This window comes from Azospira sp. MPR-E4, assembly GCF_058809645.1.
Window position 1 is genome coordinate 1 of record NZ_JBXAST010000017.1, and the last position, 56,753, is coordinate 56,753.

General features: G+C 64.5%; 53 protein-coding genes, 2 tRNA genes, 1 other RNA gene and 1 riboswitch (1 of these 57 running past the window's edge). Of the genes, 15 read left to right on the top strand and 41 right to left on the bottom strand.

Annotation, left to right across the window (positions count from 1 at the left end):
• The 3 genes from AC1RTA_RS07340 to mltB all read left to right on the top strand — a co-directional run.
• Positions 1–420, top strand: a 420-nt coding sequence (locus AC1RTA_RS07340; RefSeq protein ID WP_492784375.1) for a DUF58 domain-containing protein, incomplete at its 5' end; no start/stop codon positions are given.
• Positions 417–2,423, top strand: a complete 2,007-nt coding sequence (locus AC1RTA_RS07345; RefSeq protein ID WP_492784376.1) for a transglutaminase TgpA family protein — start codon at positions 417–419, stop codon at positions 2,421–2,423. The genes AC1RTA_RS07340 and AC1RTA_RS07345, both read left to right, overlap by 4 nt.
• Positions 2,420–3,451, top strand: a complete 1,032-nt coding sequence (mltB, locus tag AC1RTA_RS07350) for a lytic murein transglycosylase B (protein ID WP_492784377.1) — start codon at positions 2,420–2,422, stop codon at positions 3,449–3,451. The genes AC1RTA_RS07345 and mltB overlap by 4 nt, the downstream gene beginning before the upstream one ends.
• Positions 3,452–3,503: 52 nt before the next feature.
• Here mltB and rpoS read toward each other — a convergent pair whose 3' ends face one another.
• From rpoS to gyrA, 34 genes are all read right to left on the bottom strand, one after another.
• Positions 3,504–4,490: an RNA polymerase sigma factor RpoS gene (gene rpoS / locus AC1RTA_RS07355; protein WP_014237041.1), complete on the bottom strand. Its 987-nt coding sequence runs from the start codon at positions 4,488–4,490 to the stop codon at positions 3,504–3,506.
• A gap of 10 nt (positions 4,491–4,500) precedes the next feature.
• A complete protein-coding gene (locus tag AC1RTA_RS07360) occupies positions 4,501–5,409 on the bottom strand; it encodes a peptidoglycan DD-metalloendopeptidase family protein (protein ID WP_416242836.1) in 909 nt (302 codons plus the stop codon).
• The gene (locus AC1RTA_RS07365) at positions 5,406–6,080 is read right to left on the bottom strand and encodes a protein-L-isoaspartate(D-aspartate) O-methyltransferase (protein WP_014237039.1); all 675 of its coding nucleotides are present in this window, start codon (positions 6,078–6,080) and stop codon (positions 5,406–5,408) included. Before AC1RTA_RS07365 ends, AC1RTA_RS07360 begins: the two co-directional genes overlap by 4 nt.
• A complete protein-coding gene (surE, locus tag AC1RTA_RS07370; RefSeq protein WP_130458162.1) occupies positions 6,080–6,820 on the bottom strand; it encodes a 5'/3'-nucleotidase SurE in 741 nt (246 codons plus the stop codon). The genes AC1RTA_RS07365 and surE overlap by 1 nt, the downstream gene beginning before the upstream one ends.
• Before the next feature lie 69 nt (positions 6,821–6,889).
• A complete protein-coding gene (locus AC1RTA_RS07375) occupies positions 6,890–7,207 on the bottom strand; it encodes an H-NS histone family protein (protein WP_492784378.1) in 318 nt (105 codons plus the stop codon).
• Positions 7,208–7,418: 211 nt separating this feature from the next.
• A tRNA-Pro gene (locus AC1RTA_RS07380) sits at positions 7,419–7,495 on the bottom strand.
• A 49-nt stretch (positions 7,496–7,544) separates the two neighbouring features.
• Entirely contained in the window at positions 7,545–7,913 is a 369-nt protein-coding gene (locus AC1RTA_RS07385) for a MerR family transcriptional regulator (RefSeq protein WP_130458161.1), read from the bottom strand.
• Positions 7,897–8,199 carry an integration host factor subunit alpha gene (locus AC1RTA_RS07390; protein ID WP_014237035.1) on the bottom strand — a complete coding sequence of 101 codons (303 nt, stop codon included), beginning with the start codon at positions 8,197–8,199 and terminating at the stop codon, positions 7,897–7,899. The genes AC1RTA_RS07385 and AC1RTA_RS07390 overlap by 17 nt, the downstream gene beginning before the upstream one ends.
• Before the next feature lie 12 nt (positions 8,200–8,211).
• Positions 8,212–10,584 (bottom strand): phenylalanine--tRNA ligase subunit beta, encoded by a 2,373-nt coding sequence (gene pheT, locus AC1RTA_RS07395; RefSeq protein ID WP_492784379.1) that lies wholly within the window; start codon positions 10,582–10,584, stop codon positions 8,212–8,214.
• A gap of 9 nt (positions 10,585–10,593) precedes the next feature.
• The gene (gene pheS / locus AC1RTA_RS07400; RefSeq protein WP_014237033.1) at positions 10,594–11,640 is read right to left on the bottom strand and encodes a phenylalanine--tRNA ligase subunit alpha; all 1,047 of its coding nucleotides are present in this window, start codon (positions 11,638–11,640) and stop codon (positions 10,594–10,596) included.
• Between the two features lie 135 nt (positions 11,641–11,775).
• Complete coding sequence (gene rplT, locus AC1RTA_RS07405; protein WP_014237032.1) at positions 11,776–12,135, bottom strand: 50S ribosomal protein L20; 360 nt, start codon at positions 12,133–12,135, stop codon at positions 11,776–11,778.
• Between the two features lie 15 nt (positions 12,136–12,150).
• Positions 12,151–12,348, bottom strand: coding sequence for a 50S ribosomal protein L35 (gene rpmI, locus AC1RTA_RS07410; RefSeq protein WP_014237031.1), 198 nt, complete (start codon positions 12,346–12,348; stop codon positions 12,151–12,153).
• A 109-nt stretch (positions 12,349–12,457) separates the two neighbouring features.
• Positions 12,458–12,982, bottom strand: coding sequence for a translation initiation factor IF-3 (gene infC, locus AC1RTA_RS07415; RefSeq protein WP_083833949.1), 525 nt, complete (start codon positions 12,980–12,982; stop codon positions 12,458–12,460).
• Positions 12,983–13,031: 49 nt separating this feature from the next.
• Positions 13,032–14,948: a threonine--tRNA ligase gene (thrS, locus tag AC1RTA_RS07420; protein ID WP_014237029.1), complete on the bottom strand. Its 1,917-nt coding sequence runs from the start codon at positions 14,946–14,948 to the stop codon at positions 13,032–13,034.
• A 152-nt stretch (positions 14,949–15,100) separates the two neighbouring features.
• Positions 15,101–15,177 (bottom strand) — tRNA-Val (locus AC1RTA_RS07425).
• A gap of 83 nt (positions 15,178–15,260) precedes the next feature.
• Entirely contained in the window at positions 15,261–15,704 is a 444-nt protein-coding gene (locus AC1RTA_RS07430) for a rhodanese-like domain-containing protein (protein WP_492784380.1), read from the bottom strand.
• The gene (locus tag AC1RTA_RS07435; protein ID WP_014237027.1) at positions 15,701–16,498 is read right to left on the bottom strand and encodes a 3'-5' exonuclease; all 798 of its coding nucleotides are present in this window, start codon (positions 16,496–16,498) and stop codon (positions 15,701–15,703) included. Before AC1RTA_RS07435 ends, AC1RTA_RS07430 begins: the two co-directional genes overlap by 4 nt.
• Before the next feature lie 5 nt (positions 16,499–16,503).
• Entirely contained in the window at positions 16,504–17,403 is a 900-nt protein-coding gene (gene cysM, locus AC1RTA_RS07440; RefSeq protein ID WP_130458157.1) for a cysteine synthase CysM, read from the bottom strand.
• A gap of 3 nt (positions 17,404–17,406) precedes the next feature.
• Complete coding sequence (gene rfaD / locus AC1RTA_RS07445; RefSeq protein WP_014237025.1) at positions 17,407–18,399, bottom strand: ADP-glyceromanno-heptose 6-epimerase; 993 nt, start codon at positions 18,397–18,399, stop codon at positions 17,407–17,409.
• Positions 18,400–18,408: 9 nt separating this feature from the next.
• On the bottom strand, positions 18,409–19,356 hold the full coding sequence (gene rfaE1, locus AC1RTA_RS07450; protein ID WP_492784381.1) for a D-glycero-beta-D-manno-heptose-7-phosphate kinase: 948 nt from the start codon (positions 19,354–19,356) through the stop codon (positions 18,409–18,411).
• Between the two features lie 13 nt (positions 19,357–19,369).
• Positions 19,370–19,918 carry a dTDP-4-dehydrorhamnose 3,5-epimerase gene (gene rfbC / locus AC1RTA_RS07455; protein WP_492784382.1) on the bottom strand — a complete coding sequence of 183 codons (549 nt, stop codon included), beginning with the start codon at positions 19,916–19,918 and terminating at the stop codon, positions 19,370–19,372.
• Complete coding sequence (rfbA, locus tag AC1RTA_RS07460; RefSeq protein WP_492784383.1) at positions 19,915–20,805, bottom strand: glucose-1-phosphate thymidylyltransferase RfbA; 891 nt, start codon at positions 20,803–20,805, stop codon at positions 19,915–19,917. The genes rfbC and rfbA overlap by 4 nt, the downstream gene beginning before the upstream one ends.
• Positions 20,795–21,724 carry a dTDP-4-dehydrorhamnose reductase gene (gene rfbD, locus AC1RTA_RS07465; RefSeq protein WP_492784384.1) on the bottom strand — a complete coding sequence of 310 codons (930 nt, stop codon included), beginning with the start codon at positions 21,722–21,724 and terminating at the stop codon, positions 20,795–20,797. Before rfbD ends, rfbA begins: the two co-directional genes overlap by 11 nt.
• Complete coding sequence (gene rfbB, locus AC1RTA_RS07470; protein ID WP_492784385.1) at positions 21,711–22,772, bottom strand: dTDP-glucose 4,6-dehydratase; 1,062 nt, start codon at positions 22,770–22,772, stop codon at positions 21,711–21,713. The genes rfbD and rfbB overlap by 14 nt, the downstream gene beginning before the upstream one ends.
• 10 nt (positions 22,773–22,782) lie before the next feature.
• A complete protein-coding gene (locus AC1RTA_RS07475) occupies positions 22,783–24,108 on the bottom strand; it encodes a UDP-glucose dehydrogenase family protein (protein ID WP_492784386.1) in 1,326 nt (441 codons plus the stop codon).
• Positions 24,109–24,160: 52 nt separating this feature from the next.
• Positions 24,161–25,327: a lipopolysaccharide assembly protein LapB gene (gene lapB, locus AC1RTA_RS07480; RefSeq protein WP_043799116.1), complete on the bottom strand. Its 1,167-nt coding sequence runs from the start codon at positions 25,325–25,327 to the stop codon at positions 24,161–24,163.
• Positions 25,327–25,653, bottom strand: a complete 327-nt coding sequence (locus tag AC1RTA_RS07485; protein ID WP_130458152.1) for a LapA family protein — start codon at positions 25,651–25,653, stop codon at positions 25,327–25,329. Before AC1RTA_RS07485 ends, lapB begins: the two co-directional genes overlap by 1 nt.
• 84 nt (positions 25,654–25,737) lie before the next feature.
• A complete protein-coding gene (locus AC1RTA_RS07490) occupies positions 25,738–26,040 on the bottom strand; it encodes an integration host factor subunit beta (protein ID WP_014237016.1) in 303 nt (100 codons plus the stop codon).
• A 114-nt stretch (positions 26,041–26,154) separates the two neighbouring features.
• A complete protein-coding gene (gene rpsA, locus AC1RTA_RS07495; RefSeq protein ID WP_014237015.1) occupies positions 26,155–27,861 on the bottom strand; it encodes a 30S ribosomal protein S1 in 1,707 nt (568 codons plus the stop codon).
• Positions 27,862–28,060: 199 nt separating this feature from the next.
• Positions 28,061–29,995, bottom strand: coding sequence for a bifunctional 3-phosphoshikimate 1-carboxyvinyltransferase/cytidylate kinase (locus AC1RTA_RS07500; RefSeq protein WP_492784387.1), 1,935 nt, complete (start codon positions 29,993–29,995; stop codon positions 28,061–28,063).
• A gap of 48 nt (positions 29,996–30,043) precedes the next feature.
• Positions 30,044–30,916: a prephenate dehydrogenase gene (locus tag AC1RTA_RS07505; RefSeq protein WP_492784388.1), complete on the bottom strand. Its 873-nt coding sequence runs from the start codon at positions 30,914–30,916 to the stop codon at positions 30,044–30,046.
• Positions 30,917–30,973: 57 nt separating this feature from the next.
• Positions 30,974–32,098: a prephenate dehydratase gene (gene pheA, locus AC1RTA_RS07510; protein ID WP_492784389.1), complete on the bottom strand. Its 1,125-nt coding sequence runs from the start codon at positions 32,096–32,098 to the stop codon at positions 30,974–30,976.
• A gap of 3 nt (positions 32,099–32,101) precedes the next feature.
• Complete coding sequence (serC, locus tag AC1RTA_RS07515) at positions 32,102–33,232, bottom strand: 3-phosphoserine/phosphohydroxythreonine transaminase (RefSeq protein ID WP_492784390.1); 1,131 nt, start codon at positions 33,230–33,232, stop codon at positions 32,102–32,104.
• A complete protein-coding gene (gene gyrA / locus AC1RTA_RS07520; RefSeq protein WP_014237010.1) occupies positions 33,232–35,853 on the bottom strand; it encodes a DNA gyrase subunit A in 2,622 nt (873 codons plus the stop codon). The genes serC and gyrA overlap by 1 nt, the downstream gene beginning before the upstream one ends.
• Before the next feature lie 266 nt (positions 35,854–36,119).
• On the opposite strand from gyrA, the gene AC1RTA_RS07525 reads away from it, so the two are divergent.
• The 6 genes from AC1RTA_RS07525 (at position 36,120) to ssrA (ending at position 40,678) form a co-directional block, all read left to right on the top strand.
• Positions 36,120–36,761 carry an OmpA family protein gene (locus tag AC1RTA_RS07525; RefSeq protein ID WP_492784391.1) on the top strand — a complete coding sequence of 214 codons (642 nt, stop codon included), beginning with the start codon at positions 36,120–36,122 and terminating at the stop codon, positions 36,759–36,761.
• Between the two features lie 69 nt (positions 36,762–36,830).
• Positions 36,831–38,165 (top strand): TRZ/ATZ family hydrolase, encoded by a 1,335-nt coding sequence (locus tag AC1RTA_RS07530; RefSeq protein ID WP_492784392.1) that lies wholly within the window; start codon positions 36,831–36,833, stop codon positions 38,163–38,165.
• 82 nt (positions 38,166–38,247) lie between these two features.
• A complete protein-coding gene (gene ompA, locus AC1RTA_RS07535) occupies positions 38,248–38,886 on the top strand; it encodes an outer membrane protein OmpA (protein WP_287874076.1) in 639 nt (212 codons plus the stop codon).
• Positions 38,887–38,965: 79 nt separating this feature from the next.
• Positions 38,966–39,664, top strand: a complete 699-nt coding sequence (gene ubiG, locus AC1RTA_RS07540; protein WP_014237006.1) for a bifunctional 2-polyprenyl-6-hydroxyphenol methylase/3-demethylubiquinol 3-O-methyltransferase UbiG — start codon at positions 38,966–38,968, stop codon at positions 39,662–39,664.
• A complete protein-coding gene (locus AC1RTA_RS07545; protein WP_492784393.1) occupies positions 39,657–40,316 on the top strand; it encodes an HAD family hydrolase in 660 nt (219 codons plus the stop codon). The genes ubiG and AC1RTA_RS07545 overlap by 8 nt, the downstream gene beginning before the upstream one ends.
• Before the next feature lie 38 nt (positions 40,317–40,354).
• Positions 40,355–40,678, top strand: a transfer-messenger RNA (tmRNA) gene (gene ssrA / locus AC1RTA_RS07550).
• Positions 40,679–40,802: 124 nt separating this feature from the next.
• Here ssrA and ahbB (AC1RTA_RS07555) read toward each other — a convergent pair.
• The 5 genes from ahbB (AC1RTA_RS07555) to AC1RTA_RS07575 form a co-directional block, all read right to left on the bottom strand.
• A complete protein-coding gene (gene ahbB, locus AC1RTA_RS07555; RefSeq protein WP_492784394.1) occupies positions 40,803–41,306 on the bottom strand; it encodes a siroheme decarboxylase subunit beta in 504 nt (167 codons plus the stop codon).
• A gap of 166 nt (positions 41,307–41,472) precedes the next feature.
• Entirely contained in the window at positions 41,473–41,979 is a 507-nt protein-coding gene (locus tag AC1RTA_RS07560) for an Lrp/AsnC family transcriptional regulator (RefSeq protein WP_492784395.1), read from the bottom strand.
• Complete coding sequence (ahbB, locus tag AC1RTA_RS07565; RefSeq protein ID WP_492784396.1) at positions 41,972–43,000, bottom strand: siroheme decarboxylase subunit beta; 1,029 nt, start codon at positions 42,998–43,000, stop codon at positions 41,972–41,974. The genes AC1RTA_RS07560 and ahbB (AC1RTA_RS07565) overlap by 8 nt, the downstream gene beginning before the upstream one ends.
• Before the next feature lie 14 nt (positions 43,001–43,014).
• Entirely contained in the window at positions 43,015–44,208 is a 1,194-nt protein-coding gene (locus tag AC1RTA_RS07570) for a cytochrome D1 domain-containing protein (protein ID WP_492784397.1), read from the bottom strand.
• A 25-nt stretch (positions 44,209–44,233) separates the two neighbouring features.
• The gene (locus AC1RTA_RS07575) at positions 44,234–44,587 is read right to left on the bottom strand and encodes a c-type cytochrome (protein WP_492784398.1); all 354 of its coding nucleotides are present in this window, start codon (positions 44,585–44,587) and stop codon (positions 44,234–44,236) included.
• Positions 44,588–44,834: 247 nt separating this feature from the next.
• Between AC1RTA_RS07575 and AC1RTA_RS07580 the strand changes: the two genes are divergently transcribed.
• Positions 44,835–45,509, top strand: coding sequence for a hypothetical protein (locus AC1RTA_RS07580; protein ID WP_492784399.1), 675 nt, complete (start codon positions 44,835–44,837; stop codon positions 45,507–45,509).
• A 176-nt stretch (positions 45,510–45,685) separates the two neighbouring features.
• Here AC1RTA_RS07580 and ilvN read toward each other — a convergent pair whose 3' ends face one another.
• Positions 45,686–46,003, bottom strand: coding sequence for an acetolactate synthase small subunit (gene ilvN / locus AC1RTA_RS07585; protein ID WP_130458139.1), 318 nt, complete (start codon positions 46,001–46,003; stop codon positions 45,686–45,688).
• 1 nt (position 46,004) lies between these two features.
• Complete coding sequence (ilvB, locus tag AC1RTA_RS07590; protein ID WP_492784400.1) at positions 46,005–47,723, bottom strand: acetolactate synthase large subunit; 1,719 nt, start codon at positions 47,721–47,723, stop codon at positions 46,005–46,007.
• 690 nt (positions 47,724–48,413) lie between these two features.
• Here ilvB and AC1RTA_RS07595 point away from each other — a divergent pair.
• The 5 genes from AC1RTA_RS07595 to AC1RTA_RS07615 form a co-directional block, all read left to right on the top strand.
• Complete coding sequence (locus tag AC1RTA_RS07595) at positions 48,414–48,833, top strand: hypothetical protein (protein ID WP_130458137.1); 420 nt, start codon at positions 48,414–48,416, stop codon at positions 48,831–48,833.
• A gap of 11 nt (positions 48,834–48,844) precedes the next feature.
• Entirely contained in the window at positions 48,845–49,636 is a 792-nt protein-coding gene (locus AC1RTA_RS07600; RefSeq protein WP_130458136.1) for a hypothetical protein, read from the top strand.
• 58 nt (positions 49,637–49,694) lie between these two features.
• Positions 49,695–53,195, top strand: coding sequence for a hypothetical protein (locus AC1RTA_RS07605; RefSeq protein ID WP_492784401.1), 3,501 nt, complete (start codon positions 49,695–49,697; stop codon positions 53,193–53,195).
• A 202-nt stretch (positions 53,196–53,397) separates the two neighbouring features.
• Entirely contained in the window at positions 53,398–53,685 is a 288-nt protein-coding gene (locus AC1RTA_RS07610; RefSeq protein ID WP_130458134.1) for a hypothetical protein, read from the top strand.
• Between the two features lie 405 nt (positions 53,686–54,090).
• A riboswitch (cobalamin riboswitch) is annotated at positions 54,091–54,341 on the top strand.
• A gap of 129 nt (positions 54,342–54,470) precedes the next feature.
• Positions 54,471–56,753, top strand: partial view of a ribonucleoside-diphosphate reductase subunit alpha gene (locus AC1RTA_RS07615; RefSeq protein WP_492784402.1) — the 5' portion only. It continues 564 nt past the right edge of the window; 2,283 of the gene's 2,847 nt are visible here — the first part of the coding sequence; the start codon lies at positions 54,471–54,473; its stop codon lies beyond the right edge, outside the window.

Consider the following 56,753-nt stretch of genomic DNA (forward strand, 5'->3'; position numbering starts at 1 on the left):
CCCCTGTCCAGCCCCCTGCCCCGGGCCCGCAGCGTGCCCCAGGCCGGCGACAGCCGGGGCGGCAATGGCCAGGAGGACTTCGCCGGGCTGCGTCCGCGCCAGCCGGCCGACCCCCTGCGTCACATCGCCTGGAAGGCGGCAGCCCGGGAGCCGGCGGAACGGCCCCTGCCGGTGAAGCACTTTGCCGGCGGCGGCGCCGAGGAAATCCGCCTCGACTGGCAGGACCTGCCCCCGGGCTGCGACGTGGAACGGGGCCTCTCCCTCCTCACCGGCTGGGTCCTGGCGGCGGAAGCCGAGGGCCTGAGCTACGGCCTGCAGCTGCCCGGAGTGGACACCCCCCGGGGCAACGGCCCGGCCCACCGCCAGCGCTGCCTGGAAACCCTGGCCCTGTGGTCGCCTGCGGGAACCCGTCAGCCATGAACTGGCGCCTGCCCTGGCGCCGGCAGCGCCGTCCGCTGCCGGCGCCCCTGCCCCACAGCGTGCTGCCCTGGCTGCTGCTGTGCGCCCTCGCCACGGCCGGGCCCCACACCCTGCACCAGCCCCTCTGGCTCACTGCCATTGCCGGTCTGGTCCTGGCCTGGCGCGCCTGGCTGTGGCTGCGCCAGCTGCCCCTGCCGCCCCGCTGGCTGCTGTCCCTGGTATCCCTCGGCAGCCTGGCCGCCATCGTCGTCGAATACCGCACCCTTCTCGGCCGGGATGCGGGTGTCAGCCTGCTGGTGCTGTTCCTGGCCCTCAAGCTGATGGAACTGAGGCAGCGCCGGGACGGGGTGGTGGTACTGATGCTGGGCTATTTCCTCCTGCTCACCCACTATTTCCACTCCCAGAGCATTCCCACCGGCCTGTGGATGCTCCTGGCCCTGGTGCTGCTCACGGCGACCCTGCTGCGCCTGCACGGCGACGACCGGGCCCGGCCCCTGGCCAGTCTGCGCTACGCCGGTGTGCTGACCCTGCAGGCCCTGCCCTTCATGCTGGTGCTGTACCTGCTCTTTCCGCGCATCTCCGGCCCCCTCTGGGGCCTGCCCCGGGACGCCCATGCCGGGCTCAGCGGCCTCTCGGAGACCATGGCCCCGGGCAGCTTGGCCAATCTCATCCAGAACGGCAGCATCGCTTTCCGCGTCCAGTTCCAGGGCGAGACGCCGCCCCGGGCCCAGCTCTACTGGCGCGGCCCGGTGCTGGACCATTTCGCCGACGGCGTCTGGCGCGCCCGCTTCCTGCCCCACCGCAAGCCCCAGGTGGAAGCCCGGGGACCGGAAGTGGCCTACGTCACCACCCTGGAACCCCACAACCAGCGCTGGCTGCTGGCCCTGGACAGCCCCACCGCCGTCCCCGCCGAGGCCAGCATCGGCTACGACCTGCAGGTGCTGGCGCCGGCGCCCCTGACCAGCCGCAGCCGGCAGGCCTTCCGCTCGGTGCTGGACTACCGCCACAACCGCCAGGAGCAGCCCCTGGTATTGCAGCGGGCCCTGCAGCTGCCGGCGGAACGCAATCCGCGCACCCGGGAACTGGCGGAACAGTGGCGTCGCGCCGATCCCCGCCCGGCCAGCCTGGTGCAGCGGGCCCTGGCCCACTTCCGCCAGGAGCCCTTCTTCTACACCCTGCGCGCGCCCCTGCTGGGACGGGACGGGGTGGACGAGTTCCTGTTCGCCACCCGCCGCGGCTTCTGCGAACACTACGCCTCGGCCTTCGTCGTCCTGATGCGGGCCGCCGGCGTGCCGGCCCGGGTGGTGACCGGCTACCAGGGCGGCGACATCAACCCGGTGGACGGCTACCTGACGGTGCGCCAATCCGACGCCCACGCCTGGGCCGAAGTCTGGCTGGAAGACCAGGGCTGGCGGCGGGTGGACCCCACCGCCGCCATTTCCCCGGCGCGCATCGAGGCCGGCATCGCCGCCGCCCTGCCCGACGACGAAGCCCTGCCCCTGCTGGCCCGGGTGGACCTGGATTGGCTGGTGCGCCTGCGCCACCGCTGGGAAGCGGCCAACAACGCCTGGAACCAGTGGGTCCTCGGCTACACCCCGGAACGCCAGCGCCAGCTGCTCTCCCGCCTCGGCCTGCAGCAGCCGGACTGGCGCAATATGAGCGCCGCCCTGGCCGCCGCCTGCGGCCTGCTACTGCTTCTGCTGACCCTGTGGAGCCTGGGCCGGCGCCCCCGCTTGGTCCCGGAGGAGCGCCTGTGGCAGCGCTTCTGCCGCCGCAGCGCCCGCCTCGCCCCGGACCTGGCGCGGGCCCCGTGGGAAGGCCCCCTGGCCTACGGCCGCCGGCTGGGACAGCGCCTGCCCACCCTGGCGCCCCAGGCCGAAGCCATTGCGGGGCTTTACGCCACCCTGCGCTATGGGCCACCATTGGCGCCCCGTGACCGACAACAACTGCTAGAACGGCTAGCCGCCTGCATCCGCGAGCTGCCATCCCGGAGACCCTCTTGAAACATGCCTTGCGGCGCAGTGCCGCCCGAATCGCCCTATTCATCCCGCTCCTGGCCGCCCCCGCTTTCGCTGCCGGCGCCCGCCCCCAGGAAACCTTCGCCAACGACGAGCAGGCCGCCGCCTTCGCCGCCGACATGGCCCAGCGCCACGGCTTCAGCGAGGCGGAGCTGAAATCCCTGTTCGCCGCCACCGGCCCCAACGCCTCCGTGCTCAGTGCCATCCAGCCCGCCGCCAGCGCCGAGCGCCGCTCCTGGCAGCGCTACCGGGAACGTTTCGTGAACGACCGCCGCAGCCAGCAGGGTCTGCTTTTCTGGCAGCGCCACGCCGCCACCATCGCCAAGGCCAGCGCCGTCTATGGCGTGCCGGAGGAAATCATCGTCGCCATCATCGGCGTCGAAACCGAATACGGCCGCAACACCGGCCGCTATTCCGTGCTGCAGGCCCTGGCCACCCTGGCCTTCCGCTATCCGCCCCGGGCCGAGTTCTTCCGCGGCGAGCTGGAAAACTTCCTGCTGCTGGCCCGGGAGAACCGCCAGTCGCCCCTGGAGATCAAGGGCTCCTACGCCGGCGCCATCGGCATTCCCCAGTTCATGCCCAGCAGCCAGCGCCGCTTCGCCGTGGACTTCGACGGCGACGGCCAGATAGACCTGCGCAACAGCCCGGAGGACGCCATCGGCAGCGTCGCCAGCTTCCTCGCCCAGCACGGCTGGCAGACCGGCGCCCCGGTGGCCCATCCCCTGCCCCTGGGCACGGAGCCCCCGGCGGAACTGACCCAGACCGACCTCACCCTGCGGCAAAGCGCCAGCGCCCTGCGCCGGGCCGGCCTGGCCGCCCCGGGCCCGGACGGGGCCCGCTATGCCATGGTGGACCTGGTGACGCCGGACGCGCCGACGGAATACTGGCTGGGGGAACAGAATTTCTGGGTGATCAGCCGCTACAACCGCTCCAGCTTCTACGCCATGGCGGTGTTCCAGCTGGGGGAAAAACTGCGGGAAGAAAAACAGGCCCTGCTGGCGGCCGGCCAGTAGGCTGGCCCGGGGCCACTGAGGGTCGGGCCGGGAGGCCGGAGGGGCGGGCCTGCTAGAGGATGCTGTCCCGGTCCACGCCGCCGCGCTTGATGATGCGTCGCAGCTGGCTCAGGGCCTCGCCCTGGATCTGCCGCACCCGTTCCCGGGTCAGGCCCAGGTCGGCGGCGATGGCTTCCAGGGTGGCGATCTCCGCCCCCTTCAGGCCGTAACGGCGCTCCACCACCTGGCGCTGTTTTTCCGGCAGCTGTTCCACCCACTGCAGCACCAGGTCGTTGAGTTCGTTTTCCTGCAGCACCCCCACCGGGTCGGCCCCGGCGGAATCGTCGGCCACCGAGTCCCCCACCGTGTGGTTGGGGTCGATGTCCAGGGGCGTATCGAGGGAGGCCACGTGCTCGTTGAGATGGAGAATGTGGCGGATATCATCCACCGGCTTGCCCAGCAGGTGGGCCACTTCCTCCACCCGGGTCTCCCGGGACGGCGTCAGGCCGCGGGCCCCGTCCAGATGGCGCATGGCCCGCAGCACCACGTTGATTTCCTTGACCACGTGCACCGGCAGACGGATGGTGCGGGACTGGTTCATGATGGCCCGCTCGATGCTCTGGCGGATCCACCAGGTGGCGTAGGTGGAAAAGCGGAAGCCCCGCTCCGGATCGAATTTCTCCAGGGCATGGATGAGCCCCAGGTTGCCCTCTTCCACCAGATCGAGCAGCGGAATGCCCCGGTTCAGGTAGTGCTTGGCGATATTCACCACCAGGCGCAGGTTGTGCTCGATCATCTTCTGCCGGGCGGCGAATTCCCCGGCCTTGGCCCGGCGGGACCATTCCAGCTCCTCCGCCGGCGTCAGCAGAGGCTTGGCACCGATCTCGTTGAGATAGAGCTGGGTGACGTCGTTGAGCAGTTCATAGGCCGGCGGCGCCCCGTCGTCGCCCTCTGCCGCCGTCGCAGCGGCGGCCAGGGACTCGTCCTGGGCCTCGTCCGCGGCGAACGCCTCCTCCGCATCCCCGTCGGGAAAGTCAGCGGCGTCGGCGTCGTCGCGCACGGCAGACCTGTCAGCGCTTGGGCAGGTACTGGGTGGGATCCACCGGCTTGCCCTGCCGACGGATTTCGAAGTGCAGCTTCACCTGGTCCGTGTCCGAATTGCCCATCTCAGCGATCTTCTGTCCCCGGGTGACGGACTGGCCTTCCTTGACCAGGATGTTGTTGTTGTGGGCGTAGGCGGAGAGGAAGGTGGCGTCATGCTTGATGATCACCAGCTTGCCGTAGCCCCGCAGGCCGCTGCCGCTGTACACCACCTTGCCGTCGGCCGCCGCCAGCACCGGTTCGCCCAGCTTGCCGGCGATGTCCACGCCCTTGTTGGTGGCCTCGTTGAAGCCGGCAATGGACTTGCCGCCGGCGGGCCAGGCCCAGGTCACATCGGCAGCAGCGGGGGCCGCCGCAGCAGCCGGCGCCTCGCTGCGGACGGGTTCTGCCGGCTTGGCGGCAGCGCCCTGGGCATTGTTCTGGTTCTGGGCCTTGGCCCAGGCCTGGTCGGAATAGGCTTCCTTGCCGGCCTTGGGCTCCCGCTTGAGCGTGTCGCTGGCCGCAGCCGGCGCCGGGCCGCCGTCCAGGGAACGGCTTTCCACCACGCCGCCACCGATGGGCTTGGCCACTGCCGTGCCGGCAGCACCACCGTCGGGCGGCGTCACGCGCAGCTGCTGCCCCACCAGGATGCGGTTGGGATTTTCCAGGTTGTTCCAGGCGGCCACGTCCTTGTAGTCCTGGCCGTTATCCAGGGCAATGCTGTAGAGGGTGTCGCCCTTCTTGACCGTGTAGAAGTCCTTGGAGGCGGCAGCCGGCTTGCTCGGCACCCCGCGCTCGACCACCGGCGCCGGCGCATGGCTGGCACAACCGGCCAGGAACAGCAGGGCCGCAATGCCGCTCAGGGTGGCGGCACGGAAGATAAAACCTGGCGTTTTCATTCGACTCCTGACAGCAGCGGCACGAAACGCACCGCGTCAAGCTTGGTCTCAAGGAACCCCTGGGGCGTGCGTTCGATCAGGTGCAGGGCTTGCTCGCCGGCCCCCACGGGCAGGACCATTCTGCCACCAACCGCCAGCTGCTGCAAAAGCGCGGGCGGCACCCGGTTGGCTGCGGCGGCGACGATGATGGTGTGATAGGGGGCCGCTTCCGGCAGCCCCAGCTGACCGTCGGCATACTTGAGGCGCACGTTGAACTGCTGCATCTGCCGCAGGTTCTGCTTGGCCCGTTCGATCAGGGGCTCGATCCGTTCCACGGCATAGACGTCGGGCGCCAGCTGGGCCAGCACCGCTGCCTGGTAGCCACAACCGGCGCCGATCTCCAGGGTCTTGCCGAGACCGCCGGGCAGGCTCTGTTCACGCCCGGCCCGCAACAGTTCGATCATGCGGGCCACGATATAGGGCTGGGAAATGGTCTGGGAATGCCCCAGAGGCAGGGCCGTGTCCTCATAGGCCCGGTGGGCCATGGCCTCTTCGACGAAGATGTGGCGGGGCACGGCAGCCATGGCGGCAAGCACCGTCTCGTCCACGATGCCCTTGTCCCGCAGACGCTCCACCATGCGCATGCGGGTGCGCAGGGAGGTCATGCCGATACCGGAAACGCCCGTTGCCATCAGCGCAACCAGTTCCGCAGCTCGGGCAGCTGCTGATTGTGGGTCAGGTCGATCTGCAACGGCGTGACAGAGGCCCAGCCCTGAGCCACGGCATGGAAATCGGTGCCTTCGCCGGCATCCTGGGCGGCACCCGCAGCACCAACCCAGTAAACCGTTTCATTGCGCGGCGTGCGCGCCTTGACCACCGGCTCGGCCTTGTGGCGCTTGCCCAACCGGGTCACGGCCACGCCCTTCAGTTCGGCGTAGGGCACATCCGGCACATTGACGTTGAGCAGGGCCGGCTGGCCAAGGGGCGCCTGCTGGAACCGCAGCACCAGATCCCGGGCCACCCGGGCCGCCGTCTCGAACTGGCTCGCTTCCTTTCCCACCAGGGAAACGGCAATGGCCGGCACGCCCAGCAGATGGCCCTCCGTCGCCGCCGCCACGGTGCCGGAATAGACGGTGTCGTCCCCCATGTTGGCCCCATGGTTGATGCCCGAGACCACCATGTCCGGCAGTTCGTCCAGCATGCCGGTGACGGCGAGATGGACGCAATCCGTCGGCGTGCCATTGACGAAATAAAAGCCGTTGGGGGCTCGCCGCAGGGACAGGGGCCGGTCCAGGGTCAGGGAATTGCTCGCCCCGCTCCGGTCCCTTTCGGGGGCGACCACGGTGATGTCGGCGATATCGGCCAGGGTACGGGCCAGCACTTCAATGCCGGTGGCGAAATAACCGTCGTCGTTACTGAGGAGAATGCGCATGGAACGGAACAGGGCTATATATTGTGGGCGGAAGTTGGTGGATAGAAACTACCCACCGGGTAGCGCAAATCAGACAGCCAGTTCCTCGATCTTGCGTCCGCTATTCAGCCATTCCTGCACCCACTGGGGCTTACGGCCACGGCCGGTCCAGGCCAGGTCGGCATTCTGGGGATGGCGGTATTTCACCTGGACGCTGCGACCGGACTTGGCCTTGCCCTTTTCGCCGCCCTTGAGCAGCTGATCCAAAGAAAAGCCCCGGGATTCGGCAATCAACTTCAATTCATTCAGGACTTTTTCCTTTTCCTGAACTTCGCGCTTTTTGATTTCCAGGGGAATTTGCTGTTGCAGAAGCTTCAGTTCGGCCAGGGACAGGGAAGAAATATCCATGTTTATTTCCTTTACGGAATAAGGGAATCGATTGAATGGCGACAATGCAGGCAGCCCATTGTCGGGCAACCGATTTTATATGGATTATTTTCCCTACCGCAATCGACAACAGGAATAATTCTCCGCTGAAATCGGAAAAATGGAGAAACAAGGAGAAAAAGGAAAGCTGGAAATGAAAAAACCGGCCTAGGGCCGGTTTTTTCGGAACTACTGGTCGGGGCGGCGGGATTCGAACTCGCGACCCCTTGCACCCCATGCAAGTGCGCTACCAGGCTGCGCTACGCCCCGACTCGAGAAACGAAACTATACAGAAACGAATTAAATTTGTAAATAGCTTTCAAACACGAAGTAATTCAATAATCCCCAAAAGCTCCTGACGCAAGGCCTGGGCAGCGGGAACGGTGCTCTCCACGGATTCCGTGGCGCCATGCCCCTCTTCCAGGCGATTACGCGCACCGCTAATGGTAAAACCCTGATTATAAAGAAGTTCTCGGATACGGCGCACCAACAGCACTTCGTGATGCTGGTAATAGCGGCGGTTGCCCCGGCGTTTCACCGGCCGCAACTGGGTGAACTCCTGCTCCCAGTAACGCAGCACGTGGGGTTTGACGCCGCAAAGCTCGCTCACTTCACCGATGGTGAAGTAACGCTTGGCGGGGATGGGCGGCAACTCTTCCTTGCCGCTTTCCTTAGGACTGCTTTCCATCGTAGGACTGCTCCACCTCGGCCTTCAGCTTCTGGCTGGCATGGAAGGTAACGACGCGGCGGGCGGTGATCGGAATCTCCTCGCCGGTCTTGGGGTTGCGCCCGGGACGCTGGGGCTTGTCGCGCAACTGAAAATTACCGAAGCCGGAAAGCTTGACGCCTTCGCCCCGTTCCAGTGCATTGCGGATTTCCTCAAAAAAGGCTTCCACCATGTCCTTGGCTTCGCGCTTGTTGAGTCCGACCTTTTCGAAAAGCAGGTCGGCAAGTTCTGCTTTGGTGAGAGTCATTGTTTTCCCTGATCAGACACGGAGTTTGGCGGCAAATTGATGCTCCAGGAGGGCCACCAGCTGCTGCAGGGCAACATCCACTTCCGCATCTTGCAAAGTTTTTTGAGTATCTTGCATAACTATGCGGAATGCAAGGCTTTTCTTCCCTTCATCGACCCCCTTGCCGGTGTAGACATCGAACAGCTGGATGTCCTGAACCAGGGGCGGCCGTTGGGCTTTCAGGCCGTCCAGCAGGGACTGCAGGGCCATGCCCTTATCCACCACCACCGCCAGGTCCCGCACCACGGCGGGGAAGCGGGAAAGCTCGGCATACTGGGGCAGACGTCCGGCCAGCAGGGGCTCCAGATCCAGTTCGAAGACCACCGGCGGCGACGGCAGGTCGTACTTCTGCACCCACTCGGGATGCAGTTCGCCAACCACCCCGATTTCCTTGCCATCCAGAAGCAGACGGGCAGCACGGCCGGGATGCAGGGCCGGATGGGCGGCCTTCTCGAAACGTGCGGCAAAGGGCAGCAGCAGCGCTTCCAGGTCACCCTTGACGTCGAAGAAGTCCACCTTACGGGCGGCGCTGCCCCATTGTTCGGGCAGGGCATCGCCGGCGGCCAGGCCGGCCAGCTTCCAGGGTTGACGGTAGCCGGCCACGGGCTGGGCGGTGGCATCCTTGTGGAAGCTGCGACCTGTTTCGAAGATCCGTACCCGGCTCTGCTTGCGCTTCAGGTTGTTGGCCAGGGTGGCCACCAGACCACCGATCAGGGTGGAACGCATGACCCCCATCTGGCTGGCAATGGGATTGGCCAGACGGATGGGATCGGCGTTGCCGCCGAAATCCTTTTCCCAACCTTCTTCGACGAAAGCGAAATTGACCACTTCCTGGTAGCCGGCATCGGCCAGGACCTGGCGCAGGCGCTGGATCTGCCGCTTGCCTTCCGGCATGGGCAGCATGGCGGCCCGGGCCACCGGCGGCGGTGCCGGAATCTCGTCGTAGCCGTGAACCCGCACCACTTCCTCGATCAGATCTTCCTCGATCTCGATGTCGAAACGGAAGCTGGGAGGCGTCACCACGAAGTCGCCACCTTCCTGGACGAAGGGCAGACCCAGACGACCCAGCAGGGAGGCAATGGCCTCGGCACTGAAAGGCACACCCAGCACCTTGTTCACCCGGGCCGTGCGCAGACGCACCGGCTGACGCTGGGGCAGTGCGGCCACCGCTTCCGTCACGGGACCGGCCTGGCCGCCGCAGATATCGAGAATCAGGCGGGTAGCCCGCTCCAGGGCACGGACGGCACCGGCGAAATCGACGCCCCGCTCGAAGCGGTGGGAGGCATCGCTGGAGAAGCCGTAACGGCGGGCCTTCCCGGCAATGGCAAAGGGCGTGAAAAAGGCCGACTCCAGGAACAGGTCGGTGGTTTCCATGGTGACGCCGCTCTCTTCGCCACCCATGATGCCGGCCAGAGCCAGGGGCTTGGCATCGTCGGCAATCACCAGCACGTCGGCGTCGATATCGATGGTCTGCTCGTTGAGCAGCAACAGCTTTTCCCCGGCCTTGGGCAGGCGGGCGTGGATGGCCCCCTGGAGCTTGGCGTCGTCGAAGGCATGGAGGGGCTGCCCCAGTTCCAGCATGACGTAGTTGGTGACATCCACCACGGCGGAGATGGAACGGATGCCGCTGCGCTCCAGGCGCTTCTGCATCCACTCAGGCGTGGGCGCCTTGGCATTGATGCCGCGCACCACCCGGCCGGCGTAACGGGGGCAAGCCTCCGGAGCGTCCAGCACCACTTCCCGGCGGGCATCGCAAGCAGGCGCCACGGGTTCCACCACTGGATAGACAGCCGCCACGCCGGTCAGGGCCGACACTTCGCGGGCCACACCGGTGAGGGAGAGGCAATCGGCCCGGTTGGGCGTGAGCTTCAGGGTGAACAGGGTGTCGTCCAGGTCCAGGTAGCGGCGGATGCTTTCCCCAACGGGGGCATCGGCCGGCAACACCAGGAGACCGGAAGCATCTTCGGCGATACCCAGTTCCCGGGCGGAACACAACATGCCGGAAGACTCGACGCCGCGCACCTTGGCCACCTTGATCTTGAAGTCGCCGGGCAGCACGGCGCCGGGCAGGGCACAGGGCACCTTGAGTCCGGCGGCCACATTGGGGGCGCCGCAGACGATCTGCACCGGACCGTTACCGGTATCCACCTGGCAGACGTTGAGGCGGTCGGCATCCGGGTGCTTCACCACTTCCAGGACATGGGCCACCACCACCTGGGTGAAGGCGGGCGCAACGGGGTCCTGCTCTTCCACTTCCAGGCCCGCCATGGTCAGCAGATGGGCCAGAGTGTCGGTGGACAGATCAGGATTGACGAAGGTACGGAGCCAGGATTCGGAGAATTTCACGATCAATCCTTAGACAAATTGCTTCAGGAAGCGCAGGTCGCCGTCGAAGAACAGGCGCAGGTCATTGACCCCGTAGCGCAGCATGGTAAGACGGTCCGGACCGAAGCCGAAGGCAAAGCCGGTGTACTTTTCCGGATCGATGCCGGCATGGCGCAGCACATTGGGGTGCACCATGCCGCAGCCGGCGATCTCCAGCCAGCGCCCTTCCAGGGCGCCGCTCATGAAGGCCACGTCGATCTCGGCAGAAGGCTCGGTAAAGGGGAAAAAGGAAGGACGGAAGCGCACCTTCAGGTCGTCGCTCTCGAAGAAGCGGCGCAGAAAATCGGCGACCACGCCCTTGAGGTCGGCGAAGGAAACGTTCTCGCCGATCCACAGGCCTTCGACCTGGTGGAACATGGGCGAGTGGGTAGCATCGGAGTCGACGCGATAGACCCGACCCGGCGCAATGATGCGAATCTCGGGCATGGTCTCGAGGTGACCGTACTTGGCCACGTGGGCCTGCATGTAGCGGGCCTGGATGGGACTGGTGTGGGTGCGCAGCAGCACCCCCTCGGCAACGCCGCCCTGCTCGTCCTGCAGATAGAACGTATCGTGCATGGAGCGGGCCGGATGGTTTTCCGGCGTGTTGAGGGCGGTGAAGTTGTGGAAGTCGGTTTCGATCTCGGGACCGTCGGCCACTTCAAAGCCGATGGAGCGGAACAGGGCCTCGATGCGCTCCAGGGTACGGGTGACGGGATGCAGGCCACCCCGGGTTTCACCCCGGCCGGGCAGGGTCACGTCCAGGGATTCCTCGGCCAGACGGGCCTCCAGGGCCGCGCGGCGGATGGCTTCACGGCGGGCGTTGAGGGCACCCTCAACCTGTTCCTTGGCCTGGTTGATGGTGGCACCGGCCGCCTTGCGCTCTTCCGGAGCCAGTTTGCCCAGCCCCTTCAGCAATTCGGTGATCTGACCACTCTTGCCCAGATAACGGGCCTTGATCTGTTCCAGGGCATCCGGGTCCTGGGTGGCAGCAAAAGCCGCAAGGGCTTCGCTGACGATCTGTTCGAGATTCTGCATGGGCTCGCGTCGTTCGAATTCTGTTATCGCCCCAGATTTAGGGTGCCCGGGCGAAAAAGACACCAGAGATGCCGATACTGCCGGCACCAAGAAAAAAAGGAGGCAGAAGCCTCCTTTTTTCCGCTTGCTTAACGCTTAGGCGCCGAGGCTCGCCTTGGCCTGGTTTGCCAGAGCGGCAAACGCAGCCTTGTCGAACACGGCCAGGTCGGCGAGAACCTTGCGGTCCACTTCGATCTGGGCCTTCTTCAGGCCATTCATGAAGGTGCTGTACTTCAGGCCGACTTCACGGGCTGCCGCGTTGATACGGGCAATCCACAGGGCACGGAACTGACGCTTGCGCTGACGACGGTCGCGGTAGGCGTACTGACCAGCCTTCATCACCGCCTGCTTGGCGATGCGATATACGTTCTTGCGACGGCCGCGGTAACCCTTGGCCTGAACCAGAATCTTCTTGTGACGGGCGCGAGCCGTTACACCACGCTTAACTCGGGGCATCTTTAATCTCCTTGATTAGGCGTAGGGCAACATGGCACGGATGGAGGCCTTGTCACTGTCGTGAATGGCTTCGGTACCGCGCAGTTGGCGCTTGTTCTTGGTGGTCTTGGAGGTCAGGATGTGACGCTTGAACGCCTGACCGCGCTTGATGCTGCCGCCAGCGCGGATCTTGAACCGCTTGGCGGCACCGCTCTTGCTCTTCATCTTGGGCATTGAATGCTCCTTGGTTTTAACATGATCCCAGGTGGCTTCCGACGGAAACGCTTGACTACCCGGCACCACTTATATCGCCCCCGAACGAGTCCGGAGGCGGGTACTGCAATTACACCTTCTTCTTCGGCGCCAGCATCATCACCATCTGGCGGCCTTCCATCTTCGGCATCTGCTCGACCTGTGCCAGCTCGAGCAAATCGGCCTTGATGCGTTCCAGCTGACGCATACCGATTTCCTGGTGGGCCATTTCACGGCCACGGAAGCGCAGGGTCACCTTGACCTTGTCTTCGTCTTCCAGGAAGCGGGTCATGTTCCGCAGCTTGATCTGGTAGTCGTTTTCGTCGGTACCGGGACGGAGCTTGATCTCCTTCACCTGTACCTGCTTCTGTTTCAGCTTGGCCTCGTGCTGCTTCTTGGCCTCGTGGTACTTGAACTTGCCGTAATCCATCACCCGGCATACCGGCGGCTTGGCCAGGGGAGCGATCTCCACCAGATCCACACCGGCCTCTTCGGCCATTTGCAGCGCCGCACGGATGGTTACGACACCAATCTGCTCGCCTTCTTCCCCGATAAGCCGGACTTCCGGCACCGTGATTTCTTCGTTGACGCGATGCGCCTTTTGCAGTGCGGCGATGGTTCAATCTCCACGAAAACAGGCCGCCCCATTCGGGGACGGACAAAAACTAAGCCGTGCTCTTACGCGCGGCGACTTCTTCCAGAAGCCGCTCGATCAGGCTTGCCACGGGCATCTGCCCCAGGTCCTGACCACCGCGGGTACGCACGGCCACCAAGCCGGCTTCCTTTTCCTTGTCGCCGATGACGAGCTGATAAGGCAACCGGTTCAAGCTATGTTCGCGTATTTTATAGGTAATTTTTTCATTGCGCAAATCCGCTTCGGCACGCAAACCTGCCTGACGCAGGGTTTTCACCACTTCGGCGGAAAAATCGGCCTGTTTTTCCGAAATATTCAGCACCACGGCCTGCACCGGCGCCAGCCACAGGGGCAAGGCACCCGCATAGTTTTCCACCAGGATGCCGATGAAACGCTCCAGGGAACCGAGGATGGCCCGATGCAGCATCACCGGCACATGGCGGGCATTGTCCTCGCCCACATATTCGGCACCCAGGCGACCCGGCATGGAGAAATCCACCTGCATGGTGCCGCACTGCCAGGAGCGCCCGATGGCATCCTTGATGTGGAACTCGATCTTGGGGCCATAGAAGGCACCCTCGCCGGGCAATTCATCCCATTCCAGGCCGGAAGCCTTGAGGCCGGCCCGCAGGGCATTCTCCGCCTTGTCCCAGATGTCGTCGGAACCGACACGGCTTTCGGGGCGCAGGGCCAACTTCACCGCCACCTGGTCGAAACCGAAGTCGGCATAGACCTTCTTCACCAGGGCGTTGAAAGCCGTCACTTCCGCCTCGATCTGGTCTTCGGTACAGAAGATGTGACCGTCGTCCTGGACGAAGCCGCGCACGCGCATCAGGCCGTGCAGGGCGCCGGAGGCCTCGTTGCGGTGACAGGAGCCGAACTCGCCATAGCGCAGGGGCAGATCGCGGTAGGAGCGCAGATCGGAATTGAACACCTGCACATGGCCCGGGCAGTTCATCGGTTTGATGGCGTAGTCCCGCTTCTCCGACTCCGTGGTGAACATGTTGTTCTTGTAGTGCTCCCAGTGACCGGACTTCTCCCACATGCTGCGGTCGAGAATCTGGGGGCAGCGGATTTCCTGGTAGCCGTTGTCGCGATAGACCTGGCGCATGTACTGCTCGATTTCCTGCCAGATGGCCCAGCCCTTGGGGTGCCAGAAAACCATGCCCGGCGCCTCGTCCTGCATGTGGAACAGATCCAGATGCTTGCCGATGCGGCGGTGATCCCGCTTCTCGGCCTCTTCCAGCATGTGCAGGTAGGCTTCCTGGTCTTCCTTCTTGGCCCAGGCGGTGCCGTAAATGCGCTGCAGCATCTCGTTCTTGGAATCGCCGCGCCAGTAGGCACCGGCCACCTTCATCAGCTTGAAAACCTTGAGCTTGCCGGTGGAGGGGACGTGGGGGCCGCGACAGAGGTCCACAAATTCGCCTTCCCGGTACAGGGAAACATCCTGGTCGGCCGGGATGGCGGCAATCAGCTCGGCTTTGTACTTCTCGCCCTGCTCCAGGAAGAACTTGACCGCATCGTCCCGGGCCCAGACTTCGCGGCTTACCGGAATGTCGCGCTTGGCCAGCTCGGCCATCTTCTTCTCGATGGCCAGCAGGTCTTCAGGGGTAAAGGGGCGCTTGTAGGCGAAGTCGTAGTAGAAGCCGTTGTCGATGACCGGACCGATGGTCACCTGGGCTTCGGGAAACAGCTCCTTCACCGCATAGGCCAGCAGGTGGGCCGTGGAGTGGCGGATGATCTCCAGGCCGTCCGCATCCTTGTCGGTGACGATGGCCAGCTGGGTATCACGCTCCATCAGGTGGGAAGTATCCACCAGCTTGCCGTCCACCTTGCCGGCCAGGGCGGCGCGGGCGAGGCCGGCACCGATGGAGGCGGCAACCTCGGCAACGGTCACCGGAGCATCGAAGGAGCGGATGGAACCGTCGGGCAGCGTGATATTGGGCATGATTTCTCCAGCCACATTAAATCCTGGACAAAAAAAAAGTGCGGACGGATCCGCACTTTTTTTCGACATAGGAACGAAGGCGAACCGCTTAGGCTTTCTGAACCAGGATAGTGCAAGTTCGGAAATTCACGGTACAGCTCCGTTCAAGGTGTTGGTAGGCGCGATTGGATTCGAACCAACGACCCCCACCATGTCAAGGTGGTGCTCTAACCAACTGAGCTACGCGCCTGCAAAGAAGGCCGAATTATAACGATCCCAGAGAATCGCGCAAGGGGCTGAGGAGACTTTTTTCGCTTCGCCCCACAAAAAAAATCAGCACAACCGTCCGGGCGAACATTTGGCCAGGGCTGGCGCCACTGCGGTGACGGGGCGCGACTCCTGGATCCAGGCGCGGATGCCCTGGCGCACGTTGTAGATCTTGCTGTAGCCGGCCTGCTGTTCGAGGAAGTCGCTGACGGCCCGGGTGCGGTTGCCGCTGCGGCAGATGAGGATCACCGGCTGCTCCGGACCTGCCACCGTCTTCAGCTGCTCCAGCCAGGCCGCCGGATTGGCGCGGCCGTTGGCATCGAAGAAGGTAAGCAGGCGGCTGCCGGGAATGACGCCGGTTTCCCGCCATTCGGGCTCGGTACGGATATCCACCAGGACCACGCCACTGGCCACCAGCCGGGCCACTGCGGCGCTGTCCACATTCACCACCTCGGCCCTGGCCGCGAACGCCGCCAGCAGCCCCAGGAGGAAGAGGAAGGCGTGCTTCACGCCGCCACCTCCGGCCAGGCGGCCAGGAATTCCTGCCAGTGGGGCTTGTCCAGCTTGGCCAGTTCGGCCTTGATGAAGGCCAGTTCGGCCAGATGCTCCTCCCGGCTGACCTCTCCCCGCATCAGGCGGAAGCGGGTGGACACCAGGTAGGTATTGACCACATCGGTCTCGCAGTAATCGCGGATCTCATCGGCCTTGCCCTCCTGCCAGGCCTGCCACACCTTGCCGCCGTCCATGCCCAGCTTGCCGGGGAAGCCCATGAGCTTGGCCAGGTCATCCAGGGGAGCGCTGGCCCGGGGCTGGTACATGGCCAGCAGGTCCATCAGGTCCAGGTGGCGGGTGTGGTAACGGCTGATGTAGTTGTTCCACTTGAAGTCCCGGGAATCGGCATAGTCGCCGTCGCCCAGGTCCCAGTAGCGGGGAGCCACGACGCCGTGGATCAGGCCCCGGTAGTGCAGCACCGGGAGATCAAAGCCGCCGCCGTTCCAGGAAACGATCTGGGGCGTGAATTTCTCGATGCCGTCGAAGAAGCGCTGGATGATCTCCCCTTCGCCAATCTCGGGAGCCGCCAGGGACCACACCTTGAAGGCATCCCGGGCCCGCAGGGCGCAGGAGATGGTCACCACCCGCTGCAGGTGCAGGGGCAGGAAGTCGCTGCCGTTCTGGGCCCGGCGCTGCTGGAAGGCCAGTTCGGCCACCTCGTCGTCGGAGAGGTCGGCGGGAAGATCGTGCAGGCGGCGCAGCCCGGGCACATCCGGGATGGTTTCAATATCGAAGACGAGGACGGGAACCATGGGACTCAGGCGGGGAAAACGCCGGTGGACAGGTAACGGTCGCCCCGGTCGCAAACGATGGTGACGATGGTGGCGTTCTCCAGTTCCCGGGCCAGGCGCAGGGCCACGGCCAGGGCGCCGCCGGAGGAGATGCCGGCGAACAGGCCCTCTTCCCGGGCCAGGCGCCGGGTCATGTCCTCGGCCTCGGCCTGGGACACGTATTCAAGGCGGTCCACCCGGCTACGCTCGTAGATTTTCGGCAGATAGGCTTCGGGCCATTTGCGGATGCCGGGAATCTGGCTGCCCTCTTCCGGCTGGCAGCCGACGATCTGGATGCGCGGATTCTTTTTCTTGAGAAACTGGGAAGTACCGATGATGGTGCCGGTGGTGCCCATGCTGGAAACGAAATGGGTCACCTGGCCCTTGGTGTCGCGCCAGATTTCCGGCCCGGTGCCTTCGAAGTGGGCCAGGGGATTATCCGGATTGGCGAACTGGTCGAGGATGATGCCCTTGCCTTCGTCGCGCATTTTTTCGGCCACGTCCCGGGCCAGTTCCATGCCACCGTCGCGGGGCGTCAGGATCAGTTCGGCGCCGTAGGCACGCATGGTCTGGCGCCGCTCCAGGCTCTGGTTTTCCGGCATCACCAGGATCATGCGGTAGCCACGCATGGCGGCGGCCATGGCCAGGGCGATGCCGGTGTTGCCGGAGGTGGCTTCGATCAGGGTGTCGCCGGGCCGGATCTCGCCCCGCTGCTCGGCGTGGGAAATCATGGAAAGGGCCGGGCGATCCTTCACCGAACCGGCCGGATTGTTGCCTTCCAGCTTGGCCAGGATGACGTTGCCGCGCTGGGCAATGGCCTCGCCGGGCAGGCGCTTCAGCTGCACCAGGGGCGTGTTGCCGACGAAATCTTCCAGGGTCTTGTACATGGCTCAGCGTCCGTTGAGGAATTGCACGTAGTCGGCGACGCCTTCGGCCACGGTGGCGAACTCGTCACCATAGCCGGCGCTGCGCAGCTTGCTGAGGTCGGCCTGGGTGAAGCTCTGGTACTTGCCTTTGAGGGCTTCGGGGAAGGCCACGTACTCCACCAGCCCCTGCTGCACCATCGCCTCCAGGGACAGGGCCGGCTTGCCCTCGGCGGCGCGGCAGCTGTTCACCGTGGCCACGGCCACGTCGTTGAAGCTCTGGGCCCGGCCGGTGCCCAGGTTGAAGATGCCCGACTTTTCCGGATGGTCGAGGAAGTACAGATTGACCTTGGCCACGTCCTTCACATAAACGAAGTCGCGCTGCTGCTCGCCGTTGGCGTAGCCGTCGCAGCCCTCGAACAGCTTGACCTTGCCTTCGGCCCGGTACTGGTTGAAATGGTGGAAGGCGACGGAGGCCATGCGCCCCTTGTGGCTCTCCCGGGGGCCGTAGACATTGAAGTAACGGAAGCCCACCACCTGGGAACCGGCTTCGGGCAGACGCTGGCGCACGATCTGGTCGAACAGGAACTTGGAGTAGCCGTACACGTTGAGGGGTGCCTCGTACTGCCGCTCTTCCTTGAAGACGCTGCTGCCGCCATAGGTGGCGGCGGAGGAGGCGTAGAGCAGCTGCACTTCCTGCTCCAGGCACCAGTCCAGCAGGGACAGGGAGTAGCGGTAGTTGTTCTCCATCATGTAGCGGCCGTCGGTCTCCATGGTGTCGGAGCAGGCGCCTTCGTGGAAGATGGCCTCCACGTCGCCGTCGAAGTGGCCGCAGAGCAGGCGCTCGAGGAACTCGCCCTTGTCCAGGTAGTCGGCGATCTCGCAGTCCACCAGGTTCTTGAACTTGTCCGCCTTGGTCAGGTTGTCCACGGCGATGATGCGGGTGATGCCCCGCTCATTGAGGGCCTTGACCAGGTTGGCGCCGACGAAGCCGGCGGCGCCGGTGACGATGTAGTACATGTGAATTCCTTAATTGGCGTCGGCCGCCAGGGCGGCCGACAGTTCCTCGCGACTGACGGTAGCGGTACCGAGCTTGCCCACCACCACGCCACCGGCCAGGTTGGCCAGGTGGATGGCGTCGCCCCAGGGGGCGCCCAGGGCCATCATGGCGGCCAGGGTGGCAATGACCGTGTCGCCGGCACCGGAGACGTCGAACACTTCCTGGGCCCGGGCCGGCTGATGCAGCGCCTCGCCGTCGCGATAGAGGCTCATGCCCTCTTCGCTACGAGTCACCAGCAGGGCTTCCAGTTCCAGTTCGCTGCGCAATTGCTGCGCCTTGGCCGCCAGCTGGGCCTCGTCGCTCCAGCGCCCCACCACCTGGCGCAGCTCGGAGCGGTTGGGGGTGATGACGGTAGCGCCGCGGTACTTGGAATAATCCTCGCCCTTGGGATCCACCAGCACCTTTTTCCCGGCCGCCCGGGCCAGGCGGATCATGTCGCCGATATGGGCCAGGCCGCCCTTGCCGTAGTCGGAAAGGATCACCACATCCACCCCGGCCAGGCGCTGCTCGAACTCGGCCAGCTTGGCCTGCAGCACCTCGTGGGACGGGGTGGTCTCGAAATCGATGCGCAGCAGCTGCTGCTGGCGGCCGATGACCCGCAGCTTGACCGTGGTGTCGATGGCTCCGTCGGGCAGCAGGGAGGCGGCAATGCCGCCCTCTTCCATCTGCCGCTGCAGGATGCGGCCGGCCTCGTCGTTGCCGACCACGGACAGCAGGCCGACCCGCGCCCCCAGGGAAGCGCAGTTGCGGGCCACGTTGGCGGCCCCGCCGGGACGCTCTTCGGAGCGCTCCACCTTGACCACCGGCACCGGTGCTTCGGGGGAAATGCGGGAGACATCGCCGAACCAGTAGCGGTCCAGCATGACATCGCCGACCACGAGAATGCGGGCGGCGGAAAAATCGGGAAGTTGGTACATGTCGCTTGGCATATCAATCAAAAAGTTCGGCATCCGCCATGCTGGCGCCCTGGGCATCCTTGGCCGACAGGCGGGGCTCCAGCCCGTCCAGGGGCCAGTCCACGGCCAGCCCGGGGTCGCTCCAGGCAATGCAGCGCTCGAATTCGGGCGCGTAGTAATCGGTGGTCTTGTAGAGGAATTCGGCGGTCTCGCTGAGCACCAGGAAACCATGGGCAAAGCCGGCCGGCACCCACATCTGGCGCTGATTTTCCGCCGACAGCACTTCTCCCACCCACTGGCCGCAGGTGGGGGAACTGCGGCGGATGTCCACCGCCACGTCGAACACGGCACCGCTCACCACCCGCACCAGTTTTCCCTGGGGCTGGCGGATCTGGTAGTGCAGGCCGCGCAGCACGCCCCGGGCGGAGCGGGAATGGTTGTCCTGGACAAAATCCGGATCACAGCCGGTAAGCTCGGCGAAGGTGCGCCGGTTATAGCTTTCCATGAAGAACCCCCGGGCATCGCCGAAAATCCTGGGTTCCAGGACTATCACCTCGGGAATGGCCGTCCTGATTGCCTTCACAGCCCCTGCTCCTTGAGCAGGGCCAGCAGGTATTGGCCGTAGCCGTTCTTGGCCAGGACCCGGGCCTGGGCGTCCAGGGTGGCATCGTCGATCCAGCGCTGGCGCCAGGCCACCTCTTCGGGGCAGGCCACCTTGAGGCCCTGGCGCTTCTCGATGGTCTCGATGAACTGGCCCGCCTCCAGCAGGGACTCATGGGTGCCTGTATCGAGCCAGGCATAGCCCCGGCCCATGATTTCCACATTAAGCTTGCCCGCTTCCAGGTAGTGACGGTTCACGTCGGTGATTTCCAGCTCCCCCCGGGGCGACGGCTTGATGCCCTTGGCCACGGCGACGATATCGGTGTCGTAGAAATAGAGGCCGGTGACGGCGTAGTGGGACTTGGGCTGCAGCGGCTTTTCCTCGATGGAGAGGGCCCGCTGCTGGGCGTCGAACTCGACCACGCCATAGCGCTCCGGATCGTTCACCCGGTAGGCGAAGACCGAGGCGCCGCTGTCCCGGCCGTTGGCCCGCTGCACCAGGGTGGCCAGGTCGTGGCCGTGAAAGATGTTGTCCCCCAGCACCAGGGCCGCCGGGGCGCCGTCGAGGAAGTCCTCGCCGATGAGAAAGGCCTGGGCCAGGCCGTCCGGCGAGGGCTGCACCGCGTATTGCAGGTTGATGCCCCACTGGGAGCCGTCTCCCAGCAACTGCTCGAAGCGGGGCGTGTCCTGGGGCGTGGAGATGATGAGGACGTCCCGCAGACCGGCCAGCATCAGGGTGGTCAGGGGGTAGTAGATCATCGGCTTGTCGTAGATCGGCAGCAGCTGCTTGGACACCGCCAGGGTGGCCGGATAGAGCCGGGTGCCGGAACCGCCGGCGAGAATGATGCCTTTACGGGGTTTAGTAGCCATTCTGGGCCTTCAGGGCGAGAAGCTGCATCATGCGGGAAAGATAGGGCTGCCAGTCGGGCATGGTCAGACCGAAACGGTCCTCCAGCTTGCGGCAGTCGAGACGGGAATTGAGGGGGCGCGGCGCCGGCAGCGGATATTCGCTGCTGGGAATGGGTGCGATGGCCTCGGGCCCCAGCTTGAGGGCGAAGCCGGGCGTCTGTTCGGCGGTGGCGACGATGGCCCGGGCAAAACCGTTCCAGCTCACCGGATTGGCCGCCGCCAGGTGGTACAGCTCGCAGCCCTGCTGGGCGCGCCCGCCGTCGAGCTGGGCCAGGACCATGCCGGTGACGGTGGCGATCATGGCCGCCGGCGTCGGGCTGCCGACCTGGTCGGCCACCACCTTGAGGCTGTCCCGCTCGCTCGCCAGGCGCAGGATGGTCTTGACGAAATTCTTGCCCCGGGCGCCGAAGACCCAGCTGGTGCGGAAGATGAGGCCGCGGCCGCCCACGGCCAGCATGGCTTCCTCCCCTTCCCACTTGGTCCGGCCATAGACGCCGAGGGGCGCCGTGGCATCGGACTCCACATAGGGTGCCGCCTTGCTGCCGTCGAAGACGTAGTCGGTGGAGTAATGCACCAGCAGGGCATCCAGGGCCTTGGCCTCCTCGGCCAGCAGGCCCACGGCCTCGGCATTGATGCGCCGGGCCAGTTCAGGCTCCTTTTCCGCCTGATCCACCGCCGTATAGGCGGCGGCATTGACGATCAGGCGGGGGCGCTGTTCCCGCACCACGGTCCGCAGCCGGTCCAGGTCGGCCAGGTCGCAAGTACGCCGGTCCAGGGCCAGCACCGGCCCCAGGGGCGCCAGGTCCCGCTGCAGTTGCCAGCCCAGCTGGCCCTGGCTGCCCAGGAGCAGGATGGGAGCCGACACCTCAGGCTTCCCCATACTGGCGGCCTACCCACTCCCGGTAGGCGCCGGAGGTGACGTTGTGCACCCACTGGGGATTGTCCAGGTACCAGCGTACGGTCTTGCGGATGCCGGTTTCGAAGGTCTCCGCCGGCTTCCAGCCCAACTCCCGTTCCAGCTTGCTGGCGTCGATGGCATAGCGCCGGTCGTGGCCGGGCCGGTCGGCAACGAAAGTGATCTGGCTGGCGTAGGAGGCGCCGTCGGCCCGGGGCGACAGTTCGTCGAGCATGGCGCACAGGGTATGCACCACCTCCAGGTTGGGCTTTTCGTTCCAGCCGCCCACGTTGTAGGTCTCACCCAGACGGCCGGCTTCCAGGACGCGGCGGATGGCGCTGCAATGGTCCTTCACATAGAGCCAGTCGCGGATCTGCTGGCCGTCGCCGTAGATGGGCAGGGGCTTGCCGGCCAGGGCGTTGTGGATGATGAGGGGAATGAGCTTTTCCGGGAAATGGTAGGGCCCGTAATTGTTGGAGCAGTTGGTGGTCAGCACCGGCAGGCCGTAGGTGTGGTGATAGGCCCGCACCAGATGGTCGGAGGCCGCCTTGCTGGCCGAATAGGGACTGTTGGGCTCGTAGCGGTGCTGCTCGGTGAAAGCCGGGGCCTCATTTTCCAGGGAACCGTACACTTCGTCCGTGGACACGTGGAGAAAGCGGAAGGCCGCCTTGTCGTCGGCAGGCAGGCCGTTCCAGTAGGCCCGCACGGCCTCCAGCAGGCGGAAGGTGCCGACGATGTTGGTCTGGATGAAGTCCTCCGGCCCGTGGATGGAACGGTCCACATGGCTCTCGGCGGCGAAGTTCACCACCGCCCGCACCCGGTTCTGCTGCAGCAGTTCCAGAATCAGGTCGTAGTCGGCGATGTCGCCGCGCACGAAACGGTGCCGCGGGTCGCCGGCCAGTCCCTGGAGGTTCTCCAGATTGCCGGCGTAGGTCAGCTTGTCCAGGTTGATGACGGGTTCATCCCCCGCCGCCAGCCAGTCGATGACGAAATTGCTGCCGATGAAGCCTGCACCGCCGGTCACCAGGATCATGGCGGACTCCTTATTGACGGCCGATGGCCTGGTAGTCAATGCCGAACTGGCGCACCTGCTTGGGTTCGTACAGGTTGCGGCCGTCGAAGATCACCGGCTGCTTCAGCTTGGCCTTGATGGCCTCGAAATCGGGACTGCGGAATTCCTTCCACTCGGTGACGATGAGCAGGGCATCCGCCCCTTCCAGGGCGGCCATGGGGCTCTCCGCATAGCTCAGGCGCGGCTCGTCGCCGAAAATGCGCCGGGCTTCATGCATGGCCACCGGATCGTAGGCCACCACGGTGGCGCCGGCGGCGAAGAGATCGGCCAGCAGGTAACGGCTGGGGGCCTCGCGCATGTCGTCCGTATTGGGCTTGAATGCCAGGCCCCAGACGGCGAACTTGCGGCCGCTGAGGTCGTTGCCGAAACGCTTCACGGTCTTGGCGGTGAGCACGTGCTTCTGGGCATCGTTGGCGTCTTCCACCGCGTTGAGGACCTTCATCTCCATGCCGGCATCGAGGCGGGCGGTGCGCTGCAGGGCCTGCACATCCTTGGGGAAGCAGGAACCGCCGTAGCCGCAGCCCGGATAGAGGAAGTGGTAGCCGATGCGCGGGTCGGAACCGATGCCCTGGCGCACCTGCTCGATGTCGGCACCCAGCTTCTCGGCCAGGTTGGCCAGTTCGTTCATGAAGCTGATGCGGGTGGCCAGCATGGCGTTGGCAGCGTACTTGGTCAGTTCGGCGGAACGCACATCCATGACGATGAGGCGTTCGTGGTTGCGCTGGAAGGGCGCATAGAGGGCGCGCATCAACTCGATGGCGCGCTCGTCCTCGGCGCCGACGACGATGCGGTCCGGCCGCATGAAATCCTCCACGGCGGCGCCTTCCTTGAGAAATTCCGGATTGGAGACGACGCTGTAGGCGATATCCGCTCCCCGGGCCTTGAGTTCCTCGGCGATGGCGGCGCGCACCTTGTCGCCGGTGCCCACGGGCACGGTGGACTTGTCCACCACCACCTTGTAGTCGCCCATGTGGCGGCCGATGTTGCGGGCGGCGGCGAGCACGTACTGCAGATCGGCGGAACCGTCCTCGTCCGGCGGCGTGCCGACGGCAATGAACTGGATGGTGCCGTGGGCCACAGCCTGTTCCACATCGGTGGTAAAACGCAGGCGGCCGGCGGCCACGTTGCGCTTCACCATGTCCAGCAGGCCCGGTTCGAAAATGGGAATGCCGCCTTCGTTGAGAATCCGGATCTTTTCCGGATCCACATCCAGGCACAGCACATCGTTGCCCACCTCGGCCAGGCAGGTACCGCTCACCAGGCCCACATAGCCCGTACCGACAACCGTAACTTTCAAATTATTCTCCCTGAAGGGTCATTGATCCGCCCAAACCGACGCATTCATGGGCTCAGGGGATCAGATCGAATTCTTCCGTGCGCCGGGGCGGATAGGTTTCCCAGCCGCCGCAGGCAGGACAGCGCCAGTAGAAGTGGCGCGCCTTGAAGCCGCAATTATCGCACCGATAGCGGGCCAGCCGGCGGGTGTGGTTGTGCACCAGATTACGCACCAGCTCCAGGTCCGCCCGCTTTTCCGGCGGCACGCCGAGCAGCTGGGCTTCCAGCAGGCGGTCCAGGCCCAGCAGGGTCGGATTGCGCCGCAGTTCGTCCCGCACCAGGCGATAGGCCGCCTCCGGCCCTTCTGCATCCATCACCAGCTGGAATACGGTTTCCAGCAGATCGAGGGAGGGGTAGCTGGCCAGGTAGCCGCGCAGCAGCTGCAGCCCCTCTTCCCGCTGGCCCTGGGCCAGGTAGGCATCCTGCAGCTTGCGGGCGACGATGGCCAGGTAGGCCGGATTCTGGCTCTCGATGCGCTTCCAGGCCTCGATGGCCGCTGCCAGGTCGCCCCCCTGCTGCAACAGGTCGCCCTGCAGGACGCTGGCGCGCACGCAGTTGCGGTGCAGGGAAAGGGCCGAGTCCAGGTACTGGCGGGCGGAATCGGGCCGGGAATTGATCATCTCCCCGGCTGCCAGCTCGCAGTAATAGTTGGCGATTTCCTTCTGGGTGGCGTAGTCAGGCATTTCCTTGGCGATGGCGATGGCCTTCTGCCAGTCCTTCTCCTGCTGGTAGATTTCCAGCAGGTTGCGCTTGGCCTCCTCGTCCCGGGAGGTGCCGCGCAAACGGGAGAACACCTCTTCGGCCCGGTCCAGCAGGCCGGCCTTGAGGAAGTCCTGGCCAAGCTCGGAAAGGGCCTGCAGCTTCAGCTCCGGCGACAGGTCCACCCGCTCGATGAGGTTCTGGTGCATGCGGATGGCCCGCTCGGTCTCGCCGCGGCGGCGGAACAGGTTGCCCAGGGCGAAGTGCAGTTCCACCGTCTGGGGATCCACCTTCACCACTTCGATGAAGGCTTCGATGGCCTTGTCCGGCTGCTCGTTGAGCAGGAAATTCAAGCCCTGGAAGTAGGACCGGGGCAGGGCCCGGGATTCCCGCACCAGATGCTTGATGTCGATGCGGGCGGCGGCCCAGCCAAGGACGAAAAACAGGGGAAAGAGCAGTAACTGCCAGTACTCGAATTCGATCATTGGGCCACGGCCTCGCCGGCAGGAGGCGGTTGCACGGCAGCGTCGCTGGCAGCCGGCTTGAGCACGGCCTGGCGCTCCCGCTCCCGCGCCAGTTCACGGCGGGTGCGCGACAGTTCGCGGCGCAGCTGGAACAGGGTACCGAGCAGGGACAGAGCACCAAGGGCCGTCCCGGCGGCGAAGAAACCGAGCAGGATGATCACCAGGGGCGCCTGCCACTGAGTATCGAAGAAGAAGCGCAGACTCACCGGATCGCTGTTCATTGCCGCAAAACCCAGCAAGAAGAAGAAGATGATGAGCCGGATGATCAAGATCAGGGCGCGCATAGCCTTATCCGCAAGCAATAAAAAAGGCGGCAACCCTAGGGTTGCCGCCCGCAATCTACCACAGGACAGGGGGTAAGGTCAGCGTCAGGCGGAGAGAGAGGCCAGCAGCCCCAGGTCCACCCGTTCGCGCAGTTCCTTGCCTGCCTTGAAATGGGGTACGTATTTTTCCGGAACGCTGACTTTATCCCCGGACTTGGGGTTACGCCCCATTCGCGGCGGCCGGTAGTTCAGCGCGAAGCTGCCGAACCCCCGAATCTCGATACGGTCACCGTGGGCCAGAGCCTCGGTCATGGCATCGAGAATTTCCTTGACCGCGAAATCAGCGTCTTTCGCCACCAGTTGCGGAAACCGCATGGCCAGGCGGGCGATCAGCTCGGATTTGGTCATGCTTGAGCCTTAAAAAGCCATTGAGGGAAAGAAGCCCTCCAGCCCCACCCATCCCCGGTACCGATCCTGTCGGCGCAGCACCGGGAAGCCGGGAGGGGCATGGAAGGGGATTTCTTAGCCCTGGTTGGAGCCGTTCAGCTTGGCCTTCAGCAGCGCACCCAGGTTGGTGGTGCCGGAAGCGGCGGAGCTTTCGGAAGCGAACTTCTGCATGGCTTCGTGTTGCTCGGCCTGATCCTTGGCCTTGATGGACAGGTTCACGTTGCGGGACTTGCGATCCACGTTGATGATCATGGCTTCGAGTTCGTCGCCGACCTTGACCAGCTGGGACAGATCTTCCACGCGGTCACGGGAGTACTCGGAAGCACGCAGGTAGCCTTCAACGTCGCCTTCCAGCTGCAGCACGGCACCCTTGGCATCAACGCTCTTCACCACGGCGCGCACGATGGTGTTCTTCTCGTGGGTGGCGATGTAGTTGGTGTAGGGGTCGCCTTCGAGCTGCTTGATACCCAGGGAGATGCGCTCCTTGTCGGTATCGATGGCCAGCACCACGGCCTGCACTTCGTCGCCCTTCTTGAAGTTGCGGATGGCTTCTTCGCCGGTGGTGCTCCAGGACAGGTCGGACAGGTGCACCAGGCCGTCGATGTTGCCGGGCAGGCCGATGAACACGCCGAAGTCGGTGATGGACTTGATCTGGCCGGAGACCTTGTCGCCCTTCTTGTGGTTCTGGGCGAACTCTTCCCACGGATTGGCCAGGCACTGCTTCATGCCCAGGGAGATACGACGACGGTCTTCGTCGATTTCCAGGATCATGACTTCCACTTCGTCGCCCAGCTGGACAACCTTGGTGGGATGCACGTTCTTGTTGGTCCAGTCCATTTCGGAGACGTGGACCAGACCTTCGATACCCTGTTCGATTTCAACGAAGGCCCCGTAGTCGGTCAGGTTGGTGACCTTGCCGAACAGGCGGGTACCGGAGGGGTAACGACGGGAGATGCCCACCCACGGATCTTCGCCCAGCTGCTTCAGGCCCAGGGACACGCGGTTCTTTTCGGTGTCGAACTTCAGCACCTTGGCGGTGACTTCGTCGCCCACGGCCAGCACTTCGCTGGGGTGACGCACACGGCGCCAGGCCAGGTCGGTGATGTGCAGCAGGCCGTCGATGCCGCCCAGGTCCACGAAGGCGCCGTAATCGGTGATGTTCTTGACGATACCCTTGACGGTAGCGCCTTCCTGCAGGGTAGACAGCAGCTTCTCGCGCTCTTCGCCCATGGTTTCTTCCAGGACGGCACGGCGGGAAACAACCACGTTGTTACGCTTGCGATCCAGCTTGATGACCTTGAATTCCATGGTCTTGCCTTCGTAAGGAGTGGTGTCCTTGACGGGGCGGATGTCGACCAGGGAGCCGGGCAGGAAGGAGCGGACGCTGTTGGTCATGACGGTCAGACCGCCCTTGACCTTGCCGGTGATGACGCCGGTCACCAGGGTACCTTCGTTCAGGGCCTTTTCCAGATCGTTCCAGGCGGCGATGCGCTTGGCCTTGTCGCGGGAGAGGCGGGTTTCACCGAAGCCGTCTTCCAGCTGTTCGATGGCGACCTGCACGAAGTCGCCGATCTTGGCTTCGACTTCGCCGGCGTCGCTCAGGAATTCTTCGACCGGGATATAGGATTCGGACTTCAGGCCGGCGTTGACGACGACAAAGTTCTGGTCGACGCGAACGACTTCGGCGGTAATCACTTCACCGGAGCGCATCTCCTGGCGGGCCAGGCTCTCTTCGAATAGCGCAGCGAAGGATTCTTGGGAAATGGGGGAAGCAGTAGTCATGGAAAAGGTACCCTAACCGCCTGTACAAGCTGGCGGGAAAAGGTTGAACACCGCCACCGTTCCCCCTTCCTTCCGGCACCCTGCCCGACAGCGGGCGAAAAAATGCGGGAAAAAGGTTCCCGCTTCTTCCAGGAAGTCCGAACGCGAAAGGAATTTCCGATCAGGCTGACGAGGCAGAGGCGTGGAACGGTGACACCAGTCAGGATGCCGAACCGTACCAGTCGAGGACCTGGTCGACCGCCTGGTCGATGGTAAGCCCCGAGGTGTCCAGCAGGACGGCATCCTCATTCTGCTGCAAGGGCGCCACGCTCCGCTCGCTATCGCGGCGGTCGCGCTCACGCAAATCCAGCAAAATGGCCTGCATGTTAGCAGGGAACCCTTTGCCGATCAACTGCTTATAACGCCTTTCCGCCCGTACCTCGGCAGAGGCGGTGAGAAAGACCTTGAGCCGGGAGTCGGGGAAGACCACGGAACCGATATCCCGGCCATCCCCCACCAGGCCGGCGCCGCAGCGGAAGACCCGCTGGCGGAACAGCAGGGCGGCCCGCACCGCAGGCAGGGCGGCCACCTTGGAGGCGCCCTGGGAAATTTCCTCGGTACGGATGGCCCCCTCCACCTCTTCGCCGGCCAGGCGGATGGAGCCTTCGCCGAAGACCACTTCCAGGCCGGCGGCCACTGCCGCCACCCCGGCTTCGTCATCCCAGTCCACCCCGGCCCGCTGGGCGGCCAGGGCCGTGAGGCGGTAGAGGGCGCCCGAATCCAGATAGCCGAAGCCCAGGGCCGCCGCCACCCGGGCCGCCACCGTACCCTTGCCGGAGGCGGAGGGACCGTCGATGGCGATCACCGGCACGCTGCGGGTGACCGTGGCCAGACGCTCGAAATAATCGGGGAAGGTCTTGGCCACGCACTTGGGATCGTTGATGCGCAGGGGCGTGGCAAAGGCGGCCAGGGAGAAGCACATGGCCATGCGATGGTCATCGTAGGTGTCGATGGCGGCCGGTTTCAGGGCCGGCACCGGCGTCACTTTGAGGTAATCCGGTCCTTCCTCGACGATAGCCCCCAGCTTCTGCAGTTCGGTGGCCATGGCGGCGATGCGGTCGGTCTCCTTGACCCGCCAGCTGGCGATGTTGCGCAGCACGGTGGTGCCCTCGGCAAAGAGGCCGGCGGTGGCCAGGGTCATGGCCGCATCCGGGATATGGTTGCAGTCCAGGTCGATGGCCTGGAGCTTGCCGCTGGCGGGGCCCCGGGCCTCGATCCAGTTGGGACCCATCTCGATGCGGGCACCCATGAGGGCCAGGGCTTCGGCGAAGCGCACGTCGCCCTGGATGGAATCCTTGCCCACGCCTTCGACCCGCAGGGGACCGCCGCCGATGGCGCCGGCAGCCAGGAAATAGGAGGCGGAAGAGGCATCCCCTTCCACATAGACCGTGCCGGGAGAGACGTAGCGCACCCCAGCCGGCACCACGAAGGCCTGCCAGCCTTCACGTTGGACCTCCACACCGAAGCGGGCCATGGTGGCCAGAGTGATTTCAATATAGGGCTTGGAAATGAGCTCGCCCACCACTTCCACCCGGGTTTCGACGCCGATCAGGGGCAGAGCCATGAGCAGGGCAGTCAAAAACTGGCTGGATACGTCGCCGCGGACCTGAAGCACACCGCCGGCGCGGATGGTTGCGGGGAAAATCTCCAGGGGCGGGAAGCCGTCGTTGCCCAGGTAGCGGACGTCGGCACCCAGCTGGCGCAGGCCGTCCACCAGGTCGCCGATGGGCCGCTCGTGCATGCGGGCCACGCCCTTCAGCACATAGTGACCGCCGGCCAGGGCCAGGGCGGCGGTGAGGGGACGAAAAGCGGTGCCGGCATTGCCGAGGAACAGCTCGGCCTCCTTCACCGGGAACGGGCCGCCGACGCCGCTGATCCGGTAGGCCTCGCCACCCAGGGACTCCACGCCCACACCCAGCTGCTGCAGGGCCTCCAGCATGCGTTCCGTATCGTCGGAATGGAGCAGGTCCCGCACCTCGGTGACGCCTTCGGCCAGGGCGGCCAGCAGCAGCACCCGGTTGGAAATGCTCTTGGAGCCGGGCAGGCGCACGGTGCCGCCGGCGGAAACGAAGGGAGCGAGGTCGAGGAATTCCATGGTCACAACAGCCTTGAGGGGCCGGCGGAGAAGCCCGCCAGCCGGGGGTTAGCGCTTGCCTTCGGCCCAGTCGCGACGGGCCGTGCGGGCGGTATCGAAAATTTCTTCCAGGCGGCGGCCATCGCCGGCAGCCAGGGCTTGGTGCAACTCGTCGAGCTGGGCCCGGTAGCTGTCCAGCTCCAGCAGCAGGGCGTCCTTGTTGGCCAGGCAGATGTCCCGCCACATTTCCGGGTGGCTGGCGGCGATGCGGGTGAAATCGCGGAAGCCGCTGGCGGCAAAGGTGAAGAACAGTTCCTTGTTTTCCCGCACCGCCAGGTCATGCACCAGGGCGAAGGACAGCAGATGGGGCAGATGGGAAACGGCGGCGAAGACCCGGTCGTGCTCGGCCGGCGTCAGTTCGTAGATCTGGGCGCCGCACCACTCCCAGGCGGAACGGACCTTGGCCACGTTGAGCACGGAGTTCTCGGGCAGGGGCGTCAGCACCACCTTGCGTTCCCGGTATAGGTCGCCCCGGGCAGCCGAGGCGCCGGAATTCTCGGCGCCGGCGATGGGATGGGCCGGCACGAACTGGCCGATGCGCTCGCCAAAGGCGGCCCGGGCCGCAGCCACCACGTCGCCCTTGGTGGAGCCGCCGTCGGTGACCACCGTCTCCGGCCCCAGATAGGGCACGATGCGGGCCATGATCTCGGGCATCTGACCCACCGGCGTGGCCAACAGCACCAGATCGGCATCGGACAACTCATGGGCCGGGTTGATGCCGGCCCGGTCGATCACCCCCAGCTCCAGGGCCTGCTGCAGGGACTTGGGACTGCGCCCGAAGCCCACCACCTCGTCCACCGCGCCAGCCGCCCGCAAGCCCAGGGCGAAAGATCCGCCAATGAGGCCCACACCGAAAATGACTACCTTGTTGAACTCGGCCATGACGCGCGCCTAGAGAGCTTGCTCGAAAAAACCCACGGAACGCCGGGGAGGAAGGTATCAGTAGACGGCGACCGGGTAGGACCCGAGCACCTTCAGGTAGGCCGCACGCCGGGCCAGTTCGTCCAGGGCCGCCTTGACCCGGGGTTCGTCCCGGTGGCCGTCCACATCGACGAAGAACACGTATTCCCACAGGGTATGGCGCGCCGGCCGGGATTCCAGGCGGGTCAGGGAGACACCCGCGTCGGCGAAGGGCACCAGCAGGGTATGCAGGGCCCCCGTATTGTTGGGAATGGACATGATCAGGGAGGTCTTGTCCTTGCCCGCCGTGGAAGGACCGGCGTCGTGGCGGCCCAGCACCACGAAGCGGGTGGTATTGTTGGGCTCGTCCTCGATGCTCTCGGCCAGCCGGGGCAGGTCGTAGCGGTCCGCCGCTGCCTCGCCGGCGATGGCCGCAGCCCCCTCTTCCTGGGCCGCCATCTGGGCCGCCTGGGCATTGCTGCCGACGGAGATGCGGGGCACGTTGGGCAGGTTGCGGTTCAGCCATTCATGGCACTGGGCCAGGGACTGGGCGTGGGAGTAAACCTTGGTCACCTTATCCAGGGACGGGGCCTTGGTCAGCAGGTGCTGGTGGATGCGCAGCACCACCTCGCCACAGATTTTCAGGGAAGTGCCGAGCAGCAGGTCCAGGGTACGGCCGACGGCGCCTTCGGTGGAATTTTCCACCGGCGCCACGCCGTAGTTGGCATGACCGGCTTCCACTTCGCGGAAAACATCGTCGATGGAAGCCTGGGGCAGAAGCCGGGCGGCATGGCCGAAATGCTTGGTGGATGCGCTTTCCGAGAAGGTGCCCAGGGGCCCGAGGAAGGCGATGCCGAGGGGCTGCTCCAGGGACAGGCAGGCCGACATGACCTCGCGAAAGAACCAGGTGACGCTGTCGCTGGAAAGGGGCCCCTGGTTCATGTCCTGGATGCGGCGCAGGACCTGGGCTTCCCGCTCCGGGCGGTAGATGAAGCCGGCGTCGCCATGGCGGGCCTTGATCTCGCCCACCTGCTGGGCACAGCGGGCGCGGCGGTTGAGCAGGTCGAGCAACTGGGCATCGATGGCATCGATGTCCGTGCGCACCACGGACAGCTCGGCCAGCAGGGAGTCCTTGCCGTTGTCGCTATTCTGGCGGTCGCTCATGGTTCAGGCCCGGGACTTGGCGAAAGCGTCCATGTACACCACCAGGGCGCGAACCCCGTCCAGCGGCATGGCGTTGTAGATGGAGGCACGCATGCCGCCGACGGACTTGTGTCCTTTCAGGGCCAGCAGGCCGGCTTCCTTCGCGCCTGCCAGGAACTCCGCATCGAGGGCGGCATCCCGCAGGGTGAAGGGCACGTTCATCTGGGAACGGCAGGCCGGGTCCACCGGATTGCGGTAGAAGCCGTCGCTGCCGTCGATGGCGGCGTAAAGCAGGCGGGCTTTCTCGGCGTTGATGCGGGCCATCTCGTTGATGCCGCCAATGCGCTTCAGCCACTGGAACACCAGCCCGGCCACGTAGATGGCGAAGGTGGGCGGGGTGTTGAGCATGGAGTCGTTCTCGGCCATGACCGCGTAGTCCAGGACCGTCGGCAGACTGGCCGGGGCCTTGCCCAGCAGGTCCTCGCGCACGATCACCAGGGTCAGACCGGAAGGGCCGATATTCTTCTGGGCACCGGCATAGATGAGGCCGTAGCGGGAAACGTCCATGGGCCGTGAGAGGATGTGGGAGGACATGTCCGCCACCACCGGCACCCCGGCGGGAACGCCGGCCAGGAAGGCAGCCTCGTCCAGCAGCTCGACGCCGTGGATGGTTTCGTTGGTGCACAGGTGCAGGTAGGCCGCATCAGCGTTGACCTGCAATTCGGCAGAGGCCGGCAGACGGGTGAAACCGTCGGCCACGGCAGCCTTGTCTTCCGTGCTGGCGATGCAGCGGGCGGCGGTTTCACCGCAGACCCGCTGGGTTTCCTTGAAGGCCTTCTTGGACCAGGAGCCGGTGACGATGCAGTCGGCCGGCTGCTTGTCCTTAACGCCGGCCAGCAGGTTGAGGGGCACCTGGGCGAACTGCTGGGTGGCACCGCCCTGCAGGAACAGCACCTTGTAGTTGGCCGGGATGCCCATCAGCTCCCGCAGATCGGCTTCGGCCCGCTGGGCGATGGACGTGAATTCCTTGCCCCGGTGGCTCATTTCCATGACGCCGCAACCGGCGCCCTGCCAATCCAGCATTTCGTCCTGAACCTGCTCCAGCACCTCGGCGGGCAAAGCCGCCGGGCCGGCACTGAAATTCCACAAACGCATTACGCTTCCTCGCTGGCAGCGCTGTCCTCGCCGCCTTCAAGCATTTCGCCGTCCGCCAGTTCGTCGCCGGCCTCGGCATCGGTATCGCCTTCGCTTTCCGCCACCTTTTCCAGGCCGGACAACTTCTCGCCCGCATCCAGGGAAATCAGGGTGACGCCCTGGGTGGCACGACCCAGTTCGCGAATCTCGGCCACCCGGGTGCGAATCAGCACGCCGCCGGTGGTGATGAGCATGACCTCGTCCGCATCGGTCACCAGCTTGGCAGCGACGATCTTGCCATTACGCTCGCTGGCGGCAATGGCCATGACGCCCTGGGTGCCGCGGCTGGAACGACGGAAGTCGCCCAGGCGGGTGCGCTTGCCGTAGCCGTTCTCGGTGGCCACCAGCACGGTTTCCTCTTCGCTTTCGGCCACCAGCAGGGAAATGACGCTCTGACCTTCCTGCAGCATCATGCCGCGCACGCCGCGGGACTGGCGGCCCATGGGGCGCACCTGATCCTCGCCGAACCAGACAGCCTTGCCGCCGTCGGAGACCAGCACGATGTCGCTCTGGCCGGTGGTCAGGTCGGCACCGATCAGGTAGTCGCCCTCATCCAGATCGACGGCGATGATGCCGGCCTTGCGGGGATTGGAGAAGTTGGCCAGGGAAGTCTTCTTCACGGTGCCCTGGACGGTGCACATGAAGACGTACTTGTCGTCGGAGAATTCCTTCACCGGCAGGATGGCGTTGATCTGCTCGCCCTCTTCCATGGGGAACATGTTGATGATGGGCTTGCCCCGGCTGATGCGGCTGCCCTGGGGCACTTCATAGACCTTGAGCCAGTAGCAGCGGCCCCGGTTGGAGAAGCAGAGGATGTAGTCGTGGGTGTTGGCGACGAAGAGGTGATCGACGAAGTCGTCATCCTTCATGGCCGCCGCCTGCTTGCCGCGGCCGCCGCGGCGCTGGGCCCGGTAATCGGCCAGGGGCTGGGACTTGATGTAGCCGGTGTGGGACAGGGTCACCACCATGTCCTGGGGCGTGATCAGGTCTTCGATGCCCAGGTCCTGGGCGTAGGCCACGATCTCGGAGCGACGGTCGTCGCCGAACTGGTCGCGGATGGCGGTCAGTTCCTCGCCGATGATCTCGGTGACGCGCTCGGGGCGGGCCAGGATGTCCATCAGGTCGGCGATCTTCTCCAGCAGTTCCTTGTAATCGGCGACGATCTTGTCCCGTTCCAGGCCGGTCAGGCGCTGCAGACGCAGTTCCAGGATGGCCTGGGCCTGGGCTTCGGTGAGGCGGTAGCCCTGGGCGGAGAGGCCGTACTCGGGCGCAATGCCTTCGGGACGGGTGGCATCCAGGCTGGCCCGGGCCAGCATTTCGGTAACGGTGGCGGAAACCCACATGCGGGCCATCAGCTCGCGGCGGGCATCGGCCGGAGTGGGCGCGGCCTTGATCAGGGCGATGATTTCGTCCACGTTGTCCAGGGCCACGGCCAGGCCTTCCTGGGTGTGGGCCTTTTCCCGGGCCTTGCGCAGTTCGAAGACGGTACGGCGGTTGAGCACTTCGCGGCGGTGGGCGAGGAAGCACTCCAGCATCTGCTTCAGGTTGAGCAGGCGCGGCTGGCCATCCACCAGGGCCACCATGTTCATGCCGAAGGTGTCCTGCAGCTGGGTCATCTTGAACAGGTTGTTCAGGACCACCTCGGGCATCTCGCCCCGCTTCAGTTCGATCACCACCCGCATGCCGGACTTGTCGGACTCGTCCCGCAGGTCGGAGATGCCTTCGATGCGCTTTTCGTTGACCAGCTCGCCGATCTTTTCCAGCAGGGTGCGCTTGTTAACCTGGTAGGGCAGCTCGTCGATGATCAGTGCCTGGCGGTTGCCCTTGTCCAGGTCTTCCACGTGGGTCTTGGCCCGCATCACCACCCGGCCGCGGCCGGTGCGGTAGCCCTCGCGCACCCCGGCGACGCCGTAGATGATGCCGGCGGTGGGGAAGTCGGGGGCCGGAATGATGTCGATCAGCTCGTCGATGGTCAGGTTCGGGTTCTGCAGCAGGGCCAGACAGGCGGCCACCACCTCGCCCAGGTTGTGGGGCGGGATGTTGGTGGCCATACCCACGGCGATGCCGGAGGAGCCGTTGATCAGCAGGTTGGGGATGCGGGCCGGCAGGATCAGGGGCTCCTGCTCGGAGCCGTCGTAGTTGGGGCCGAAGTCGACGGTTTCCTTGTCGATGTCTTCCAGCAGCTGATGCCCGATGCGGGCCATGCGCACTTCCGTGTACCGCATGGCAGCAGCGTTGTCGCCGTCCACCGAACCGAAGTTGCCCTGGCCGTCCACCAGCATGTAGCGCAGGGAAAAGTCCTGGGCCATGCGCACGATGGTGTCGTACACCGCCGTATCGCCGTGGGGGTGGTACTTACCAATGACGTCGCCGACGATACGGGCGGACTTCTTGTAGGCCTTGTTCCAGTCGTTGCCCAGTTCATGCATGGCAAACAGGACCCGGCGATGCACGGGCTTGAGGCCGTCCCGCACATCCGGCAGCGCCCGACCGACGATCACGCTCATGGCGTAATCCAGGTAGGAACGGCGCATTTCCTCTTCGAGGCTGATTGGCAGGGTTTCTTTGGCGAATTGATCCATAGGTCTCGGGCGGCCGCCGGAGCGGCTCTGGGAGGATTTCCGGTGGAAATGAAGGGGGAGATTCTAGCACGCCGGCCTCCCCGCCGTCAGAACGCCCCCACGGCCGGGGATATCCCGGCGGAATCCCTTCCCGCTCCGCCGGAATCGGTTGTATCCCCCGAAAATCTTTGGTTAAATCGCCCATACATTGCCGTATGTGCAATGGTAGGCAAAGAAAGGCCCCCTAAGGCCACACCTGAGACACCACCCACGAGGAGGGACAAATCTTGAAAAAGCAGAACCTGACCACCATCATCGCCGCCCTGGGCGCCTTCGCCTGTGCCGCCCCGGCCCTGGCCCAGACGCCAACCGCCGCCTATCTCACCGACACCCGCAATGTGGTGGCCAAGAGCGGCTTCGGCCTGTGCTGGCGCACCAGCGCCTGGACCCCGGCGGCCGCCCTGGCCGAATGCGATCCGGACCTGACCAAGGCAGCCCCCGCAGCCGCCGCACCGGCCGCCGCCGCAGCCGCCAAGAAGTGCGACTTCACCGTCACCCTGCAGAGCGACGAGCTCTTCACCTTCAACAAGGCCGCCCTTACCGGCGCCGCCCAGAAGCGCCTGGACAGCGACGTGGTGGCCAAGCTGGGCTCCTGCGCTTCCGTCTCCATGATCATGATCACCGGCCACACGGATCGCCTGGGCTCCCAGGCATACAACCAGAAGCTGTCCGAAAAGCGCGCCGATGCAGTCAAGGCCTATCTGCTGAAGAAGGGCGTGCCGGCCGACACGGTGGACACCATGGGTGCCGGCAAGACCCAGCCGGCCCAGGGCGTCAAATGTGATGACTCCCTGCCCCGGCAGAAGCTGATCGCCTGCCTGGCGCCCAGCCGCCGCGTGGTGGTCGAGGTCAAGGGCAGCGCCAAGTAACAGCAGTTGCAGACAGACGCCCCGCCCCATACGGCGGGGCTTTTTTGTTCACTTACCACCCCACACCCGATGACCTCCTCCCCCACTCCCGCCGACAACATCGACCTCCTGATCGAGGCGCGCTGGATCATTCCGGTCAGACCCTTCGGCGTCACCCTGGAAAACCATGCCGTCGCCGTCAGCGGAGGCAACATCGTCGCCGTGCTGCCCCAGGCGGAGGCCCGGGAACGCTTCACTCCGCGCAAGACGGTACGTCTGGGCGAACAGCTACTGATTCCCGGTCTGGTCAATCTGCACACCCACGCAGCCATGAGCCTGCTGCGCGGCCTGGCCGACGACCTGCCCCTGATGACCTGGCTGCAGGAGCACATCTGGCCGGCAGAGGGACGTTTCGTCTCCCGGGAGTTCGTCCGCGACGGCACTCTGCTGGCGGCAGCCGAAATGCTGCGGGGCGGCATCACCTGTTTCAACGACATGTACTTTTTCCCCCGGGAAGCGGCCGCCGCCGCCCAGCAGATGGGGATGCGGGCTGCCCTGGGCCTGGTGGTGCTGGACTTTCCCAACGCCTACGCCAGCGGCGCCGAGGACTACCTGGAAAAAGGCCTGGCCGCCCGGGACGACCTGCGCAACGAAGCCCTCCTCTCCTTCTGCCTGGCCCCCCATGCGCCGTATACGGTTTCCGACCAGACCTTCGAGCGCATCCTGCCCCTGGCAGAACAGCTGGACATTCCGATCCACCTGCACCTGCACGAAACCACGACTGAAATCGAGGAAAGCCTGAAGCAATACGGCGTACGTCCCCTGGAACGCCTGCGCCGCCTGGGACTGGTGGGCCCCGGCCTGATTGCCGTTCACGCCGTCCACCTGCAAGCGGCAGAAATTGCCCTGCTGGCCACCCACGGCTGCTCCGTTGCCCACTGCCCGGCCTCCAACCTCAAGCTGGCCAGCGGCATCACCCCTGTTGCCGAACTGCTGCAAGCCGGCGTCAATGTCGGCATCGGCACCGACGGCGCCGCCAGCAACAACCGCCTCGACCTCCTGGCCGAAATGCGCCTGGCCGCCCTGCTGGCCAAGGGCGCCAGCGGCAACGCACAGGCCCTGGGCGCCCACCAGACCCTGCAGGCTGCCACCCTTGCCGGTGCCCGGGCGCTGGGCATGGAAGACAAAATAGGTACAATTGAGTCTGGCAAAGCTGCCGACCTCTGCGCCATCGACCTTTCATCCCCCGAACTTTCCCCCTGCTACGACCCCGCATCCCACGCCGTATATGCGGCCGGGAGGGAGCATGTCTCCCACGTCTGGGTTGCAGGGCAATTAAGGGTGGAGAACGGCTCCCTGTGCGGAATCGGGAAAAATGATTTGATCAGCCTTGCCAAAGTATGGCAGAATAAAATTCGAGATTAGTCTCGGGCCGAACCCACGCAAAAATAAGGGGTTGCGCCGTTGCTGATTCAGCTGCCTTTCACGAACACGAGGTAAAAGAGAGATGACCAACAAATTCGCCAAAAAGTCCCTGCTGGTTCTGCTTGCCGCCGGCCTGAGCCTGGGCGCCACCATGGCCCAAGCCCAAACCACCGACAAGGGTGCCTACCTGACCGATACCCGTAACGAAGTTGCCCGCAGCGGTTTCGGCCTCTGCTGGCGCACCGGCTACTGGACCCCCGCCGCCGCCATCGCCGAGTGTGATGGCGATCTGGTGAAGGCCGGAGCCGCTGCCAAGGACGCCGGTGGCGTCAAGCCCGTCGGCGCCAAGATCACCCTGTCCGCCGACGCCCTGTTCGACTTCGACAAGGCCGTGCTGCGCGCCGAAGGCAAGTCCAAGCTGGACGAGCTGGTGACCAAGGCCAAGGAAATCAACCTGGAAGTGATCATCGCCGTGGGTCACGCTGACCGCATCGGTAAGGATGCTTACAACCAGAAGCTGTCCGAGCGTCGCGCTGCCGCCGTCAAGGAATACCTGGTGAGCAAGGGCATCGAAGCCAACCGCGTCTACACCGAAGGCAAGGGCGAAAAGCAGCCCGTGACCGCCGGCAAGTGCGGCAAGAGCGAAAAGAAGACCAAGGCCCTGATCGAGTGCCTGCAGCCTGACCGTCGCGTTGAAATCGAAGTGATCGGCACCAAGTAATCCTGCGCCGTTCCTGTAAAAAGCCCTGCATTCGCAGGGCTTTTTTCTTTCCTAGCCTCTCCCTTGCCATATTTCAGCCATGATTAACGCCGATCCCAACGAACTGCAGAAATTCAGTGACCTGGCCCACCGCTGGTGGGACCCCAAGAGCGAGTTCAAGCCGCTCCACGACATCAACCCCCTGCGTCTCGACTGGATCGACGCCAATGTGGGGCTGGCCGGCAAGAAAGTGCTGGATGTGGGATGCGGCGGCGGTCTGCTCAGCGAGGGCATGGCCGAACGGGGCGCCCAGGTGACCGGCATCGACCTCTCGGAAAAGGCCCTCGGCGTCGCCCGCCTGCACCTGCTGGAAAGCGGCCGCAGCGTGGACTACCGTCACATCTCCGCCGAGTCCCTGGCAGCCGAAATGCCGGGCAGTTTCGACGTGGTCACCTGCCTGGAAATGCTGGAGCACGTGCCGGACCCCGCCAGCACGGTGGCGGCCTGCGCCAGGCTGGTCAAACCGGGCGGCCAGGTCTTCCTATCCACCCTCAATCGCAATCCCAAGTCCTACCTGCTCGCTGTCATTGGCGCCGAGTATCTCCTGCAGATGCTGCCCAAGGGCACCCACGACTACGCCAAATTCATCAAGCCATCCGAACTGGCACGTCATTGCAAAGCCGCAGACCTGGAAGTGGCCGAAATCATCGGCATGACCTACAACCCCTTCACCCAGCGCTACAGCCTGGGTCGAGACACTTCGGTGAACTACCTGCTGCGCACCGTGCGCAATGCCTGAGGCGGTACTGTTCGACCTGGACGGCACCCTGGCGGACACGGCTCCCGACCTGGGAGCCGCGCTCAACCGGGTGCGCCAGGACTACAACCTTCCGCCCCTTCCCCTGGCCACCCTGCGCCCCCACACCTCCCAGGGAGGCAGGGGCCTGTTGCGAGTCGGCATGGGCGTTACCCCTCAGGATGACAGCTACGCCGAGCTTTACCGCCGCTTCATCCAGCACTATGAAGAGCGGCTCTGCCACCATACGGCACTGTTCCCGGGCATGGCCGAGTTGCTCGCACAGCTGGAACAACGCCGCATTCCCTGGGGCGTGGTCACCAACAAGAGTGAGCGCCTGACCCATCCGCTGCTGCAACAGATGGATCTGGCTCACCGCTGCGCCTGCATTGTCTGCGGCGACTCGACCCCCAACCCAAAGCCGGCACCTGATCCCTTGCTGCTGGCAGCCCAATTGCTGGGTCTGCCCACCCAGGACTGCTGCTACCTGGGCGACGACCTGCGGGACATCCAGGCCGGCAACGCCTGCGCCATGATGACCATCGGCGTCCGCTGGGGCTATCTGGGCACGGAACACCCGCCGGAGACCTGGGGCGCCGACCACCTGATCGACCACCCCGACGAAGTATCGCCCCTACTCCGCCCGCCCCGCTGAAAGCCGTCGCCTCGCCACGCCGGGATTACGGCAGATATCAGACCACCGCCCCTTGAAGTTCCGGGGGGCAGCCCCCATAATGCTGACCATGGTTGTAATTCCGGCAATCTGGAGGCGTTCTGGACGCGGGTTCGATTCCCGCCACCTCCACCTAAGAGTTTCGGAGAGTTCTTAGGTGGGGGTGTACTGGCTTCGACAGGGCGGGCAAAGGTGCGCAGGCAACTCGTCAGGCGATCGACGTTAATGAAGCAAATCTCCAAACGCCAACGATGAGCGTTTCGCAATCGCCGCTTAAGGCTTTTGCCGAGGCTGCTTGAGCCTTGTTACCAAAGAAAAGCCGGTGGGGACTTCGGTCCCCATCGTTATTTCCAATTCCCCAAATGTAGCTTCCCCGCCTCAGGCAACGCCCGTTGTCTCTTTCCCAGAGCGTTGGTGCAGCAGCTACTGAACCTCCCCCATAACGCAGCACCCGCAAGACCCAGGCAATCACTCGCCCAGGCGCAGGCCGGTTTTTTTCAGGATGCGGGTGGAAAAGAGGATGTCCCGGGCGCCCAGGGCGCCGGGGAACTCGGCCTGGATCAGGGTGGCGATGCGCCCGACTTCGGCTTCGACTTCCGCCCGGCTCTTGCCGTGGACCATGGCGAAGAGGTTGTAGGGCCAGGCGGGCGGATGGTCCGGTCGGCGATAGCAGTGGGTAACCGATTGCAGCCCGCCGACCCGCTCGCCGACGGCGTCGATCACCGCCGGGTCGATCTGCCACACGCTCATGCCGTTGGCGGTGTAGCCGATGGCGTAGTGGTTGGGCACGGCGCCGATGCGGCGGATGGCGCCCGCTGCCAGCAGGCGGGCCAGCCGCTGCCGCACCTCGGTTTCGGCCACGCCCAGCTGCTCCGCCAGGACCAGGTAGGGACGCGGCACCAGGGGCAGGCCGGCCTGGGTGGCAAGCACGATGCGGCGATCCAGGTCATCCATGGGGAAAGTGACGTCCATCAACGGTTTCCTGGCAGGCAGCTTGCAGACGCCATACCCGTCCCCGACGGAACGGCATGCCGGCATTGCCCCCGGACAGCACGGGCCACCCGGGCGGAATGGGCCTGCAGCTTGAGCCCAAGCGCCACGACAGGTTGGGAAATGCTGAGATCGACGGTCGCGGCGTTCATGCCTGCAGCTTCATTTCGACGAAGTATTCCTTCTCTTTCGGGAAGGGATAGACCGGGTAGCCGGTGGCGGCCTCGATGGCCTGCACCGCAGCGTCGATGCCCGCCGGCGTTTCCGTCGCCAGCACGAACCACATATTGAAGGCGTGTTCCCGGGCGTAGTTGTGGGCCACCTGGGGCAAGGCATTGACCTGTTCCGCCACCCGCTCGAATTCGGCGTCGGGCACGGCCATGGCGGCCAGGCAGAAGGCGCCGCCCAGGCGCTCGATCTGGAACATGGGGCCGAAGCGGGTGAGGATGCGGTCGTCCAGCAGGGACTGCAGCCGGGCCAGCAGCTCGGCCTCGCTGATGCCCAGCTTGGCCGCAGCCTCGGCGTAGGGTTCCGGGCTCAGGGGAAAGTCGCCCTGGAGGGCGTTGATGATGCGCCGATCCAGTTCATCCGGCTCCCGGGCCGGTGCCAGGGCGGCGCGGCGGGAGGGTTTCGTCTTCTCCGCTGTATCAGCCATGGGCGGCCTGGCTCAGGGGATCGGCATCTGCCCGGGGCGCCTGGGGCGCATAGCGGGCGCCGGTCTGCTTGTAGCGCCGGGTGGAAAAGAGCAGCTCGTTGGGGAAGGCGTCCAGCCCCAGGCGCTCGCCCAGGCTGCGGCGCAGTTCCACCACTTCCTCCCGGGCCTTGCCGTGGATCATGCAGAACAGGTTGTAGGGCCAGTGGGGCGCCATGGGGCGGCGGCGGTAGCAGAGGGTGACGCCGGGCTCGGCGGCGAGGCGCTCGCCCAGGGCACTCACCTCCCCTTCCGGCACGGCCCAGACGCACATGGCGTTGGCGGTGTAGCCCAGTTCGTGGTGCCGCACCACCACACCGAAGCGCTTGAGGATGCCCCGCTCCAGCCACTGGCCGAGCAGTTCCAGCAGACGCCCTTCCTCCAGGCCGGCCCGGTAGGCCAGGGCGCGGAAAGGCTGGGGCTCCAGGGGCAGACCCTCCTGCAGCACCGGCATCAGCCCCCGCTCTTCCCGGGTCAGTTCGATGGGCTGCTCCAGGGAGGGCACCGCCGCCACCGGCTGGCGCCGGGTTCCGCCGCCGGCCAGGTCAAAACCCAGGTCGATGTGGAACTCTTCCACCAGGGGCAGGGAAATGACGGGGCAGCCGGTCTCGGCCTCGATGGCCGCCAGCACCGCATGCAGACGCAGAGCGTCCGGCGCGGTGGCGACGAACCACAGGTTGTAGGCGTGTTCCCGGGCGTAGTTGTGATTGACCTCGGGATGGGCGCTGACCCGGCCGGCCACCCATTCCAGCCGCTCCGGCGGCGCCTGCAGGGCGGCCAGGGTGCTGGCGCCGACCCGGCGCGGGGCGAAGACGGCACCGATGCGGTTCACCATGCCCTGCTGCTGCCAGTGGCGGTATTGCTCCAGCACCTCCGCCTCGCTCAGACCCTGGGCCGCACCGATGGCGGCAAAGGGCCGGGAGACCAGGGGGAAGTCCCGCTGGTAGTCGTTGAGCAGGGGGAAGCGGGCGGCGTTCATGGGCATGGACGGGCGAGGCGTCAGAAGCCGGTGCGGGCGGCGCGGCTGGTGAAGAAGATGCCGCTCGGGCTCTCCGCCTTCAGCTCGGCCACCGGGGCCTTGGTGCGGGTGTCGAAAACGGTGACCTTGTTATCGTCCCGGGCCGAGAGCCAGACGGCCTCGCCGCGGGGCGCGAACTCCATGTGCAGGATGGCCTTGCCCGGCTGCAGGGTATGGGTCACCTTGCCTTCCAGGGTGTCGATGACCTGGACCCAGCCGTTGTCGGGGAAGGCGAAATTCACCCAGATCTCCCTCCCGTCGGGCCGGGCCATGACGAACACCGGCTGGCTCTTCACCGGGATGCGGGCCGTCTCCTTCCAGGTCTTGGTATCCACCACCAGCACCTCGTGGCGGCCGATGGCGGGCAGGTAGGCCTTTCCCCCGGCCACGGACCAGCCCCGCAGGTGGGGCATCTTGTACACCGGCAGGGGCTGCTCGCCCTTGCCGTAGCCGGCGAGAATCTTCTGCACACCGTTTTCCGGCTGCCAGGTGTCGAGCATGGCCAGGCCGTCCTCGCCGAAGAGGCCGGCGATGTAGTAGCGGCCGTCCGGCGTCACCAGGGCGTCGTAGGGCTGCTTGCCGGCGGAGTACTTCTGCACCTTGGGGGCCTTCGGGTTGGAGAGGTCGGCCACCCAGATTTCCCCGGCTTCGAAGAGGGAAAAGGCGAAGCGGTTGCCCGACAGGTCGGCCAGGCCCACCACCTTGGAGCGCACCCCGTTCATGTCCACGGAAGGAATGTCCGCCACCAGTTCCAGGGTCTCGGCGTCGAAGGCCTTGATGCCGCCCGGCTCGTAATTCTGGGCCACCACCAGCTTGCCGTCCTGGGAAATGGCGCCGCCGATAGCGTTGCCGGCCTGGACGATGCGCTTGGCAATGGAGGCGGTGAGGATATCCACCTTGGTCAGGCCGCCATCACGACCGAAGACGTAGGCGTAGCGCTGGTCCCGGCTGAAGACCACGGAGGCGTGGGAAAGGTCGCCCAGCCCGGGGACCTTGGCCAGAGCCGTTTTCGAGGTGGTATTGACCACCTGCACCTGGCCGATGGAACGCTCGATCACCACCCCCAGATCACCGGTACCGCGGGGCGCCGGGGCGCTGGCGCAACCGGCCAGGAGGGAAAGCAGGAGAACGGGCAGAAGAAAGCGGCGGGAAACGACAGGCGTGGCAGGCGTCATGGCGGTCTTTCGCGGGGAACTCAAATTATTCGTTGGGGAAGCCGGCCTGGAGCTGCTGCACGATCCACTGGGCCTCGGTCTCGTTGACGATGCCCTTGAAGGGCGGCATGGGCGTACCCGGCCGGCCATGCAGGATGGTGGCCACCATGCTCTCGGCGGGCCGCAGGCGGAAGGTCTCGGCCGTCAGCGCCGGCCCCAGGCCGCCCTTGAGGGTCAGGCCGTGGCAGGAGCCGCAGTCCTGACGCACCATATGCACCAGTTCTTTGGCGCGGGGAGCGGGAACTGCCACTTCCGTGGCACTAACGGCAAGGGGCAGCAAGGCCGCGGTCAGGCCAAGGCCGCTCAGGCAAATGCAGGGGAAAGAAATGGCGGGCTTCATGGGCACCCATCTTGCCGCCCGGCCCACCGGGACACTTTGATAAGCATCAGCTTTCGATGCAGAAAGACCGTGGGGGTTGTAGGGGGAAATACAGACAAACTACAAACAAAGTCATTTGGGGAAAAAGCCGCCCCTCGCTGTTCAACCGCAAGGCAAAACCTTACACTGACAAAATGCAATACGCATACGGCTTTACAAGCTTACCTACCAGTACCCTTTTCCTGTTTAGCACTCTAACGAGGTAATGATGCGATTCAGATTTATACGATGTTCTTCAGCATTACTACTTTGCGCCGCTCTGTCAGCCTGCTCAGTAATCGATATAAAAGACAATGTTGTTGGTAACCCGGAAGCTGCATCAGATACTTACGCCAAGAATAAAAATTCGCACGGTGTAGTGCTCCTTGATGTGAATTGGGGAAGGGTATGGGGTTGCGCAAAATATGAAAATGCGCAACTCGTCACCTTCGCCTTCGATCGAATGCCACTGAAGAGGAGCAACGCTGAACCGGCCGAATTTATCGTCACAACACCTGGACGCTTATCTGCCAAGCAAGCTTTTGAAAGCTATGCCTACCAAGTTCCGCCAGGTGAATATGCGTTGAGCCATTTCAAGATAAAAGTAGCGCAATCGGCTTCCAATGTAGGTTACTTTGTTGCAGGCCAAAATGATCTTCTCAAGGATGGGAAACCTTATGCGGGAAGCTTCCGCGTAGGCGCTGGCGAAACGGTCTATATCGGGAATTTCTCTCTCGACTGTTATAAGCAACCGACACTTTGGCGCTATTACACCGAAGGCAAAAGCAACTTCAAATCGCATATAGCGCAGTACGCAAACAAATACCCATTCCTCGATTTGGGTAACGTCACCTACAGGCTGTTTGACACCCAAGTCATTGGTCGTGCTTACGAACTTAAATGAGAAGGTAATACATCCTAGCGTTGAAGGCTCCATTCCAAAGTCATCCACCAGTGAGAGCCTCTACCTCAACGTTTATGAATTTCCACTCCTTTGAGTTCCTCGACTCGAACATCGAGTCTATAGAAAAGCTCCAGCACCAGCGCCCGCCTCTTCCTGAAGCGGGCGCTTAGTTCCCTTCAGCGGAAAAACTCCTCCAGCCGTTCAAACACCGCATGATCCGCCCCATGGCGACGGACCGTGCGCACGTCTTCCAGCTTCTCCACCTGCTTCACCATCTGCTCCAGGCGCCGGTCTTCCAGGACCAGGAGCCAGATGCGGCTGATGCTGCCGTCGCCCACGGGCAGGCAGAGGATGCCTTCCACGTTGTAGGCGCGGCGGGAGAAGAGGCCCACCACGTGGGACATGACGCCGGCGTGGTTGTTCACTTCCAGTTCCAGCACGGTGCGCTGGGGGCGGGCCAGGGCGGCATTTTCGTTTTTGCTGACAGCGTTCATCTCAGCCTCCAATCATGTCGGTGTTGGCGGCGCCGGGGGGCACCATGGGGTAGACCTTCTCGTTCATGTCGATGAAGGCGTGGATGAGGCAGGGGCCAGGCCGTTGCAGGGCCTGGCGCAGGGCGGCCCGGGGATCGGCGGCGGTGTCCAGGTCCAGGGTATCGATGCCGAAGCCTTCGGCGATCTTGAGAAAGTCGGGCTGACCGGCGAATTTGGAGGCGAAGTAGCGCTTGCCGTAGAACAGCTCCTGCTGCTGGTACACCAGGCCCAAGGCGTCGTTGTTCATGAGCACGATCTTCAGGTTGGCGCCGGCTTCGGCGATGGTGGCCAGTTCCTGGATGTTCATCAGGATGCTGCCGTCGCCGGTAAAGCAGACCACGGTGCGCTCGGGCTCGGCCAGGGCGGCACCGAGGGCGGCGGGAACGCCGAAGCCCATGGTCCCCAGGCCGCCGGAGGTTAGCCACTGGCGCGGCCGACGCAGGGGGTAGGCCTGGGCCACCCACATCTGGTGCTGGCCCACGTCGGTGGCGATGGCGGCGGAATCGTCCAGGCAGTCGGCCACGGCCTGGATCAGTCCGTAGTGGCTGCGGGGGTCTTCCAGGTTGAGCCGCTGCAGGCGAAAGCGGGAGCGCAGGTCGCCCATGTGGGTGAGCCAGCGCTTGCGCAGGTGGGCCTCCACCAGGGGTGAGAGTTTTTCCAGCACCTCGCCCACGTCGCCAGCGATGCCCACGTGGGCGTTCTTGATCTTGTCCAGTTCGGAGGGGTCGATGTCGATGTGGATGATCTGGGCCTTGGGGCAGAAGGCGGCCACCTTGCCCGTGGCCCGGTCGTCGAAGCGGGCGCCGACGGCGATGAGCAGGTCGCACTCTTCCAGCAGCAGGTTGGTGTAACGGGCGCCGTGCATGCCCAGCATGTGGATGGAGAGGGGATGGTCCACCGGCATGGCGCCCAGGGCCATGAGGGTCATGGTGGTGGGCAGCGATGCCTTCTCTGCCAGGGCCACGGCGGCCTCGGCGGCGCCGGAATGGACGACGCCGCCGCCCAGATAAAGGATGGGCCGCTCGGCGGCGTTGATCATGGCGGCGGCCTTCTCGATGGCCGCCATGTCCGGCGCCGGCTGGGCCTGACGCCCGCCGGGGGCAGGCCACTGGCTGACCTCGATGGCCTGGGCCTGGACGTCCTTGGGAATATCCACCAGCACCGGGCCGGGGCGGCCGGAGGCGGCCAGGGTGAAGGCCCGGGGAATCACCTCCAGCAACTCCTCGGCGGAGTTCACCAGGAAGTTGTGCTTGGTGATAGGGATGGAAAGGCCGTAGGTATCCACCTCCTGGAAGGCGTCGGTGCCGATCATGCTGCGGGGCACCTGGCCGGTGATGGCCACCAGGGGAATGGAATCCAGCTTGGCATCGGCGATGGCGGTCAGCAGATTGGTGGCACCGGGGCCGGAGGAAGCAAGGCAGACGGCAGGCTGGCCGCTGGCCCGGGCCATGCCCTGGGCGATGAAGCCGGCACCCTGCTCATGGCGGGCCAGCACGTGGCGAATTTTCTCCGAGGCCGAGAGGGCGTCGTAGAAGGGCAGGATGGCGCCGCCGGGAATGCCGGAGACGGTGGTGACGCCCTGGCGTTCCAGCAGGCGAACGACGATCTGGGCGCCGGTAAGGGTTTCCGGCGCCGGGGCGGCATCCGTCTGACGGGCGGCTTGGGGGGCAGGGGCATTCATGGCTGGGCTTCTCCTTGCGTGATCCGGTTTGGCTTGCCGGTCGGAGGGCCCAAAAACAAAACCCCCGCCGGGCTGTCGCGCCGGCGGGGGTTTTGTGGAATTCGGTTGGTTTCTTTACCGGACTTCGCTCATCCCAGCGGCGCACGCGCGTACTACTACGACTACGCGTACTACAGCGCCTACTACGGACAGCATCGCACCGGCCTGGGCAGGCAGCGCGAAAGAGGTGTCGGCGGTAGCGGCGAAGCGGTTCATGGGCAGCGAAGATTCGGGGGCGATGAAAAATCGGTCGGGCAATTATGCAGAAAAGCCGAACGGGAACGCAAGCCGTAATTTGCAGCCGGTGATCCCCACCGTTCTTCCGACTCCCTGTTCACACCGGCAACCGGAACTCTCCCGGTACTTCATAAATTCTCCTTCTGTCTCATCGGACTCCGGCGGACACGCTCCTGGCCGAGAAAAGCAGGGCACAACAGACTGGCTTAGGATAAAACAATGGCATACGAAAATTCTATTTGTTGTCCACCGGCACCTCCGCATATGGTTACGACATATTCATATTGAATATGCGAACACCATCGACACAGTCATCACCACAAGAAGCAGGATTTGCGGTTCAAGCAGCCTTCCAAACCTGCCCCCGGACCCTGACTGTTGTCCCCATCAAAGCAAAGCCACAAGGAGATAAAGATGCTCTGGAAACCCATTCCCCTGATCGGCCTCATGGCCATCGGCTGTTCCGGGCTGGCCAGCCTGGCCAGCGCGGCGGAGCCGGTCCTGCCGGCAAAGATGATCTTCTTCATCGACGGAACCAGCTGCCCGGAAGGCAGCGTCGCCGCGACTGACGCAGCCGGCCGCATGATGCTGGTCACGGCCAATGTCGGCGACGTTGGCAAGACCTACGGCACGCCCCTCAAGGACCAGGAAGACCGCACCCATACCCACTCGGGGACCATGGCCGTCTCCCTACCGTCCCACCACATCTCCGGCGCCTCGGGCTGCTGCAATGACCAGGGCACCAGGAATGGGAGCCATTCGGCATCTGTGACCAGCGGCGCCGCCACCAGCGGCCTGCCTTTCATCCAACTGCTTGTCTGCCAAACGAAATAGGGAGAGCCGAGATGCTTGCCAAACACTCCAGCCTGATGGCCTCCATGGCGCTGCTGACTGCCACTTCGGTGCTGGCTGCCGACGCCCTGCCCCAATTCACTGTGGCTTATTTCAACGGCGCCTGTCCCGCCGGTTGGGACAGCGCCAATCTTGCCTCCGCCAATGGCCGCTTCCTGGTGCCCACCATGCCCGGCGGCGGTGCCGGATCCTACGGCGGCCAGGCCCTTGCCTCGCAGCAGGCCCCGGTACACAAGCATGCCAAGGCCACCGGTTCCGTCACCACCAGTTCCAAGGAGTACATCCTGATTGGCGGCTGCTGCAACGACACCCCCGGCGACTCCGGCACCTATACGATGACCGGCTCCGCCACGTCGGCCGAATCGGCGCTGCCCTACATCCAGTTCAATGCCTGCATGAAGCAGGACAGCCCCGATCCCAAGATGGAGGTCCCCAAGGGCCTGGCCACCTTCAACCTGTTGCCGTCCTGCCCGAAGGGCTGGAGCCCATTCAACAGTGCTGCCGGTCGCTACATCGTAGGGTTGCCGGCCAACGGGGTTCCCGGCGCCGCATTCGGTGGTCGCGCCCTGACTCCCGGGGAGAACCGGACCCACAGCCACAGCATGAACGGGGTCATCAACTTCCCGACTAACGGTATCGCCGGCGGTTCCGGATGTTGCGCCCACGGTTATGCCGGCAGCGGCAACACCAACTTCTCCGGCAACACGGAAACCGACATCACAGTTCCCTACGACAGCGCGGTCCAGGCGCCCTATTACACGGCCACGTTCTGCCGCAAGGAATAGTCCTCCCCCCAGCCAGCCGGTTCCACCAACCGGCTGGCCATATGGAGTCTAGCAAGACATGAAACCACTACCGTTTGTGCGGACTGCTTCCGCAGTCCTGTTCTTGTGCGCGCTCCCTGGACTGTGGGGTGCAGGTGCAATCGCCGAGGAGCCCGGGGCAGAAAACCCGATCAGAAACCCGGCCAATCTCGCCATCTTTCAGGTAAACGACGTCGGCATGTTGGCAAGCAGCGGCTCTGCGGCCAACACCTCCTTGCTGGATTTTGCCGCCGCCAACGCCAATCTGACCCACTGGATGCAGGCGGGACAACGCCTGAAGTCCGATGACACCTGTCAGGAATCGTCGCGCCGGCGCCTGATTTCCGGGCGGGTCAGCACTCCCAAGTTCGAGCAACCCATCTGCATCAATCGATATGGAGTCAGCCTGTACACCGGGCAGCGGGGGATAGCCACCGGGGAATTCCTTCCCTATCAATTTACCGACCCCGGTATTAGCGGAAACGCTCGGGACTTTGCTGCGGCCTCCGGCCTCCTGGACCAGCGGGCAGACAAGCATGAACTGCAGCACATGGGGATCGCCGTGGCACGGCGCAACCTGAAAGGCCGCCAGTCCCTCGACATCATTGGCTATCGGCCAGGCAGCAGCAAGAACGCCGAGGCCCTGATTTCTCTCGCCGCCTGGAAAGACCTTTCCGACTACGCCGTCAGCGGCGATGTGGCCATTGCCATCGGCGATTACGATAACGATGGCAACCTCGACATACTGACGGCTGCGGACACCAGCACCGGCGAACAAGGGCCAGGACGAATCCTGCTGCGTTCCTTCTCTTACGTCGCCAAGAAGCAGAAGCTGACCCTGGAAAGCACCTACGTGCTGGATACGGCGGCACGCCCCCGCTCCCTGAACCTGGCCGCGGGAGATTTCGGCTCCCTGGGATTCGACCAGGCCATCGTGGCCTATTACACCCAGGGTGGAACACTTGAACTGGGATTCCTGCGCCTGGGCAAGAAGCTCAAAATCGATGGGCCTTCGCCCCGGGGCAAACTGCTGGCGACCACTCCGGCTTCCGGTTCGTTCTTTGAAATGGCACCAGGCCTCTTCCATTTCGATCCCCGCAGCAGCCAGGGCAGCAATCCGGCCTTCGCCTTCCATACCCGGCAGTTGGCCCTTGCCTGGGCCGACGCCGGGGGCAATACCTGGACCCAGATCGTCAGCATCTCTCCCCAGCTCACCCAGTTCTCTGCAAGTCCGGCGCAGCAAGTTGGCAGCAGGGAATACCCGTCCAGGACGGAAGGGGTGGGACCGGCATTGGCCATCGGCAACTTCATCGGTTTGCAGAACGACAACGTTTCTCCCCTGGACCAACTGGCCATCGTCATTCCTACCCGCAGCGATGCCACCCAGACGGCCTCCATTCCCCAGTTGGTGGTTGCCACGGCGACGTATTCCGCCGAGAAGGGTAACTTTTCGATCCAGCAGGCCTGGAGCGACCGGCAACCGATCTTTGAAAGCTCGGGCCAACAGTATTCGCCCGGTGCCGTCGGCCTGGATAGCCGGGGAATCAGCTATTACCTGGGCACACCCCTGCACATCCAGGTGCAGGATCTGATCGACCCGCAGTACGTCATTTACATGCCGCCGCGCCACGTGGACTGCCTGTTGATGAAGCCGGGCGATGAACAGTGCCAGGTGGTGGATGTCTCGGGCGATACCAACTTCACCGTACAACTGGTGGACAGCAAGGAAGAAACGCTGCAACAGACCACCACCGACCAGATGGCCACCGACTTCGGCTCCAGCGCTTCCCTCAGCGTCAGCGGCACGGTAGGCGGCGGCGTCATGGAAATCGCCGAAGTGGAAGCCACCACCACCGCCAAGACCACTTTCTCCTACGAGCAGCAGGTGATGGAACGCAACATCAGCACCCATTACCAGTCGAAGATGACCCAGAGCTCCGCCACCACCTCAGTGGACGACCATCTGATCTGGAATGCCCGGACCCTCGACATCTGGCGTTACCCGGTCTACGGCATGAACCTGAGCGTGCCCCAGAAATACCCCTACTACGACGTGCTCATCCCCGGGAGGCTCATGCAGTATTCGGCCGGCGGGCGCTCCGTCGACTGGTTCTCGCCTTCCCACATGAACAACACCCTGCTGAGCTATCCGAATATTGCCGACCCGAATTTCCCGCAGGATCTCGGCGATTTCAAGTTCAACGATTCCCAGGGCAAGCAGGTGGCCGTCCGCGAACCGCTGAACAGCCGGGTAGTGCGTTCCTTCGACGGCAATATGCAGACCTTCGAACTTTCCTACACCGATGAAGCCGGGGGATCCACGGAAAAGAGCTTTTCCTACAATCTGTCCAACTCCAGCGACATCTCCGTCGGTTTCAAGGCCAGCGCCAAGATTGAACTGGTAGATGTATCCGCCGAAACGGAAGGCACGGTCAGTCTGACGGCCAAGGCCAGTTGGGAAAACAGCCAGTTGTCGGAACGCTCGGTCAAGAACTCCCGGGGCATTACCCTCAACCAGCCCGAGGTGGATTGGGCAACGGAACGCTCCTACAACTACCTTTCCCTGATCTACATCACCCAGAACGGTGGACTGAAGGTCGCCCACGCCGTGGATCCCCTTGGCACCATGGGCGGACGCGGCTGGTGGAAAAGCGCCTACGGCGGGCGGCCAGATCCGGCGCTGAACCTGCCGAACCGGATGGTCTACAGCCGGGAAGAAAGCCAGTGGATACTCAACCCGGACGAGTCCAGCTACAGCCAGATGCGCGGCATCTCGGTCACCTCCGCCACCTATGACGAGGCAACCAAGACCTACCCCTATCTGACCGGCGGCGTCGAAGAGGGAACCCCGGTGCGAGTGGCGGTGAAGCTCTACAACCTGTCGCTGGATACCGTGGCCAAAGGCGTCAAGGTGAAGTTCGCCTACCAGAAGCTGGATCCGGCCAGCCTGGCGCCCATCGGCAAGCCGATCACTTTCGCCACCAGCCAGCCCCTGGATCTGCCGGTCTGGCAAATCAAGGAAATAGCGGAAGTCTGGCCAACCACCGGCCTGGCGGGTGACGACGGCACGCCCTATCGCTTCGTTATCACGCTGGACACCGGCGGCATGGACGAAATCCACGGCAATGATCCCAAGATCGGCGGAAACAACCGGGGCACCTGGCCCTGGTCCGGCAGCTACTTCGCTGTCTTCAAGGCGGGAACCAAAGCCCAGTTGGCGAAGGCGAACGCCGTCAGCGTCAACAAAAAATCCGGGCTGACCGCATCCACCGACAGTGCCCGGGTATCGGTAGCCACTCATCCTGCCCAGAAGGGGGCTCCGGCAATGGCCGAGGTCACGATTGAAAGCAGGCTGGACGACCCATCTCTGCGCCACCTCCTTCTGGTGCGTCAGGACACCAAGGCCGGAGAGCCTCTGCAGGTCGTCGCCAGCAGAACCTTGTGGGGCGCTTACAAAGGCAAACAGCGGCTGCAGATTCCGCTACACAACCTGAGTGCCCCCCTGCCGCCGCTGCGGGCAATCCTTACTGCCGGGAAATAGTGGGAAAAGTCCCGAGGGGTGGCTTTCCTGCCCTTCCCTCGGGGCCTGTTCCGGCAAAGAGCCAAATAGTTGTTCCCAATTCAACGACCGGCATGGTCATTGAAGTTGCGGCACCACTTGGTGTCGCTTCCCTGCTGCAGCGATTTTCTCTGCAGCATTGCTTCACCGTTGTTTATCCAGCCAACCACCAAAGGAGCCACCGATGAAAAAGATTGCCATGCTTTCCCTGCTGACCGCCCTCGCCTTCCCGGCTTTTGCCGCCGATACTCCGGCAAAGGGGAAGGAGGCCTCTCCGCCCCAGCAAACCAGCTCCGGCCAAAGTGATGCGGCCAAGGAAATGCCTGCCGCTACCGATGCGGCAGCAAGCCAGACCTGCTGGTCTGCCCGCAAATGCAGCGGCAAGGTCCTCAACCACAAGGACCGCCACAACTGCAAAAACTCCGGCGGCAAGTCCTGGAGTGACCGCAACGGCACCTGTTACAACCTGTAATTCCCAGGGGGCTGCCCGCCGTCACCGCGCGATACCGGCAAAGGGCAGCCCCAGCCAGCGGAAAAATGGATTGCCACTCCCCCACTTTTCCGCCCCCAGCAGATCTTCGGCACCACCGCTTTGGTGCCTCCAAATTTTTTCTGCCAGCCCGACAAAGGCACCTAGTCTCGGCGATCAATCCCGCATTAATTCACAAAAGCTGTGGATAAGTCTGTGGGCCGTTCCGGGACAGTCGGCGAAAAGCCACAGTATTACTGGGGATTAAACACTCTGCCCGTTTTCTGGGCAAAACGCTCCCGGCTGTGGAAAAGACCCTGCCGCCAAATACACTATATGTAGTTGTCTATTACTCTCGTACTACTACCTGTAGTGTCCAGCCCCTTGCCCTCCGCTTGAGGGCTGGGGTAAAGTCTCCTCCGCGACGGTTCCCCGATTTCGGGACAAATGGGAATCCGGTGCGGCGATCAAGGAAGTCGGGATCAGACGGATTCCCCGCGAATCCGCAGCGAACTTTCCGCCCATGCCGGAGCTGCCCCCGCAACTGTAAACGGCGAGTTCGATGTCCACGCGTGCCACTGGGAGGCAGTTCCACCGGGAAGGCGGGCATCGGGCCAGGACCCGTGAGCCAGGAAACCTGCCGTCGCCAATTTTTCAGTCTGACCAGGGGCGGGGTGCCCCCCGGTGGATCGGGATTGTCCGCTGTCGGCCGCCATGGGCGTGCCCGCCGGCGCCTCGGCAGTCCCGCCGCCCTGGGCCCCCGTTCCGTTGATAACGGGAGTTCCACGATGCAAGCCGGCCTCTTCGCCACCCACCAAGCGTCATCCCACCTACCCTCCGACAATCTGGACGACAGCCTGCCCAACGCCGCCGATCTGGCCGGCCGGGCCCAGTCCTTCGAGGTCATCCGCCGCAACGGTTCGGTAATGCCCTTCAATGCGGAAAAAATCTCCGTCGCCATGAACAAGGCCTTCCTGGCCGTGCACGGCAGCCAGGGCGCCGCCTCGGCCCGCCTACGGGACCTGGTCTCCCGCCTCACCGCCATCGTCGTCCAGGCCCTCACCCGGCGCCTGCCCGGTGGCGGCACGGTGCATATCGAAGACATTCAGGATCAGGTGGAACTGGCCCTGATGCGTTCCGGCGAGCACGACGTGGCCCGGGCCTACGTGCTGTACCGGGAAAAGCGGGCCGCCGAACGGGCCGCCCAGGCGGTGGCCGCCCCCGCTGCCGCCGGCCCCCTGCTGCACGTGGTGGACGGCGACCGCCGCTTCCCCCTGGACCGGGCCGCCCTGCTGCAGCAATGCCGGGAAGCCTGCCAGGGCCTGGCCGACGTGGCTGCCGAAACGGTGCTGGAGCAGGCCCTGCACAACCTCTACGACGGCGTGCCCCTGGCCGCCGTGCGCCAGTCCCTGGTGCTGGCCGCCCGCACCCTGATCGAGCGGGAACCGGGCTACAGCAAGGTGGCTGCCCGCCTGCTGCTGAGCAGCGTGCGCGTCGAAGTGCTGGGGGAGGAAGCCAGCCAGGAGGCCATGGCCGCCCGCTACGCCGAAGCCTTCCCCGGCCTCATCCGCACCGGCGTGGACGCCGAGCTGCTGGATGCCCGCCTCAAGGACTACGACCTGGAACGCCTGGCCGCCGCCCTCAAGGCCGAGCGGGACCTGCAGTTCGACTACCTGGGCCTGCAGACCCTCTACGACCGCTACTTCCTGCACGTGGATGAACGCCGCATCGAGCTGCCCCAGACCTTCTTCATGCGCGTGGCCATGGGCCTGGCCCTCAACGAGATCGACCGGGAAGCCCGGGCCATCGAGTTCTACAACCTGCTCTCCTCCTTCGACTTCATGAGCAGCACGCCGACCCTGTTCAACAGCGGCACCCGGCACTCCCAGCTCTCTTCCTGCTACCTCACCACCGTCTCCGACGACCTGGAAGGCATCTACCAGTCCATCAAGGAAAACGCCCTGCTGCAGAAGTACGCCGGCGGCCTGGGCAACGACTGGACCCCGGTGCGTTCCCTGGGGGCCCGCATCAAGGGCACTAATGGCAAGAGCCAGGGCGTCATCCCCTTCCTCAAGGTGGTGAATGACACGGCGGTGGCCGTGAACCAGGGCGGCAAGCGCAAGGGCGCCGTCTGCGCCTATCTGGAAAGCTGGCACCTGGACATCGAGGAATTCCTCGAGCTGCGCAAGAACACCGGCGACGAGCGCCGCCGCACCCACGACATGAACACCGCCAACTGGATTCCCGACCTGTTCATGCAGCGGGTCATCAACGGCGGCGAGTGGACCCTCTTCTCCCCCAGCGACGTGCCCGACCTGCACGACAAGTTCGGCAAGGAATTCGAAGTCGCCTACAACGCCTACGAGGCCAAGGCCGACCGGGGCGAGATCCGTCTGTTCAAGCGCATTCCCGCCGTGCAGCTGTGGCGCAAGATGCTGACCATGCTGTTCGAGACCGGCCACCCCTGGATCACCTTCAAGGACGCCTGCAACCTACGTTCGCCCCAGCAGCACGTGGGCGTGGTACATAGCTCCAACCTGTGCACCGAGATCACCCTCAACACCTCCGATTCCGAGACCGCCGTGTGCAACCTGGGCTCGGTTAACTTGCCGGCCCACCTGATCCTGGTGGACGGCCAGCTGGTGCTGGACCAGGCCAAGCTGCAATGCACCATCCGCACCGCCATGCGCCTCCTGGACAACGTGGTGGACATCAACTTCTACGCCACCCCCAAGGCGCGCAACGCCAACGTGCGTCATCGCCCGGTGGGCCTGGGCATCATGGGCTTCTCCGACTGCCTGCACCGGCTGGGTCTGCCCTACGCCTCCGAGGCTGCCGTGGAATTCGCCGACCGCTCCATGGAAGCCGTCTGCTACCACGCCTACTGGGCCTCCACCGACCTGGCCGAGGAACGGGGCCGCTACTCCAGCTTCAAGGGCAGCCTGTGGGACAAGGGCATCCTGCCCATCGACTCCCTGCAGCTGCTGGAAGACGCCCGGGGCGGCTATGTGGAAGTGGACCGCAGCACCACCCTGGACTGGGACGCCCTGCGCGAGCGCATCGCCCAGGTC

Bases quoted from the DNA above. Each gene is read 5' to 3' on its own strand.
- AC1RTA_RS07390 (WP_014237035.1), bottom strand. From the start codon at position 8,199: ATGACTCTCACCAAAGCAGAACTTGCCGACCTGCTTTTCGAAAAGGTC.
- ilvN (WP_130458139.1), bottom strand. From the start codon at position 46,003: ATGAACGCTGTCAGCAAAAACGAAAATGCCGCCCTGGCCCGCCCCCAG.
- AC1RTA_RS07560 (WP_492784395.1), bottom strand. From the start codon at position 41,979: ATGGCTGATACAGCGGAGAAGACGAAACCCTCCCGCCGCGCCGCCCTG.
- AC1RTA_RS07500 (WP_492784387.1), bottom strand. From the start codon at position 29,995: ATGGAATTCCTCGACCTCGCTCCCTTCGTTTCCGCCGGCGGCACCGTG.
- thrS (WP_014237029.1), bottom strand. From the start codon at position 14,948: ATGCCCAATATCACGCTGCCCGACGGTTCCATCCGCTCCTTCGATGCT.
- pheS (WP_014237033.1), bottom strand. From the start codon at position 11,640: ATGCAGAATCTCGAACAGATCGTCAGCGAAGCCCTTGCGGCTTTTGCT.
- AC1RTA_RS07365 (WP_014237039.1), bottom strand. From the start codon at position 6,080: ATGGCAACGGGCGTTTCCGGTATCGGCATGACCTCCCTGCGCACCCGC.
- rfbB (WP_492784385.1), bottom strand. From the start codon at position 22,772: ATGATCCTGGTGACCGGCGGTGCAGGCTTCATCGGCAGCAATTTCGTC.
- ahbB (WP_492784394.1), bottom strand. From the start codon at position 41,306: ATGGACGTCACTTTCCCCATGGATGACCTGGATCGCCGCATCGTGCTT.
- AC1RTA_RS07545 (WP_492784393.1), top strand. From the start codon at position 39,657: ATGCCTGAGGCGGTACTGTTCGACCTGGACGGCACCCTGGCGGACACG.
- AC1RTA_RS07570 (WP_492784397.1), bottom strand. From the start codon at position 44,208: ATGACGCCTGCCACGCCTGTCGTTTCCCGCCGCTTTCTTCTGCCCGTT.
- AC1RTA_RS07575 (WP_492784398.1), bottom strand. From the start codon at position 44,587: ATGAAGCCCGCCATTTCTTTCCCCTGCATTTGCCTGAGCGGCCTTGGC.
- AC1RTA_RS07385 (WP_130458161.1), bottom strand. From the start codon at position 7,913: ATGGAAAGCAGTCCTAAGGAAAGCGGCAAGGAAGAGTTGCCGCCCATC.
- ilvB (WP_492784400.1), bottom strand. From the start codon at position 47,723: ATGAATGCCCCTGCCCCCCAAGCCGCCCGTCAGACGGATGCCGCCCCG.
- rfaD (WP_014237025.1), bottom strand. From the start codon at position 18,399: ATGTACTACATCGTCACCGGCGCCGCCGGCTTCGTCGGCGCCAACCTG.
- rfbD (WP_492784384.1), bottom strand. From the start codon at position 21,724: ATGGGGAAGCCTGAGGTGTCGGCTCCCATCCTGCTCCTGGGCAGCCAG.
- rfbA (WP_492784383.1), bottom strand. From the start codon at position 20,805: ATGGCTACTAAACCCCGTAAAGGCATCATTCTCGCCGGCGGTTCCGGC.
- AC1RTA_RS07490 (WP_014237016.1), bottom strand. From the start codon at position 26,040: ATGACCAAATCCGAGCTGATCGCCCGCCTGGCCATGCGGTTTCCGCAA.
- AC1RTA_RS07580 (WP_492784399.1), top strand. From the start codon at position 44,835: ATGCGATTCAGATTTATACGATGTTCTTCAGCATTACTACTTTGCGCC.
- ompA (WP_287874076.1), top strand. From the start codon at position 38,248: ATGACCAACAAATTCGCCAAAAAGTCCCTGCTGGTTCTGCTTGCCGCC.
- rplT (WP_014237032.1), bottom strand. From the start codon at position 12,135: ATGCCCCGAGTTAAGCGTGGTGTAACGGCTCGCGCCCGTCACAAGAAG.
- AC1RTA_RS07345 (WP_492784376.1), top strand. From the start codon at position 417: ATGAACTGGCGCCTGCCCTGGCGCCGGCAGCGCCGTCCGCTGCCGGCG.
- cysM (WP_130458157.1), bottom strand. From the start codon at position 17,403: ATGTACAAGACCCTGGAAGATTTCGTCGGCAACACGCCCCTGGTGCAG.
- rpmI (WP_014237031.1), bottom strand. From the start codon at position 12,348: ATGCCCAAGATGAAGAGCAAGAGCGGTGCCGCCAAGCGGTTCAAGATC.
- AC1RTA_RS07375 (WP_492784378.1), bottom strand. From the start codon at position 7,207: ATGGATATTTCTTCCCTGTCCCTGGCCGAACTGAAGCTTCTGCAACAG.
- rpsA (WP_014237015.1), bottom strand. From the start codon at position 27,861: ATGACTACTGCTTCCCCCATTTCCCAAGAATCCTTCGCTGCGCTATTC.
- AC1RTA_RS07600 (WP_130458136.1), top strand. From the start codon at position 48,845: ATGCTTGCCAAACACTCCAGCCTGATGGCCTCCATGGCGCTGCTGACT.
- pheA (WP_492784389.1), bottom strand. From the start codon at position 32,098: ATGAGCGACCGCCAGAATAGCGACAACGGCAAGGACTCCCTGCTGGCC.
- AC1RTA_RS07485 (WP_130458152.1), bottom strand. From the start codon at position 25,653: ATGCGCGCCCTGATCTTGATCATCCGGCTCATCATCTTCTTCTTCTTG.
- AC1RTA_RS07530 (WP_492784392.1), top strand. From the start codon at position 36,831: ATGACCTCCTCCCCCACTCCCGCCGACAACATCGACCTCCTGATCGAG.
- rfaE1 (WP_492784381.1), bottom strand. From the start codon at position 19,356: ATGTACCAACTTCCCGATTTTTCCGCCGCCCGCATTCTCGTGGTCGGC.
- AC1RTA_RS07595 (WP_130458137.1), top strand. From the start codon at position 48,414: ATGCTCTGGAAACCCATTCCCCTGATCGGCCTCATGGCCATCGGCTGT.
- AC1RTA_RS07610 (WP_130458134.1), top strand. From the start codon at position 53,398: ATGAAAAAGATTGCCATGCTTTCCCTGCTGACCGCCCTCGCCTTCCCG.
- ahbB (WP_492784396.1), bottom strand. From the start codon at position 43,000: ATGCCCATGAACGCCGCCCGCTTCCCCCTGCTCAACGACTACCAGCGG.
- surE (WP_130458162.1), bottom strand. From the start codon at position 6,820: ATGCGCATTCTCCTCAGTAACGACGACGGTTATTTCGCCACCGGCATT.
- serC (WP_492784390.1), bottom strand. From the start codon at position 33,232: ATGCGTTTGTGGAATTTCAGTGCCGGCCCGGCGGCTTTGCCCGCCGAG.
- ubiG (WP_014237006.1), top strand. From the start codon at position 38,966: ATGATTAACGCCGATCCCAACGAACTGCAGAAATTCAGTGACCTGGCC.
- AC1RTA_RS07435 (WP_014237027.1), bottom strand. From the start codon at position 16,498: ATGGTTCCCGTCCTCGTCTTCGATATTGAAACCATCCCGGATGTGCCC.
- AC1RTA_RS07360 (WP_416242836.1), bottom strand. From the start codon at position 5,409: ATGAAAACGCCAGGTTTTATCTTCCGTGCCGCCACCCTGAGCGGCATT.
- gyrA (WP_014237010.1), bottom strand. From the start codon at position 35,853: ATGGATCAATTCGCCAAAGAAACCCTGCCAATCAGCCTCGAAGAGGAA.
- AC1RTA_RS07605 (WP_492784401.1), top strand. From the start codon at position 49,695: ATGAAACCACTACCGTTTGTGCGGACTGCTTCCGCAGTCCTGTTCTTG.
- AC1RTA_RS07505 (WP_492784388.1), bottom strand. From the start codon at position 30,916: ATGGCCGAGTTCAACAAGGTAGTCATTTTCGGTGTGGGCCTCATTGGC.